A 41,267-nucleotide genomic window follows, 5' to 3' on the forward strand; every position below is an offset into this window, starting at 1 on the left:
CGTGACGTCGCAGGGCTGAAGCAGCAGCTCGGTCAACAATAGCGCACGTGCTCGAGGTGCTTTGCACGTCATATGCCCCTCAGCGCGATGAGCATGGCTGAGCCCATCGGTATCGACCCAGTGGCGTTCTATCCAGAAGCGGGGTTGCGAACGCTGCCAGGGCAGTTCGCCGGCCGCGGCAAGAGAATCAGCAGTGGCCGAGCGGTCAAGATAATAGCGCGTGGTCAACAAGTCTCCCTCTGGAGTGGACACTGCATGTAAACCACCACTTTCCAGGCTTAAAAAGCCACGTTGGTAGGGCCAGTGCGTTTGCGTACCGGTTTGAGCGCCCAATACCAGCAGGCCGCGCTGGGTAGAGCCATCGAACGCTAAAGAGGCATACGGTATCCTGTCTGCCTGAGAAGCCGTTGCCCGGCCCTTGCTCGGATCCAGTGCCACGATGGCTTGGCCTATAGGAGAACTTTCGAGCACACTACAGCCTGCTATCGCTACTAAACTGATGGCGCCCGTCACCGTCTTGAGCGCTTGCATACGGCTTTTTCTTTCGCCATTGAAAACACGAGTGAAAAACGGGGAAGCAGGACGCATAAAAGCCGCTAAAAAGCGGCTCTTGCACATCTCGATGTCGCGATTAGCCCGGCGCGATTTTATGTATTTCAAGCGTAGCCTCAGCGCGTTCCGGTCGTACCCGTTGTACCGCTGGTGCCACTCGTACCGCTGGCGCCGGATGACTCTGCGGCGATACCGGCTGCCACCTGGGAGGGCGTGCTGGTGGTCAAGGTGGTCGCACTGGTGTTCAACGCGCCAGACAAACCGCCCGGTGCGGCGCCTCCTGCCGTAACGCCTGCGCTAGCCGACGTGGTGGTTGTGCTCTGGCCGGCAGCGCTAGAGCTTGAGGCGTTGCTAGCTGGGGCAGAGCCGCCAGGCTCGACACCGCTTTCGATCGATGTTGCGCTATCAGGCGTTGTTTGCGCCGAGGCTAGCGAAGCGACGAGCACGCCTCCTGCGACCAATAAAATCAATGCTTTTTTTAACATTGCTCTATCTCCAGATAAAGTGAGTAGCCGCCATTTTGGCTTATAAAGCATGCAGGTATTGTGTTGCTCATGCGAGTATCGGAAGCCTGATCCAGTCATGAGAAGCGGCGGCCACCGATTTGGATTGAATGGTAACCCGTAAATATCCTGGAGAATAGATCCAGGCTAACATTCAAGTCTTTTATTGGTAAGTCTAAATAATGATTCATTCGTTTAAGAAAATGAAGCTCAGTATTTAATTAGAAAAATGTGTTGAACTTTAAAAAAAGCTGAATTCTTCTATAAGCTTTCTTTGCTTAAAAAAAGTTATAAGCGTTAAGTGAATATGTAATAAAAGAGTGTTATTAACCATAGCTACCATAGCTGTAGTTGAGCCTTGCCTGGAGTGAGAAAACAGTATGTTATGGCTGACAAGAAGGAAGAGTGCGGTTCAAGGCGGTTTTTGAGTCGTTTCTGTACAGACTGGAAGATTCCCACTAAACGTTTTTCATTCGTAATGCGTTATTGGTAGTGGTCAGATTGTGCAGGCTAGTCCCGCTGGAGTGATGCACCAGGTGGTGGCGCGTTTTAGAGATATAGCGGCTGGTTTAGCACAACATATTTAGGTAGCATTGCCGCTCATTTAACCGCGTATTTCAAAGTATTCAAGGTATCTGCTGGCGCCAGCCGTGCAGGTGGATTTTTTTACATCGAGTAAAACGGATGTTTCAGCCATATCTCGTCTCCCGCCCACTGCGGCGGCTATCTCTTGCTGCAGCTTACCTGAGCGCTCTTGCCGGTGTGCTGACGCTATCCGGGTGTGCGCTGGCGCCGGGGGGGCACCTTGATGCCAATACACAAGCCGCGCCCATCGATAACTTGATCGATGTTCAGCCTATTACGCCGGGGCTTTTAGCGACCATGCCGCACGCAGGCAATCGCGCCACGCCCATGCCAAGCGAGCTTCGCCAGGCAATCGATGAATGGGAGTACCGTATCGGTGCCGGCGATGTGCTGAGTATCGTCGTATACGATCATCCTGAATTGACCATTCCCGCCGGCAGCGAACGCGGGGCGGAAGAGGGCGGTAATCGAGTGCGCAGCGACGGCACTATTTTTTACCCCTTTGCCGGTCGTGTTCAGGTCGCCGGATTGACCCTGGAAGAGGTACGCGAACTGCTGACTCAGCGCCTGAGTGGCGTTATTCAAACGCCTCAAGTGGACGTCAGCGTCGCCGCTTTTCGCTCGCAGAAGGTTCAGGTAAGCGGTGCCGTTGCAAGTCCGGGTAGCGTGCCCGTCACGACCGTGCCGCTCACTGTGATCGATGCCGTGAGCCAGACAGGGGGCGCTACCGAAGACGCCAATTGGCACGAGGTATATCTGACTCGAAACGGCGTGGAGCAGCGCCTTTCTCTTTTCAGCCTGTTGCGTGAAGGTGATCAAACCCAAAACCGATTGCTGCGAGATGGCGATGTACTGCACATACCCAGCGCTGAGAGCCAAGTGGTTTCCGTCATGGGGCAGGTGAATTCGCCTGGCAATGTTCGCTTGGGTAACGAGCGTTTATCGCTTTCTGATGTGCTAGCGCAAGCGGGCGGCGTCAATGAAGTCACCGCCGAACCTTCGGGCATCTTTGTCATTCGCGGTAATGAACTGGGCAGCGACCGCTTGGCGACCGTTTATCAGTTGGATATAAGCAATGCCGCTGCCTTCGTACTGGGAAGCCGGTTTGCGATGCAGCCAAATGACGTGGTGTACGTGACCACCGCACCAATTGCCCGCTGGAACCGTGTGATCAGTCAACTCCTGCCGTCCGTTCGCTTGCCAGGCTATGCCGCAGGCAGTATTTCCGACTCACGTGATCTGCAATAAAACTCTGATATAACGTCGCCATAACGATTCGAAGCAGGATAGTCACCGCCATGTTTCAGCATATTTTAGTGGTATGTGTGGGCAACGTATGCCGTAGCCCCGTGGCGGAGGCCATGCTTCGAAAGCGCCTGCCGGGCAGGCAGTTTTCGTCTGCCGGGTTGGGCGCGCTGGTAGGTAGCCAAATCGATGCCAATGCTCGTGCCTTGGCTGAGAAGGACGGGCTCGAGATGGGTGACCATCAGGCTCGCCAGCTTACCCGAGAGATGCTCGATCGCGCCGATCTGATACTAGTCATGAGCGACCAGCAGCGTCTGGCTGTCGCAGAGCTTTCTTCAGCCGCGCTTGGCAAAACGATGCGGCTAGGACAGTGGCTTGAAAATGGTCGGGGCAAGGATATCCCTGACCCGTATCGAAAAAGTGCGGAAATATTTCAGCACGTTCATCAGCTAATGGATCAGGCCGTACAAGCCTGGGTCTCGAAGCTGGCGTAACGTCGCCCCTGAATAGCCAAAATGGATGTAGCCAAAGCATGAGTGATGTGACGGCCCAGCGCCCTGTTGGAAACGATAGTGATGAAATCGATTTAGGCCGCCTATTCGGTCTGCTGCTGGACAAAAAGTGGTGGATTGTGGGAATCACCGGGATATTCGCCGCTATTGGCGTTCTCGTGGCCTTGAGCGCAACGCCTGTTTACCAAGGGGATGCGCTGGTACAAGTCGAAAAGCGATCGTCGATCAACCCGCTGGAGGGGTTGGGCGACATGCTGGGGCCGGAGAGTGAGTCCTCGACGTCTGCCGAAGTGCAGATTTTGCAGTCGCGCATGGTGCTAGGCCAAGTGGTCGATCGCATCTCGCTCGATACCGTAGTAACACCTAATACGCTCCCCCTTATTGGCGGCTTCATTCAGCGCCGCGGTATCAATCGGCCTGACTTCATGCAGGGCCACGCAAGTGTATGGGGTAACGAGAGTATCGATGTCGGCCGACTCGAAGTGGACGATGCCTACCGTGGTATGCCCTTCACCCTGAAAGTAGAAAACGAGTCTGCCAGCGAGTACTCGCTATGGTTAAACGGCGAGCGTTTGGGTAATGGCCAGGTAGGCGAATTTAGCAGCTTCCTTGAGGGCGCCGTACAGGTGAGCGTGGTAGAGCTCTCTGCTACTCCGGGCGCTGAATTCATCTTGACCAAAGCGGTTCGCTCCAATGCTATTAACCACTTGAGAGGTAATCTGAGCGTAAGCGAGCAGGGTGGTGGTGGACGTGGCGGCAGTACCGGCATCTTCAAACTCACTTTGAAGGGTGAAAATAGGCAGGCTATTCGCCGCTCTCTTAATGCAGTTATAGAAACGTTTTTGACCCAAAACGTCGAGCGGCAATCCGCTGAGGCCGAACAGCGCCTGGCGTTTTTGGAAGAGCAGTCGCCGGAACTGCGCGAGCAGCTCAACTCCGCTGAAAACCGTCTCAACGAATACCGGGTCAACGCCGAAAGCGTGGATCTTAACAGCGAGTCTCAGGCAGCAATCAACCGTTACATCGCGTTGGAGCAAAACCTCAACGAACTGGAACTTCAGGAGGCGGAGCTGTCTCAGCGCTTCACTCCAAACCACCCGAGTTACCAAGCGCTTTTGCGCCAAAAGCGACGCCTACAAAACGATTTGGATCAGTTGGACGAGCAGGTCAGCCAGCTTCCTGAAACCCAGCAGGAGATCGTTCGTCTAACGCGCGAAGTGGAAGTGACGCAAGCCATTTACGTTAACGTGTTGAACAAAACCCAGGAACTACAGATGACCCGCGCCGGCACCGTGGGCAACGTGCGTATCATCGATGACGCCCTCGTAGGCGGTGGCCCTATTGCGCCGAGAAAATCGCTCATCGTAATGGTCGCGACACTGCTTGGGGGAATGTTGGCCGTTGGAGGAGTGCTGGCGCTGGGACTCCTTCGCCGGGGAATAGAATCCGCCGAACAGATCGAGCAAAGCGGATTGCCGGTATATGCAACGATCCCGCTATCGGAAGCGCAGCAGAAACTGGTACGTAAAGTAAAAGGTAAAAAAGATAAACGAAGCCATCAGGTCATCAGCGGCATTTTGGCCAAGCACGACCCTACCGATCTTTCCATAGAGGCGCTGCGCGGTCTTCGTACTAGCCTGCATTTCGCGATGATGGAAGCCAAAAATTCATGTTTGATGATCACCGGTTCGAGCCCCGGTATCGGTAAGAGTTTTATAGCGGTGAACCTGGCCGCCGTGTGCGCTCAGGCAGGGCAAAAGGTCCTCGTAATTGATGCGGACATGCGCAAGGGCCACATTCATCATGCATTTGGTGGGCAAAGCGCCGAAGGCCTTTCTGACGTACTTTCTGGTCGCAGTGGCTGGCAAACACAGGTGCGCGCAAGCCAGGTAGAGGGGCTGAGCTATATGTCTCGAGGCATCGCGCCGCCTAATCCCTCCGAGCTATTGATGAGCCAGCATTTCGCTCAGCTACTTAGTGAAGCCGAGCGGCAGTTTGATCTGGTGATCGTGGATACTCCGCCAGTACTGGCAGTGACCGACCCCGCCGTGGTGGGTAGTCATTGTGGTACGACCTTGTTATTGGCACGTTTTGAAATCAATACGTTGAAAGAGCTACAGCACGCAGCTCGCCGACTGGAAGCGGCAGGCGTGGTGGTGAAAGGTGCCATTTTGAATGCCATGGAGAAAAAGGCGGCCAACAGTTACGGCTATGGCTACTACCAGTACAGCTATAAATCAGTCAACGAGTAAACCCTCGCTCGAACGGCCTGGCTGGTTTGAAAGCTCAAGTCAGGCCGCTCGAGCATCAATAATGCGCCTGGTTAGCGCCCTGGGAGCTATAACGAATACTGCGGCCCTTTGGTGGGCCCGCAGTGGGAAAGCGTAGCCACGAGCAGGGTACGGTTGGAGACGCGGGATTACATCTTGGTGATTTTTGCGCAGTGGCCTATCAGGGATGTGTTTTTTCAAGATGTTGAACAAGGCTACGAGATAGTAGGTCGCTCTCCCATCAACCGGGTGTGGAAGTTTTATGAGTATTATCGACGGTATGGCGCTATTAATTGATGAATAGTCTAGCTCTGGGCAAGCTGCGCGTACGCGCGAGTAAATTCAGCAAAAGTAGTTTCGTGCGCAACGTTGTTGCCGTGGCAACGGGCATAGCAGCGGCTCAGGCCATTTCGCTTGCTTTTATGCCGTTTCTTACTCGGCTTTACGGCCCCGAGGCGTTCGGTGCGCTCGCCGCATTCACGGCAGTGATCAATATCATTTCACCCATTGCCACACTTGGCTATGCCAATGCGATCGTGATGCCGCAAACCGAGGAGGGGGCTACGGCGGTCGCTCGGCTGTCACTCATTTGTGCTTCTATCATGGCACCGGTCGCGCTTGTGATCGTTTTGCTTTTTCGCGCACCGATTGCCCACTCGTTGGGGCTGGAAGCAGCACCGTACTTGTTGTATCTGATACCCGTGGCTTTACTGTTAAGTGCACTATTGTCAGTGGCAAACCAGTCCGCTATTCGAGAGGGGCTTTTCAAGCAAAAGGCGCGCTCCTACGTAGCCAGTACGTTTTTAATGAATCTGGGGAAATTGGCCGGTGGTCTTTTAGCCCCTTACGGCTTGCTGCTGATTATTATCATGATAGGGGGCAAGGCGCTTAACTTCACCATGTTGCTTTCCCGCGTCCCCAAAAAAGGCGCTTTCGAGGTGCGCCGCTGGTTCGGACGTGCAGGTATTCGCAAGGCCGCGATCGAACAGCGTGATTTTGTGCTCTATCGCATGCCGCAAAGCATGATTAATGCAGCGTCTCTCGGACTTCCGGTGCTCGTCCTGACTTCCTTGTTCAGCGCTTCCATTGCCGGGCAATACTCCATCACCACATTGGTTCTCGGCGCGCCGATCATGCTGCTTGGGCAATCCGTGCTGGAGGTTTTTTTCCCCCGCGTCACAGAAGCCGTTCGTCGAAATCCCGCGAACGCGTTGCCGTTGATACAGCGTGCCACGCTTGGGATGGCGTGCATCGGGATTGTTCCCTTTGGTGTCATCGCTTTATGGGGGGACATCTTGCTTCCCTGGTTCTTTGGCGATGAATGGCTGCGTGCTGGTGAATACTCGCGTTGGGTTGCCTTATGGATGGCTAGCGTTTTAGCGACCCGACCCGCGGTCTCTTCAATGCCGGTATTGCGCATGCAGGGAACACTTCTCATTTATGAAGTCGCTATTACTGCTGCTCGGGTACTGTCGCTTTTCATTGGCGCCAATCTCGGGAACGACATCGTCGCAGTAGCGGTTTTTGCGCTCGTTAATGTAGCAGGATACCTGGTGCTTCTCTTACTCGTTTTGAGAAAGGCAGCGGCAATAAAACGGAGAGGCAACGATGCTTACATCACTTAAAAGTAAAATACCCTTATCGATCAAGCAAAAATTGCAAGGCGTGCTGTCTGCACGACGCATGCAGCTTCCCGACGCGCCACGCTGCTTCGTCTTTTTGGCAGCGGACTATGGAAACATAGGCGATCTTGCGATCACGGCTGCGCAACAAAACTATCTTTCGCGGCACCTGCCCAACCATCAACTCGTATCGGTGCCCATTAGCGATACACGGGCAGTGATTCGCTCGATACGCAAAAAAGCGGTCAAGGAAGACGTCGTCACGATCATCGGTGGCGGCAACATGGGGTCTTTGTATCCTGATATCGAAGCGTTGCGACAGCTGGTCATTCGTTCCTTTCCACGCAATCGGGTGGTGTGTTTCCCCCAGACGCTTGATTGGGATGACTCCGAGCAGTCTCAGCGTGCGGTCGACAGAATTGTGCGGGTATATTCGAGGCATCAAAACCTTTATCTACACGCGCGCGAAGCCGTGAGCTTTGAAAAACTCAAAAAGCTGTTTGCCGACCATAAAAAGCCGGCAGTGCGTTTTGTTCCCGATATCGTTCTCAGCGCGACGGCCGTCGATTTCGGGGTCAATAATAGTGTCGAGCCACGTGGAGCGCTGCTTTGTTTGCGAGACGATCGTGAGCGTTCGTTAAGCGATCATCAGCATCAAACGCTTTTGAAAGCTCTCACCGATGCAGGACTGGTGACCGAGGTAACCGATACCCATGCAGGTGGCTCGTGCCTTTCTTCAGAACGCTGTGCCGAATTACTGCAGGGAAAACTCAGTCAGTTTCAAAGTGCGCAGCTTGTGGTAACCGACCGCCTTCATGGCATGATCCTGGCCGCACTGGCGGGAACTCCGTGCCTGGTTTTACCCAACTCCAACCATAAGATTCGTCAAACCTGGACAGACTGGTTGCGTGATGTTCCTCAAGTACGCTTTTTAGAGCTTGGCGAGCTTTCCAATATCGACGGGATCGTTCAAGACGTTCTCGCCATCCCGCGTCGCGAGCCTGCACACCCAGTGATAGAACCCGCACATTATAACGATCTCCGTATGGCGGTTGCTGATTCATGATTTCTGACACCTCTCCACTGGTATCCATTATTGTTCCCGTTTTCAACGTTGAGTTTTATCTCTACGAATGCCTGGATTCGGTTCGTCGCCAAACCTACGGCCGCCTTGAAATCATCGTGGTAGAGGACTGCTCGACCGATGGATCGCTGGCCAAGCTCGATGCCCACCTTGAAGACGACCGCGTACGCGTGATTCAACACGACACGAATTCGGGGTTGTCGGCGGCACGAAATACCGGTATCGAAGCCGCCCAGGGTGAGTTTGTGCTGTTCGTGGATTCGGATGATGCGATCGCACCGGAACTGGTCGAGACATGCCTTGCTCGAGCGATCGAAACTGAGGCTGATGTGGTGATGTTCGATTTTGCTGTTTTCCATGACGGCGAACCGCTGCCGGGGAGCGACGGGCGTATCGATATGCATCAAGCACGCTCGCTTACCGAGGTCGAATACTTCAAACTTCCGCATTTTGCTTGGCTGAAGTTCATTCGAGCTGAGCTTCTGGATGATCCACGGTTACGGTTCCCGGTAGGGCATTACTACGAGGATTGGCCGTTTCATTGGGAACTGGGATTCTTGACCCGAAAAATCGAACGCATTCCCAATCGCTTTTATCAGTACCGGCAGCGCTCGGGTTCGATCACCGCCGCCGGGGATCGCAAGCTTTTGCACATCTTCTCGGCACACCGGCTAATTCTCGACATCGTTGAGCGCCACTCTGCCTCGGTGGGCGTTCGGCAACTACTGGCGACTAAAATTTACCGTGGCATCTGGTTTGTGGTGATGACGATTCAACATGACTTTCTGAAAGAGGCCTTGCTAGCCGCGCGCAATCACCTTGCCAGCACTCGAAAAGCGCGACAAAGCGCATCACCTGCGCCCAGGGTTAAAGTGCTGTTGGCCGCCCTTCGACTGCCTAAGCCTTTCGCCTATAGCTCTATTCGCTCCCTTCGTGCGGCGTTGTCCAGGCTTTCATCTTATCGCCGCAATGCCACGTCGTCTGCCTAGTCACCGAACGGGATATCACTGCTTTATGGCTCAGTACGTATTTATAAAATTTCGAGACCCAACTGCATCGGGGAGCGCGCTTTCTCGACTCGAGAGCATCTGTGAGATGTTGACGCCCCATTCGCTTCAGGGACGCTGTAACCACATCGTCGCCGAGTGGCCGGGTAGCTCGGGCGGCTATTACGCCATTCAAAATAGCGATAGCGTATCCGATCAAGCTGCCGGGCAACTGACCATTGGGTGGGTAGCCTCTGATGAGGATGAAGAAGCGTCAATGGAGCGTCACAGCGTGCAGGCAGACGGTTCTTACGCGGTTATTCAGGCGAATACTCAGGAAGTATCTTTTTTTACTGATCAGTTCGGCTCTCGCACGCTTTGGTACTACATGGATGACGAAATGCTCGTCGTCTCCACTTCGCAGCGAGCGATCGTTCGGTTCAAGGGCGCATTCGCTCCCAATCAAGCGGCCACCGGCTGGTTTCTTTCCTCCGGTTGCCAAGGCCCCTTCGCGGCCTGGGATGAAAAAATCGTACAGGTGAAACCTGGTCTTGAGTATGTTCTGGATGTGAGTCAATGGCAGATCGACGGTCGTCCAAAACCGGGCATTGCGTTGCCACAATCGGGTAAAGAGTCGTCTCAAAACTACCTGGACCAGTTCGAATCCCAGGTGATCGATACGATCAAAAAGATCGTGGGCTCCCATGAAGCTGGTGAGGTGTTGTTGCCTTTGTCCGGCGGTTTGGATAGCCGGCTGCTACTGGCGCTTTCACGAGAGGCCGGCGTGGCTTCCAACGTCGAGCTGGTTAACTGGGGCATCGAACAGCGAGACACGGTTTTCGATGACAAACGCGCAGCGCAGCGTATTGCCGATACCTACAGAAAACCGCTTTTGGATCGGTTTCTGCCTACGCAAGGCGGTGACTACGACGATGTGCTGGACAGATTTGTAGAAGCCTCGGAAGGCAGGATTGATCACTTTAATGCCTATACCGATGGCTTCTCCATGTGGGATGAGTTTTATCGCTCGGGTTTTCGTTGTGCGCTACGGGGAGACATTCCTTTTCCGACCGCCATCTATGCCGATCAGCTTTCTGCAAGGCAGCAACTGGGGTTTGCCACGTTCGAGGATTATGCGAACACACGGCATTTTTCAGCGCTCTTCGACCAACGCTCAGCGTCACTTGATGTCGCGTTGTTACCCGGAGAAACGCTGGTTCAATGGCGGGATCGCCTGTATGCCAGCTATCGCATCCCCATGGTGGTTTCGGCATTCACCGATCTAGTGAGTGGCCATGTTGAAAATTACTCTCCCATGATGAGCTGGTCGTTGTTCAAGGCGTACGTTGCGCTTCCCGACCATGCCAAGGGGGATAAAAAACACATTAGAACGCTGTGGAGAAAGCACGATCATAGCGGCGTGCCGTCGCATGCCGAGGGGTCTCTAGCGTCTCCGGTTTCGTTTTTTCAAAACACAACCGGACGTCGATTCATGAATGACTACCTGACGACGCTTCGCCAGAGTCAGCGCTTTCCCACCCCGGTGCTGGATATGGCATCCGCACCCTCCGAAGAGAACGATCAACAGACCCCCACACGATCAGCTAAATTGTTGCGAACGGGGCGTAGCTGGGTCTCCAGACACTTGCCGCGAAGCCTCAAAGCTTATCTCAAGGCCAAGCGACCTTATAGGCTATCGCCACAAACATTGGCTTACCGTTTGGTTCTCGTGGATAAAATTTTAAACATGTATGAGGCCGACGCAAAACAGGGAGCTGTCCAGCGCCCGAACGCTCAGGGAACCGCTCATTTGGCTCAGGGAAAATCGTGATGGCGTTAGCACGTGTACTGCATGTCGTCGGCCGCATGGACCGTGCGGGGGCAGAAACCATGGTGATGAACCTGTACCGTGAAATCGACCGCAGCCGGTTTCAGTTCGATTTCGTCTACTTCACCGATGAGCGCTGCGATTACGATGACGAAATAGAAGAGCTGGGCGGACGTATTCATCGAATCAACGCGACTAACCCAGTCTCCCGCTTTTGGAAACTCTATCGTTTGCTATGCAGCGGTGTCTGGAAGACGGTCCATTCACATACGCTTTTCAGCAGTGGCCTGCACTTGATGGCTGCTCGTATGGCCGGTGTACCTTGCCGGGTCGCACACTCTCACAATACGCAAGATGCCAATAGCGCAAGCCGGGCTGGCCGGCTTTATCAGCGTGTAGCCAGACGCCTCATTGTCATGTCGGCCACACGTTTCGTCTCCTGTGGCAGGGCGGCCTCGAATTATTTGTTTCCCGGTAGAAAGGACGTGGTGGTTATCCCGAATGCCGTCGATATCGAGCGGTTTTCACAGGCATCCGGTATAGCGGTGCGCAACGAGCTCAAAATTAATAGCGGGGAGATAGTGATCGTGCAGGTGGGACGCTTCATGCCCGTTAAAAATCATGAGCGTTCGATTCTCATTGCGAAGGCACTAAGGCAAAAAGGAGTGGATTTTCAGTTGCTCCTGGTTGGCACTGGACCTGAACAGGACCGTATTCGGGACCTGATCCTTGAACATCGTCTTGAAAGCCACGTACAAGTGCTCGGTTTGCGAACCGATATCCCCGAATTGATGGCGGCTGCAGACGTAATGCTAATGCCATCGCTACACGAAGGCTTCCCAGTAGTATTGGTCGAGGCTCAGGCGGCGGGATTGCCAGCAGTGGTTTCCAATGCTGTCTCGCCAGAAGTGGAATTGGGCATGGACATGGTGCGTTTTGTCGAGCTTGAGGCTAGCGATGCCGATTGGGCGCAGACAATACTGTCCGCGGCGACCGCGGACCATCCTGAAAAGCATGTACGCCACAGGATTCTGGAACAGGCAGGGTTTTCATCCGCGGCGGGTGCGCGCCGGCTCGAACAGGTATATAACGCTGCATGATTGCGTATTTGCTGCTACTGATATTCGTCACTATTAACACCTGCGTATGGCGGCGCGCAGGAAGCTCCGGTGTGCGTCGGCTGGGCCTTTTTTTTACCGGCACCGCACTGGTGTTATTCGCGGGGCTGCGTAATAGGCGAGTCGGTACGGATACCGGTACTTATATACGTCATTTTTACGAAAGCGATAGCTTTGATATCGTTATTGAGCGACAGGATACCGGCTACTACCTGCTGTCCTGGATTGCCAGAACGCTCTCCGAGTCCTACTCGATGCTGCTGGTCCTGATCGCGCTCATCGTTGTCAGTTGTTATCTAACAACTATTACACGCCTGGTGAAGCGTTATGAAACCGGGGTCTACCTTTTCGTAACCTTGGGCACCTACACCTTTTTTTTCAACGGCGCGCGTCAAGGTATTGCCGCAGCGATCTGTTTTCTTGCTATTCCATTTTTACTTGAGCGGCGCCTGTGGCCCTACATAGCGTTGGTGGCATTCGCTGCGCTGTTCCATAGAACCGCTCTGATTGCGTTGCCTCTTTACTGGCTAGCTACGACACAGGTGCGCTGGCAGCGGCTGGCCATTCTCGGATTCACTACCGTGATAGCGGTCGCTTTTTTGAGCGTATTTGTTGGGTTGGCATCGGAGCTTCTTAGTGACCGATTTTCTACCTATGCAGAAGCGGGAGAGGGGGGAGGCGAAGTCACGGTGGCTTTCCTGTTCGGACAAGGTGTCATGCTCTATATCTTTAAGCGCTATGTTCCCGATCCTAACGGATGGTACGCACGGTTGCTCAATATCTACTTGATTGGTCTGGTCCCGACGCTGGCCTCGACCCTGTCGAGCGTTAATCCATCGGGAGTACTGCGACTGCATTTGTATTTTAGCTCTATGTCGATACTTTTATGGCCCATGGTGTTTCAGCAGCTTGGCACCACAACGACGCGCATTCTTTTGGCAATGGGGTTTTTGTGCGTCACCGCTATGTACTTCGTCCTAACGACGTCCACGTTTAGCAATCTTTCTCCTTACTCCTTCAATATGGATATCTTTGCATGGTAGATAAAGCGCTGCCTCCAGTATCGATAGGGCTTCCTTTTTACAATTCAGAGCAGTTTCTGCTCGATGCCATCAAGTCGGTCTTTGCACAGACTCACCAGGAGTGGGAGCTTATCCTCGTCGACGATGGTTCTACCGATAAGTCGCTCGATATCGCTCGTTCTATCGACGATCCGCGCGTTCGTGTCTACTCGGACGGAAAAAATAAAAGGCTGGCAACCAGACTGAATGAAATCAATTCTCTAGCGAAATACGATATTGTCGCAAGAATGGATGCAGACGATCTCATGGATACGGATCGTATCCGAAAGCAGCTCGAATGTTTAACGGAACACCCTGAGCTTGATCTGGTGGGAACGGGCGTATGTTCATTGACCGATGACGGGGAGCCTGTCGGTATTCGCTGTGTTTCTCCAAACCACCATATAACAGAAAAGGCGCTTTTAGCGGGGCAGGCGGGTATCGTTCATGCATCGATTCTCGGGCGTAAAGAGTGGTTTATGCGAAACCGATACCGAGAAGATCTCCCCAAGTCGCAGGATACCAATCTATGGATACGCTCATTTTCGCAAGATGATTTAAACATCGCTATCATTCCCGAGCCTCTTTATTACTATCGGGAGGATGGCAATGTCACCGCCAATAAGTTATTGCTTGCCTATCGGGTAGGGCGTATCTCAATACGTGAAGATGCCAAGGGGCGGTTTACGAACAGGGTGCGTACTAAAGGGCTAATGGCACTGTATGCCAAGTCAAGCGCTGTGACGTTGCTGAACTGGTTGGGAAAGATGGACGTCATTCGGCGCCGGCGAAATCAGCAGGGCATTGAAGCAGCAGAAAAAGCGAAAGTTCTGGGTGAAATTCAGACCGTTCAAGCGTTGCAACTTCCTGTCAATCAAGCGCACATGGCCGAAAAATCATGAAGCGTCTCTGTTTGGTGGTGACGGACGCGATATCATTTAACGTACTGTATCGTGGGCAGCTCGAACATTTGAAGGCGCAAGGCTTTCAGCTCACGCTTTTATGCGGCGGGTCCGCCGATGAAATCGAGCTGCTTCGGCGGCGTGACGTTGGGAAGGTCGTGCCTATCAAAATGGTGCGCCCTCCGCGGATAGGAGCAGATTTGGCCGCTCTGCTCCAACTGCTGTTTCATTTTTTACGCTTTCGTTACGACATGGTTCTCGTGGCCACTCCCAAAGCAATTCTGCTTGGCTCGATAACGGCCTGGTTGACGCGTCAATCTCGACGCGTGGTGTTTTTCAAAGGCCGGGTATATGAGAATTTTTCGGGTTTTTCCCGATCGCTGTATTTAACCTTCGATCGTATCGCCGTATTTTGCGCCCACGAGGTGCTTTTCGTATCGCGCTCCTTGATGGCCGAGTACCGCCATGCCGGCGATTTTTTCACCCGCAAGGGGTGCGTCCTGGGTGGCGGCTCCAGCAACGGTGTAAATGCTGATCATTTTGATCCGGAAAACGTTAGTAATGATACATTGCAGGAACTAAAAAAATCGCTCGGCATTGAGCCAGATGCGTTCGTTGTGCTCACGGTTGGCCGCATCTCGATGGAGAAAGGGCTGGCCGAAATGGAGGCGTTAACAAAACGCGCCGCGCAGTCGAACGAGAATATCCGCTTTGTGATGGTCGGGCCCATTGAGGCGGGCTGTGAGTCAGTGTTAACGCGTATCCAAACGATCGGTAATGTGAGCCATGTAGGATTCACAGACGATGTTTCTGCGTATTTTGCCATCGCGAACGTACATCTGTTTCTTACGCACCGAGAAGGGTTTGGCAACGTCGCAATCGAAGCGGCGGCCATGGGCGTCCCTACGGTTGGTTTCGATGTGGTAGGCGTGCGCGATAGCGTTGCAGAGGGCGTAAGCGGAGTGCGTGTTCCTTTTGGTGACGTTGAAGCTGTTTGGCAACATATCGAGCGCATGCGGCTTAATCCAAAAGAGACCGAGCAAATTTACTCGAACGCACGGCAGTGGGCATTGGAAAACTTCGACCAGCATCGCGTTTGGGAGTTGTTTGAACGCTACTGTTTGCGTTGATCCGGGGCCCTCGTTCGGCTGATCAGTGGCTTTGCAAGCGAAAAGACGTGTGGCATCAAATCACTATCTTTGGAACCGTTTTAAAAGCCCTAACCTTGCTCGATTTCGTTCGGACCGTGTTACGCAGGGCGACGCTCGAAACGAATAGCCGCGTTGGCGAATTATCATCTTCATTTATATACGTTGGGTTTACCAATGAAACGACTGTTTGATTTCCTCGTGTCTCTGCTCGCCCTGAGCTTGCTTTCTCCCGTGCTTTTGGTGGTGGCGTTGCTGGTTCGTGGCAAGCTGGGTTCCCCCGTTCTGTTTCGCCAGATTCGTCCGGGCCTCCATGGAAAACCGTTTGAGATGGTTAAATTCCGTACCATGAAAGATGCGTATGATGCTCAGGGTCACCCGCTACCGGATGATCTGCGCCTGACTCGTTTTGGTAATTTTCTACGTGCCACTAGTCTGGACGAGCTGCCGGAGCTTTGGAATGTGCTCAAGGGCGATATGAGTCTGGTCGGTCCTCGGCCGCTTTTAATGGAGTATTTGCCGCTTTACAGCGCCGAGCAATACCGGCGTCATGAAGCGCGACCCGGCGTAACCGGTTGGGCACAGATTAACGGCCGTAATGCTATTTCCTGGGACGACAAGTTCAAGCTGGACGTGTGGTATGTAGACAACCACTCTCTTTGGCTCGATTTGAAAATTCTGATGCTTACTGTGAAAAAGGTGCTGGTGAGAGATGGCATCAGCGCAGAAGGTGAAGCGACCATGACCAAATTCACGGGAAGTGGCAAATGAAGCGCTTGGCCATTTTGGGCGCCAGCGGCCACGGTAAAGTCGTTGCGGAGACGGCGTCCCTATGCGGCTGGCAGCACATACTCTTCTTCGATGATGCCTGGCCGAGCTTGCAAAGTAACGGTCTTTGGCCCGTTATTGGCGATACCCGGGCATTATTGGAGCAGTTGCACGATTTCGATGGCGTCATCGTAGGTATCGGCAATAATCACGTGCGGTTGAAAAAAACGCGAGACCTCAAGGCCCTCGATGCTCCCTTGATAACGCTCGTCCACCCCTCGGCTTATGTCAGTAGCACTGTGGCGTTGGGTGCAGGTAGCGTCATATTTGCAGGAGCCGTCATACAAATCGATAGCCGTGTGGGCGAGGCGTGCGTGGTCAACACGCGAGCCAGTATTGATCACGACTGCCTCCTGCACGACGGCTCACACGTGTGCCCTAGTGCTTCATTAGCCGGCGCTGTCACGGTTGGCGAAGCCAGCTGGATAGGCATTGGCGCAAGCGTGATACAGCTGTTGAATATTGGCCATAACGTTACCGTAGGAGCAGGGGCCGTCGTTGTCTCTGATATTTCAAATGGCCAAACGGTAATTGGCGTGCCTGCCCGACCCGTGATTCGATGAGTCGCTCTTCCCCTTCATTCAATTATTTTAAAATCAGGTGATCGCATGCTAAGTGGCCCTTTTTCTCCATGGCCCTCCTTTTCCGAGGAAGAGTCTCAAGCGGTGCAGCGTGTCCTGCTCTCCAACCGTGTTAACTACTGGACAGGCCAGGAAGGTCGTCAGTTCGAACGTGAGTTCGCTCAGTTTGCCAACTGTGGATACGCGATTGCAGTTTCCAATGGCACGACAGCCCTGGATTTGGCGTTAAAGGGATTAAGTATTGGTGAGGGAGAAGGGCGAGGTAAGGATGAGGTAATTACCACATCGCGTACTTTCCTGGCGACGGCTTCAAGTATCGTTACAGCGGGCGCGGTTCCAGTTTTTGCCGACGTAGACCATGCTTCACAGAATGTTACAGCGATGTCCATCGCCGAAAAGATCACGCCCAATACACGCGCGATCATCGCCGTTCATTTGGCAGGCTGGCCCTGTGACATGGAGTCCATCATGGCCTTGGCTAACGAGCACGGTTTGCACGTTATCGAGGATTGCGCCCAGGCTCATGGCGCCACGTTCAAAGGCCAGAGCGTCGGTAGCTTTGGCCACGTCGGCTGCTGGTCGTTTTGTCAGGATAAAATCATGACGACCGGTGGTGAAGGCGGCATGGTCACCACCAACGAAGAAGCGCTTTGGCGAAAAATGTGGGCCTATAAGGATCACGGTAAAAGTTGGGAAGCGGTTTACGAACGTGAGCACCCGCCCGGCTTTCGTTGGCTACATGAAAGCTTTGGAACCAACTGGCGGCTGCCGGAAATGCAATCCGCTATCGGCCGTATCCAACTGACCCGCATGCCGGAGTGGAAAGCGGCTCGCCAAGCCAATGCCAAGCGGATCTGGCAATCCGCTAGTGAGTCCGATGGGCTACGCGTGCCTTTGGTGCCCGAGTATATCGAGCACGCCGCCTACAAATGCTACGTATTCGTCGAACCCTCTCAACTCCAACAGGATTGGGACCGTGATCGCATCATGAATGAAATCGTGGATCGCGGCGTGCCATGCTTTTCCGGTTCCTGCTCTGAAGTCTATTTGGAAAAGGCGTTCGACGGCACGGGCTGGCGGCCTGAAGAACCGCTAACTGTCGCCAGGGAACTGGGTGAAACCAGCTTGATGTTTTTGTGCCACCCTACGTTGACGGACAGGGAAATTCAAAAAACCTGTGACACGATTAGCGAAGTAATGAGCCTTGCCACTCAAAAGGGAGCCAACCCATGACTATCCTTGTAACCGGTGGGGCGGGATATATTGGTTCGCACACAGCGTTGGCTCTCCTCGAAGCTGGGTACTCTGTCGTCGTACTGGATAATCTTGCCAACGCTTCACGTCAGTCACTCGCTCGAGTAGAAGCGCTCACCGAAAGTACGCTTACGTTTGTGGAGGGAGATATCCGCGATAGGGGGTTGTTGGATCGCCTGCTGAACGAGCACGAATTTAGCGCAGTCATCCATTTTGCCGGTCTCAAGGCCGTGGGCGAAAGCGTGAGTCAGCCGCTCGCCTATTACGAAAACAACGTTTCCGGAACCGTAACGCTTTGTCAGGCCATGCAGGCCGCGGGTGTTTTTAAGCTTGTATTCAGTTCGTCAGCGACGGTATACGGGGACGAGCATCCCATGCCGCTACATGAAGGGCTTCCTACCGGTAAGCCTACCAATCCGTATGGTCGATCAAAGCTCATGGTCGAAGAAGTCCTTCAGGACCTTGCACACTCTGATACGCGTTGGTCGGTCGCGCGCTTGCGTTACTTCAATCCGGTAGGTGCGCACGAAAGCGGTCAAATAGGCGAAGACCCTCAGGGGATTCCAAACAACTTATTGCCTTATGTTGCCCAGGTCGCGGTTGGGCGCCGCGACTGTTTAGCCGTTTACGGCAGTGATTACGCTACCCCGGATGGGACCGGTGTACGCGATTATATTCATGTCATGGACCTGGCAGAGGGGCATCTGTGCGCACTGAACACGTTACTGAATAACAAGAATGATTGCTATACGTGGAATCTGGGGACAGGCCAAGGATATTCGGTGTTGGAAGTTATCGATGCTTTTGAACGCGCATCGGGCGTAACTATTCCTTATCGTATTGAATCCAGGCGGCCCGGTGACGTCGCGACTTGCTGGTCGGATCCCACCTTGGCAGAGCGTGAATTGGTATGGAAAGCCAAACGTGATTTAACCACCATGATGGTCGATACCTGGCGCTGGCAACAGAGAAATCCCCAAGGGTATCGTTAATACAGCGGGTTAATAAGCGTCAAATCTGCGCTTATCATAAAGGAAGTGTCATGTACTTTTTAATAAGCCAGTGAGCGTGGAATATTTTTTGCTTTTATTATTTAGCACCATGGGTCTGCCTGGTAAAAGGTACATATCTAATAAGTCAGGGTAGGCCCTGAGAACTAGAAGTTTGTTGTGACAGGCGTGGGTTTTACAGTGTTTTCCTACGCGTTATTTTGCTTACGCTTACATGGTCTTGAATTAGTGTTTTGCCACACTTTTTTAAAAAAGTGTGAAAGCGTTGATGATGTAAAATCGAAAGCTTTAAAGAGCTGTAGTGCTCGTGTGGCTGGCGGTTTAGTATTGCCGTATTGGTGAGATATCACTATCTCATTACTCTCATGCTCATTGAAAGGAAGCGTCCGTGCTTAATATTGATAACGTCCATCTGGGGGTCATTGGTCTTGGTTATGTGGGCCTGCCACTGGCCGTCGAGTTTGGTAAAGTCTTACCCACAGTAGGGTTCGATATCAATAAGGGGCGCGTTACTGAGTTGCGCGATGGCATAGACCATACTCTAGAGGTCGAGCCCGCGCTGATGGCGGAAGCCAAACAGCTTAGCTTTGCCAGCGAGCTCGAAGCACTGCGCGCGTGTAACGTCTATATCGTGACCGTCCCCACGCCGATTGATGCCAGCCGTCAGCCCGACCTCACCCCGCTGATTAAAGCCAGCGAAACGCTAGGTCAGGTGATTTCCAAGGGCGACGTGGTGATTTACGAAAGCACCGTGTATCCCGGGGCCACTGAAGAGAAGTGTATTCCTGTCGTCGAGCGGGTGTCCGGGTTGGTGTATAACCAGGATTTCTTTGCGGGCTATAGCCCGGAAAGGATCAATCCGGGTGACAAGGAGCACCGCGTCACCACCATTAAAAAGGTCACCTCGGGCTCTACCGCCGAAATCGGAGAGTTCGTCGATGCGCTTTATCGTAAGGTCATCGTGGCTGGAACGCATCTGGCCAGCAGTATTCGCGTCGCTGAGGCCGCCAAGGTGATCGAAAACACGCAGCGCGACATCAATATTGCCTTGATCAACGAACTGGCGCTGATCTTTAATCGACTGGATATTGATACCGAAGAGGTCTTGCAAGCGGCAGGCACGAAGTGGAATTTTCTTCCTTTTCGCCCGGGGTTGGTAGGGGGACACTGTATCGGTGTGGATCCCTACTACCTCACGCACAAGGCCCAGCAAGTCGGCTATCATCCGGAAATGATTCTGGCAGGGCGCCGTTTGAACGATGCCATGGGTGCCTACGTGGCAGGCCAGCTGGTCAAGCAAATGATCAAGCGGCGCATTCACGTTGAGGGCGCGCGCGTTCTGGTGCTGGGGTTGACCTTTAAAGAGAACTGCCCTGACCTTCGCAACACGCGTGTCGTCGATATTCTAGCCGAGCTGGCCGATTACGGCGTCTGCGTCGATGTGTATGATCCTCAGGTCAATAAAGCGGAAGCCGAAGCGGAATACGGTATTACTCCCGTCGAGAGCCCCAAGGCGGGTGCTTATGATGCGATGATACTGGCCGTTGCGCACCGGGAGTTTTGTGAGCTGGGCGCGCAGGGTATTCGTGTCTGGGGTAAGCCTGAGCATGTACTTTACGATTTAAAATACGTGCTGCCAAAACATGACGCCGACCTGCGACTGTAAGTCGAGCGCTTCGATGTAAAACGATTTCACCACGTATCAAGGAATGTAATGAGTCGAATTGTATCGCTCCAGGCCGAGCTGAAGGCCACTCCTCGTACCTGGCTTGTGACCGGTTGTGCCGGTTTCATTGGCAGTAATCTAATCGAAGCGCTTTTGAAACTCGATCAACGCGTGGTGGGATTGGATAACTTCGCCACCGGTTTTCAGGCAAATCTGGATGAGGTGCGTTCTCTGGTAAGCGCCGAGCAGTGGGCACGCTTTAGCTTTATCGAAGGAGACATTCGCGATCCCGATACCTGTCGCGCGGCCATGCAGGTCGATGGGCAGTCGGTCGATCACGTATTGCATCAGGCCGCGCTTGGCTCCGTGCCGCGCTCGATTGAGGACCCGCTCGCGACCAACGCGGCTAACATCACGGGTAATCTGAACATGCTGGTGGCGGCCAAGGACGCCGAAGTAAGAAGTTTTGTATATGCAGCATCGAGCTCTACCTATGGCGATCATCCAGCGCTACCCAAGGTGGAAGAGTGCATAGGCAAACCGCTATCACCGTATGCCGTTACCAAGGTAGTGAATGAGATGTATGCTGATGTGTTCGCTCGCACCTACAATTTTAAAGCCACTGGTCTGCGCTACTTCAACGTTTTTGGAAAACGGCAAAACCCCAATGGAGCCTATGCAGCGGTCATTCCCAAATGGGCCGGCGCCATGTTGCAGGATGAAACACTTTTCATTAACGGCGATGGCGAAACCAGTCGTGATTTCTGCTATATCGCTAACGCCGTGCAGGCCAACCTGCTGGCGGCGACCGCGGAAGACGAAGCGCAGGGCGAAGTGTATAACGTAGCCGTGAGTGGCCGCACAACGTTAAATCTATTGTTCGAATACTTGCGCAACGGGCTAGCTGAGCAGGGTGTCAGTTATACACAAGACCCGACGTATCGGGATTTCCGAGCAGGTGACGTGCGCCATTCTCAAGCGGATATCACCAAGGCAGCTCGCTTGTTGGGCTATGCGCCCAGCCACACCATCGTCGACGGTATTGGCGAAGCCATGCCCTGGTATCTGAACTATTTTCAGCAATAGAGTGCCATGGCGACTTAAATTGCTTGAAAGTATCGAAGGCCATCCGTTTGAAGCTCGCAGCGGTGGGTGCCCTTTGAATAGAAAGCGCCAATGAAGGCTGCCATGTACGATTTAATAAAAAGCCTTGCGTCGCCGCTTTTAATGCCCTTGCCGATAAGCATGGCCTTGCTGTTCTTGGGGTTAGGGTTGGTTTGGCTAAAACGTTTGTACTCGGGGCGTGCGCTATCTGCCTTGGGGCTGACGGTTCTACTCCTGGCTAGCTGGGCACCGATTGCAGAGCGCTTATTGGCGCCGATCGAAACGCGCTACCCGGCGCTTTTGGATGTCGCTGAAGTAGAGGCTCCTGCTGCGATAGTGGTACTGGGCGGAGGCTGGCAGCCACAGGCGCCTGTTTCCAGCGTAGCCAAACTGAGTGAAAGTTCAGCGCTTCGCCTAATGGAAGGCATACGGTTATGGCGTGAATTACAGGATGTGCCGCTAGTCGTGTCAGGGGCCGCCCGTGATACTTCGATAGCGCCAGTGGCTCGGGGTTATCTCGAAGCCGCGCATGCACTAGGTGTGCCTCGGCAATCCATACGCGTACTGGATTGGCCAACCGATACCGGCCAGGAAGCCCGGGCGGTTCGTGATTTAGTAGGGCAGGGCGCGCCAGTCATACTGGTCACCTCTGCTTCCCATATGCCGCGTGCCATGCGCCACTTTCAAGCGGTAGGGCTTTTACCTGTCGCTGCCCCTACCCACTTTTTAACGCAGTTCGAGTCGGCTCATAGCGTTCGCTACTGGATTCCTTCGGCGAGCCATCTATACAAAACCGAACGGGCGCTGTACGAGACGCTTGGGCTTTTAATGGTCGATGTTGAGCATTAGCCATCTCTTCTAACGCTAACAAGCTCCCATGTGTTTAAAACTGATGATGCTGCGAAACACTTCCCTGATTTTTCTGGGCACTAGCTTTTTGATCGCTGCGCCGCTGCTCCTGCCCAATGGCGGATGGTTAGCGTTGGGCGCGCTAGCCGTTTTAGGTGGTTTTGAATTAGTCAGCGGGCGCTTTAAAGAAGCCACTAGGCTGGCTCGATACCTCGTCCTGTTACCCGTTTTTTGTGCGGCAGCCACCCTGCTGGCTTGTGCTGTGCAAGGGCCTCAGACTTGGCAGGACGAATGGCCTCGGCTACTTGTTTTACTGCTGAGCGTGTTAACGGTTTGTGCCTTGCCCAGGCTTTATGTAAGCGCCGCGAGCGTGTTTATGGCGTTCGCCGTGACCGGAGCCGCTGTGGGTGCGTGGGCATTATGGCAGGTCGCAGGGCAGGGCGTTGAGCGGGCAAGTGGGCAGGCCCCTTTTCACGCTATTCTGTTCGGCAACTTTTCGCTCGCGGCGGGGGTTGTCTGTTTGGCTGGGTTGCCTTGGGCATGGCGGCAGCCTAAACGCTGGGGTTGGGTAATGCTAGTATCAGCAGGAGCGTTGGGAGGGCTTGACGCTTCTCTGCTTTCCGGTACACGGGGTGGCTGGCTGGCGCTGCCGTTGACTGTGTGGATGCTCTATCGCGCTTATGCCCGGCAGTGGCCCTTGCGCTTGCGCGGGGGGATCGCGGTCGTGATCGCCGCGCTGGTCATTGGGCTTTACGCGCTGCCCCAGACCGGTGTACAGCAGCGGGTGAACAGCGCGATGGGTGAAAGCCTTGATTACCTGAATGGCGAGGCGCACGGATCGATCGGCGTTCGTCTCGAGCTCTATCGAGTCACTCTGCAGTTGATTGCGGAGCGGCCGTGGTCGGGCTATCGCCTACAGGAGTATCGTGATGTCTTGAAAACGCTCAACGAGCAGGGTCGTGTAAGTAGTGGTGTCGCCGAGCACTGGCATGCTCACAACGATATTCTGAATGCCTGGTTACGCTATGGTGCGTTGGGGGGGCTGGCGACATTATTACTGTACGTGGCGCCGCTTTGGTTTTTTGCGCGGCGGCTACACGGGGGATACCCGGATCGGGATCCACTAGCGCTAGCAGGCTGTCTACTGGCGCTACTATTTTTTGATTTTGGCTTGAGCTATGCCTTCTTCGCCTATCCGATAGTACTGGCCACCTATTGGGTTTGGTTGGTGGTGTGCGTGGCAGCCGTTGTAAAGCGTCATGCACATTCTAAAGGGCCTTTCCACACGTCTTAAAAAACAACTACCGAATAAAACGTCATTTTTTTAACTTGGATTGGTGTTAAAAGATAAAGTGGTAAATTGCAGTTAATGGCTGTGTTTGTGCTACTTAAAAGGTAATGGGCTGATTAGAAAAATCATACGATAATTTATAAAAAATAAAGTCTATAGAAATTATAATACCTGTCGCGTGGGCTTGAACGATCAAGCGCTCTTCGCTGGATGTAATGCTGTTGTCATACTGGATCCGGTATAAAGAAATGCCCTCCTGATACTTATCTTATCAGCTCGCCTTAATGGGCTCGAATAATATCTAAGCTGGATACTTTGATATGCAGGTAACTCGCTAAATTTAAGCGATCAACATACTTATCTGCGTGTGGACAGCATTGATTTTAAACTGCTCAATAGTACAAGGATGTAGGCAAAGGTATGATAAAACTAATCCGAAACAGTACGTAAAACTGCTCCAAACACCGTAGTGAACGGTTAAATGCCGTATCGAAAGCTCGTGAATTCGGGCGCTCGTTGAGCTGAATTGGAGTCGACTGCTATGTTATCGCGCTTATTGCACCCCTTGTTTCGTCTGCCAAGACCTCAAAAACGCCTGATTCAATTAGTGGTTGATGCCGGGCTGATAACGGTTAGCTTTCTGCTGGCCATGTTCTTGCGGCTAGATGGTTGGTCCTTTGTGTCCAATTCCAACGTCTGGCTGGTCTTGCCTGCCATTATTCCTATTAGTCTTTTCATCTTTGCACGACTGGGATTCTACCGAGCAATCATCCGCTTCATGGACATGCAGGCGGCGACGACCGTTCTAGCCGGCGTATTAGCATCCACGATGGTACTGATCGTGGTCAACTACGTCGCGCTTTTGCCCATTCCTCGTTCGGTACCTTTCATTTATGCAATGCTTGCCATGCTGACCATTGGCGGGGTGCGGGCGGTACTTCGTTCGCTTTATACGCGCGGGCAAGTGCGCTACAAAACGCGCGTTTTGATTTATGGTGCGGGCAGCTCCGGGCGGCAGTTGGTAGTCTCGTTTCGTAACGGCAATGAATACGAGCCGGTATGTTTCATCGATGACGATGCCGACGTACAGCGCTCCTCTATTCAGGGGCTGAAAGTCCACCATCCTCGCGCCGTTCAAGGGTTGATCGATGTCTACGGGGTAGAAAAAATCCTGCTGGCCATGCCCAGCGCTTCGCGCGCTCGCCGGCGCGAGATCCTCGAGTCTCTGGAGGGGATCACTGTACCTGTACAAACCGTTCCTGGAATGGCCGATGTGATCACCGGGCGGGCAAAAACCACGGAAATTCGTGATGTCGCCGTCGAGGATCTGTTGGGCCGCGATCCCGTGCCGCCGGACGCCAGTCTGATTGGCGCTAATATTACCGATAAGGTGGTGTTGGTCACCGGCGCCGGGGGGTCCATTGGCAGTGAGCTGTGTCGACAGATTCTACGCCAGCAGCCCAGCAAACTGCTTTTGTTAGAGATCTCCGAATATAACCTCTATTGCGTTGAGCAGGATTTACGCACACTTGCTCAAGCGGAAGGACTGGACCACGTAGAGGTGATGGCGTTACTTGGGTCGGTGCAGCATACCGAGCGCCTTCAGTCCGTGATGACCTACTATCAGGTGCAAACGGTTTATCACGCGGCGGCCTACAAGCACGTGCCGATGGTCGAACACAATGTCGAAGAGGGGTTGGTCAACAACGCCATAGGCACGCTGAACTGCGCGCGCGCGGCGGTAGAATCCGGTGTCAGCGATTTCGTGCTGGTCTCGACCGATAAGGCCGTGCGGCCCACTAACGTTATGGGGGCGACCAAGCGCTTGGCAGAACTGGTGTGCCAGGCCATGTCCAACGCTCAGAAAGGCACTCGTTTTTGCATGGTGCGTTTTGGTAACGTCCTGGGCTCCAGCGGCTCTGTGGTTCCCATGTTTCGCCGCCAGATTGCGGCAGGCGGGCCGGTCACCGTTACTCACCCTGAGATTACGCGTTATTTCATGACCATTCCTGAGGCTGCCCAGCTGGTTATCCAAGCGGGGGCAATGGCCAAAGGCGGCGACGTTTTCGTTCTGGATATGGGCGAGCCGATCAAAATTACCGATCTGGCCACTAAGATGGTGCGGCTGTCCGGGTTCGACCCTTACGTGAACCAGCCGAACCAATCGGGGCATTCGATTAAGGGCGATATCGAAATTCGCTTCACCGGTTTGCGGCCAGGCGAAAAACTCTATGAGGAGCTGCTCATTGGCGAGCGCGTTCGGCACACCTCGCACTCGCGCATCATGACGGCTCACGAGGTCTCGCTAACCTTGCAGGAGACCGAGCGGTTGATGGAGGAGCTCGTGCGTGCTTGTCAACAAAGCGACTCCAGACGCCTCCAGCAGCTGTTGATCGACGCGCCCTTGGGCTATGCCCCCAACAGCGAGCTGGTGGATCACCTGTGGCAGTGCCCGGAACGCAAGGAGGCCGTTTTGACCGCCAGACACGGCGATTTCGACAGCAGCCCGGCCTTGCATAGCGCTGCTTAAACGTTAGCGCTCGAAACGCCGGTAAGCTTGGATAGCGCATCGAGCTAACCGGTAACACAAGAGCCGTTCGCTCTACACGCTGATCTCTTTTGGCGGTAGAAGGTGAACGGCTCTTTTTTTATGCTTAAACGGCACGGCCAGCGATAGCCGGCAGAACCCGAAGGCAGCGGTCGGCGCGAGTGGAATGAATCCGGCGTCAGATCACTGGTCTCACCCATGCGTCACTCGCGAATATTGTCGATGGCTAGTCGAGCCCCACTGCCCGTAATACGACCGACTACTCCCAGGTTGGAAACGGATCCGGCAGCGCTTTCCATGCCTCGATCCCCTCCAGCAGTTCCTCCTCGCTCAAAAGGCAGCCGTCCAAAGCGGCGCGCATGCGGGCTTTATCCATGTTCTGGCCGATGAATACCAGCTCCTGGCGCATGTCGCCGAAGGGTTCGACCCATTTTTCTTCGATGAAGCCCCGGTACTCCGGATCCGTGGGCCAGCGCGATTCGGGGATCGCTTTCCAGAACATGCCGGCGGCGCCGTGATGGGCGATGCCACCGGCCTGACTCCACTGACCCGCCCACTGTGGGCGGGTGGCTAGCCAGAAAAAGCCTTTCGAGCGCAGCAGCCCCTCGCCGAACCACTCCGAATGCAAAAGCTCGAAAAATTTGGCCGGGTGGAAGGGGCGTCGCGCGTGGTAGGCGAAACTCGAGATGCCGTACTCCTCTGTTTCCGGCACGTGCTCGCCGCGCATCTCCTTGAGCCAGCCCGGCGCGCGCTGGGCCCGCTCGAAATCGAAGCGTTTTGTATCGAGCACCTTATCCAGCGCCACCTGACCCTGGCGGATCGGCACGATCTCGGCGTCCGGGTTCAGGGATGTGAGCACTGCTTTTAGCGATTCGAGTTCACGCTCGCTCATCAGGTCGGTTTTGCTGACCAGCAGCACATCGCAAAACTCGATCTGATCGACCAGCAGATCCGCCACGTTGCGCTCGTCTTCTTCACCCAAGCTCTCACCCGCCTCTTCGAGGCTCTGGGCCTCCTGATACTGGGTAAGAAAATTGGCGCCATCGACAACGGTGACCAGCGTATCCAGACGCGCGACGTGAGAGAGGCTCTGGCCCTCCTCGTCCTCGAAGGTGAAAGTTTCGGCCACCGGCAGCGGCTCGGAAATGCCGGTGGACTCGATTACCAGATAATCGAAGCGGCCTTCGCGGGCGAGCTTTCCTACCTCGACCAGCAAGTCCTCGCGCAGCGTGCAGCAGATGCAGCCGTTGCTCATCTCGACGAGCCGCTCATCAAAGCGGTTCAGCGCTACTTCGTCATCCGCGCTTTCCGGGCCGCCACGTACCAGCGCGGCGTCGATGTTGACCTCGCTCATGTCATTAACGATCACTGCCACGCGGCGGCCTTCTCGATTGGCCAGAATATGGTTGAGCACGGTGGTCTTGCCGGCGCCGAGAAAACCCGAGAGCACGGTGACGGGAAGGGGGGGGAAGTCAGGCATGGTCAATCTCTCTTTTTAAGTATTATGTTATAGTATAACAATTAAGAGGCGATTAGAAACAGAGGCGATTAAAACATGGTGTCTTCAACATACACGCGCCATGGCGCTAGAGAATGCCCCGCCAGGCGGGGCAGATGGGATTCAGAAGCGCTTGTACTGGGTGGGGCAGTAGCCGCGCTGCACGGCGGGTGAGCGAAGCGCGCGGTGTTTAGTGGCGCGAGCGGTAACGCGTTGGCGCCAGAGCTTGAACGAGCCGGGTTTGAGCGCGTGGCGCATGATCTCGACCATATCGGGCTCAACCAAACCGTAGAGACTTTCAATGGCTTCAAACGGAGTACGATCCTCCCAAGCCATTTCGATGACGCGGGAGCGGTCCTCTTCGGGGAGTCGGTTGAAACGTTGGACGGACGCTTTGGCCATGGTCACACCTTCTAAAATTGCGGTGGTCAGGATCACAACTAATTGTTTGGACAAACCCCGCGGTGCTGCGTTTGTCTAAACGCTAAGGACTACTTTTCGTTCGGCACCTTATGATGAAGGCGCGCCGCCAGGCTTTCGGTGATATCGAGAATGAGCTGGCGATCCTGCTCCTCGAGCGGTGCTAGCAGGCCTTTCATTCGGCTCGCCTGGTCGTCAGTCTGAAGGCTCACTTCACCCAAAAGCTCGGCGGTTTCGCAGTTGAAAATCGTGGAAAGCTGTACCAGACGTATCACGTTGGGAATCACTCGCCCCCGCTCGATGCGAGAGACGGCTTCGTTACCTATTCCCAGCCGCTCCGCCACTTCTTCCTGGGTCATCTGACAACGCACGCGCCGTTTGGCGATTGCACAGCCGATATGACTGGCGATATGTTCCCGTTCTTTTTTCGTCACGTTGTCCTCCCAATGATAAAGAATGGTTAAGGACCCACCTATTGACATGAAGGACTAAGCAAGTTGAGTATCAACTCAATGAGTTGATAAGGGATAATTAAATTTATTGAATCAAATCATTGGCGCTGGCTATTTGGGGCAGGGGAGCGTGGTGAGACGCGGATAGTCTTTGGTCGGCCATGCGATAAATTCGTCACGTCTTGGGTCAAGAAAGAGCGCGAGAAGCCGATATAAGGGCCAACGATTTTGAGGGTGGGTGAGTCGCCAATGAGAACTTTCATGCCAGCTGCATAGTTAAATTGTTATACTCGTATTAGTCATGTGTTGGAAAAAATAGCACCGCATTGGCGCACTGGGGCTGACGGTCCTCAATGCGGGTACGAGGCATCGGTATCGACGCCGTTAACGGATCAACTTCGAGGCGTTCAACTTCATGCTCTCAGACTCTGCGCCCAGTATCCTGCAGCAGCTCTCCAGAAGCCTTCTTCGCAGCAGCCGTGAAGAGTTCTTCGAGCAATTGACTCACTCGTTGTCAGCGCTTTTGGGCGTCGACCACGTGCTGGTCGCGCGTATCGATGCGCATCAAAGTCTCGTTTCTCCGGTAACGCTCTACTCCAACGGCCAGTGGCTTTATAAGGCGCCGTTTCCGATCAAGGGAACCGCCTGCAGCCAAGTGACCCCGAGTAGCGAGTTCTTTGCCGAGGCGGGCATTTGTTCCCGTTTTCCCAAGGATGCGCAGCTGGCCGCGCTTGATGCCCAAGGGTACCTGGGCGTGCCCATGCTGGACGCCGATGGCAACTGGCTCGGGCTGATGGCGCTGATTCACTCCTCACCCTTGACGCTTCCCGATTTTGCCGTCGATACGTTGAGAATCGCAGCGTCGCTTGCAAGTTTCGAGCTCTCTCGTCGCTTGGCCGGCGCCAACGCCAATGTGCGTATCGCCGGCCATCGACGGGCGCTCAAGCTTTTAAGCGAAGGTGGCGAGGCGGTGTTCAGTGCCCAGAACGAAACCGCGCTCATGCAGAGCTGCTGCGACGTGGCCGTCGGCACCGGCGGCTACGCCGCTGCCTGGATCAGTCGCCCGGACCTCCAGGGTCGCGCCGATTCGCTGAGTGTGAGGACGATGGCCGACCGGGACGGCCAAGAAATCGCCTGGTGCAGTCCGCGCCAGCTGATGATCAAACGCTATAGCCTCGCGCTGACCCAGACCGCTTTCGCGACCGGCAAGCCGGTCTTTATCACCGAGCCGGATCAGGCAGGTTGCGTCAACGAAACGGTCGCTTCCACCTTGCGCGCTTTAGGTGTTAAAGCGTTCATCGCGCTACCGCTCATGTTTCGCGATACGCCTTTGGGCGTGCTCTGCTGCTATCACGCTCAGGAAACGGGCATTTCTAAAAAAGAGCGTAAGGTTCTGAGCGATTTGGCCAACGATATCGCTTTTGGACTGGACAGCATCCTGCGGCGCCAAAACGAGCAACGCATTCAGCACGCGGTGACCCACGTTGCCACGGCGGTTTCGGCCAACCACGGCGAGGCGTTTTTGTCTCAGCTTACCGCCCACATGGCGACGGCGCTCGATGCCCAAGTGGGGTTCATCGCCAAGCTCGACGCCCTGGAGCCGGGCGTGGCGTCGATGGTGTCGCTCAATATCAGAGGCGAAGAGCAGCCGGGAATCCGCTATCGAATAGACGGCGTGCCCTGCGAAGACGTAATCGATCATAAAGAGTGCGTGGTGCTCAAGAACGCCTCTGTCCGTATGCCCGCCGAGTCCAACGGCGAGCTCGATTGGGTCAACGGCTATATCGGTCGCCGGCTCGACGATGCCCAGGGCAACCCGATCGGCGTTGTCGGCGTCATGTTCGAACAGCCCCTTGAGGACACCCACATCGCCCGCACGGTACTGCAGATTTTTGCCGCGCGGGTTGCCTCGGAGCTTTCGCGCCAGCAGGACGAGAGCCGTATTCGCGAGCTGGCCTACCGCGACGAGGGCACGCGCCTGCCCAACCGGGCGGATTTCATGCAGCGACTGGTGCAGCACGTGGGGCAGACACCCCCGCAACGCTTGGCGCTGCTGCTGCTGGGCCTCAACCATTTCAAGGAAATCAACGATATCGCCGGCCATTACGTCGGCGATCTGGTGCTCAAGGAGGTCGCCAAGCGGTTCTCGACGGTCCTGAAAGAGCGCCACTATCTGGCAAGGCTGGGCGGTGACGAGTTCGTGGTGCTGTGTCTTGACGCCGGTCAGCGTGAGGCGATCGAGATCGCCACCCGGCTTCAGGACGCGCTCATGGAGCCCGTGGTCGTTGAGCAGCATACGGCAGAAGTCAGCGCAAGCGTTGGCGTATCGGTGTGCCCCGAGCAGGCGCGCACCGCCCAGGGGCTTCTTCGATACGCCGATATCGCCATGCATCAGGCCAAGCGAGCGCCGTCAGGCGCGCGGCTGTTCGAGCCCTGGATGGAGCAGGTCATGCGCGAAAAGCTCGACATGGCCAAGCGGCTCGCCATCGCCATCGCGGACAAGACCCTGACCCTGAACTTTCAGCCCCAGGTGAACCTGCGCACCCGCGAGCTGATCGGCGCCGAAGCGCTTTGTCGCTGGCAGGACGAGGTGCTGGGCTTTGTCTCGCCCGGTGATTTCATTCCGTTGGCCGAAGAGCGCGGCATGATGGTCGCGCTCGGGCGCTGTGTGATCGAGAAGGCGTGTCAGCAGCTCTCCCAGTGGAAACGCCAAGGGGTTTCGCTTTGCGGGCAGCTTGCGATCAACGTGGCGGCGGATCAGTTCGACGACAACGACCTGATCGACACGCTGTTCGAAAGCTGCAGCCGCTATCATATCGCCCCCTCGATGCTGAGTCTGGAACTGACCGAGAGCGGCATCATGGTCAACCCGGAGGAGGCCGTGGCCATTACCCGCTATTGCAAGGAGCAGGGCATGGGTCTGGCCATCGACGACTTCGGCACCGGCTACTCCTCGCTTGCCTACCTCAAGCGCTTCGCCGTGGACAAGATCAAGATCGATATCTCCTTCATTCGCGACATGCTGGTGAGTGAAAACGACCGGGTCATCGTCGCTACCATCATCGCCATGGCTCACACTCTGGGGCTCGAGACGATCGCTGAAGGCATCGAAGGCCAGGCGCAGATCGAGCCGCTGCTCGAGATGGGCTGCACGCAAGGGCAGGGCTATCTGTTCGACCGGCCGCTTACGGCGTCGCAGTTCGCAACCCGCTGGCTTCAGTCCTGATCTGAAGCGCTCGCCCTTGAGCGCCTGAACTGTTTTGCCTACGCCGGATTTGCCGAAACTTGATAGGCGAAGTCTTCGGTTGGCGCTAAGGTGAACGGAAGAGAGTTCACATAGGCGTCGGCGCCCGCCGGCGGGGTCAAGCGCACAGGGGGCAATCATGACCAGGGCTTACCACACCCAGGTAGGGAGCCGTCGCTACGGCTTTTCGAATCTGGCCGAGCTGATGGCCAAGGCCACGCCGGCCCGCTCCGGCGACCGGCTGGCCGGCGTCATGGCCGAAAGCGCCGAGGAGCGCGTGGTCGCCCAGATGGTGCTGGCCGAGCTTCCGCTTTCCACCTTTCTCAACGACGCGCTGGTGCCCTACGAGGACGACGAGATCACCCGGCTGATCATCGACGATCACGACGCCGGCGCCTTCGCGCCGATCAGCCACCTGACGGTAGGCGATTTTCGTAACTGGCTGTTATCGGATCAGGCCACGCCCGAGGTGCTGCAAAGCGTGCGCGCCGGCATCACCCCGGAAATGACCGCTGCGGTGAGCAAGCTGATGCGCAACCAGGATCTGATTCTGGTGGCCAAAAAATGCCGCGTCGTCACCGCCTTTCGCAATACCATCGGCCTGGGGGGGCGGCTCTCCACTCGCCTTCAGCCCAATCACCCGACCGACGATGTCACCGGGATCGCGGCCAGCATCCTCGACGGGCTTTTGTACGGCAGCGGCGACGCGGTGATCGGCATCAACCCGGCCACCGACAACGTCGCCCAGAGCGTGAAGCTGATGCGCCTGATGGACGAGGTGATTCAGAAATACGAGATTCCCACTCAGTCCTGCGTGCTCACCCACGTGACCAATACGCTGGAGGCGATCGAGCAGGGCGCGCCGGTGGATCTCGTCTTTCAGTCGATCGGCGGCACCGAGGCGACCAACAAGAGCTTCGGCTTCGATCTCGCCACCCTGGCCGAGGCCGAGGCCGCGGCGCAGTCGCTCAACCGCGGCACGGTCGGGCGTAACGTCATGTATTTCGAGACCGGCCAGGGGAGCGCGCTCTCTGCCGATGCCCATCATGGCCTCGACCAGCAGACCTGCGAGGCACGCGCCTACGCCGTGGCGCGCAAGTTCAACCCGCTGTTGGTCAATACCGTGGTTGGCTTCATCGGCCCGGAGTATCTGTTCGACGGCAAGGAGATCATCCGCGCCGGGCTCGAGGATCACTTCTGCGGCAAGCTCCTGGGCGTGCCCATGGGGTGCGACGTCTGCTACACCAACCACGCCCAGGCCGACCAGAACGACATGGACAACCTGCTCACGCTTTTGGGCGTGGCCGGCTGCAACTTCGTGATGGGCATTCCAGGCTCCGACGACATCATGCTCAACTACCAGACCACCTCGTTTCACGATGCGCTCTACGCCCGCCGGGCGCTGGGTCTCAAGGCCGCACCCGAGTTCGAGCAGTGGCTCGCGCGCATGCAGATTTTCGACGATATAGACACCCACCGGCTGAGCGAGCACGTCCCGAGGGCCTTCGCGCAAAGCCTGCGCCACCTGCCCGGGGAGGCAAGCCATGAGCAGTGATCACACTCCCATGTCCTCCAGGAATGCCTCCAATGAAAGCCGCGACGCCGGCGTAGTGGACAACCCCTGGGCCACGCTTCGTGCCTTCACCGATGCCCGCATCGGCCTCGGCCGCGCCGGGGTGAGTCTGCCCACCCATAAACTGCTGGAGTTTCAGCTCGCCCACGCCCAGGCCCAGGATGCGGTGCACTGCCCGCTGGATATCGAAGCGCTGACGGCGTCGCTTGACGAGGCGCTTGAGCTCGACACCGCGCCGCTTGCGCTAAAAAGCCGGGCGACGGATCGTGCCACCTACCTCCAGCGTCCGGATTACGGCCGCCGGTTGAGCGACGAGGATCGCGAGCGCCTCGAAGCGCAGGCGGACAACACCGAACCCAGCGACCTGGCCATCGTCATCGTCGACGGCCTCTCGGCGCTGGCGGTGCAGCAAAACAGCGCGCCCTTTCTGACGGCGCTCGACCAGGCCCTGGCGAAGGATACAAACGACTGGCGCTTGGCGCCGGTCACCATCGTCGAGCAGGGGCGCGTGGCCATTGGCGACGAGATTGGCGCGCTGTTGAACGCCCGCGCGGTGCTGGTGATGATCGGCGAGCGGCCCGGGCTCAGCTCGCCGGACAGTTTGGGGCTCTACATGACCTGGGCGCCGGAGGTGGGGCTCAGAGACGATCGGCGCAACTGTATCTCCAACGTGCGCCCGGCGGGGCTCGACGTCGATCAGGCGGCGCGCAAACTCCTGCTGCTGCTCAAGGAGGCGCGCGAGCGACAGCTTTCCGGGGTCAAACTCAAGGATCGAAGCGAAGACGACGTGGTCGAGGGCATCGGCTCGACGCGTAATTTCCTCGTCGCCGACTGAGGGGCCCAAGCGCTTTACACCGCGCGCGCCACGGGCTAAAACGGGGCGTGATCTGACGAGGAGAGCGTTATGTTGACAGACGAACCCGATGACGGCCGCCACCAGGACGCGGTGACGCTGCCGCACCTGGTGGTCTTTACCGGCTCCGGCATCAGCGTCGAAAGCGGCATCAAGACCTTTCGCGCCAGCGACGGCCTCTGGGAGGAGCACCCGGTCGAGCAGGTGGCCACGTTCGATGGCTTTCGCGCTGACCCCGAGCGCGTGCTCACCTTCTACAACCAGCGCCGAGCGCAGATTCGCCGGGCCCAACCCAATGCGGCGCACAAGGCGCTTGCCGCGCTCGAGCAGGAAGGCTTTCGCGTTTCGATCATCACCCAGAACATCGACGATCTGCACGAGCGGGCGGGCTCGCGCAGCGTGCTCCACCTTCACGGCGAAATACTCAAAGCACGCTCCAGCGTCGATGCGAGCCTTCGCTACCCGGTGTCCGGCGATATCGCCCTCGGCGACGTCTGCGACAAGGGTAGCCAACTGCGCCCGGACGTGGTCTGGTTCGGCGAGTCGGTGCCGCTGTTCGAGCAGGCCTGCGCGCTTGCAAGCCAGGCGGACTTCTTTCTGGTGGTGGGTACCTCACTGGCGGTGATGCCCGCCGCCTCGCTTTTGTCCTATATCGGAGTCGACACACCCTGCGCGCTGATCGACCCGGACGCCGATGCGCTTAGCCCACCCGGGGTGCGGGCGATCAACACCACCGCCGGGGAAGGGATGCCGGCGCTGGTCGAGCGCTGGCGCGGCCAGAAAAATTTCGAGCCTGGCTGAGTCGTTATCGCCACCGTCATACTGAATGGCCGGTATTCGTGGCAAAATGGGACCGGGCTGATGGCGATTGGTTAAAGGAAACGAGGAATAAATGCATGAGGGATGACACCATGGACGTCGAGGTGCTGGATCACGCCGAGCGCGCGCGCTTCACTTTGGCGCCGTCCTTGACGACGCGAACGCTGGCGCCGGCACAGATTCCCGTCATCGACCTTGGCCCACTGCTCGATCGCAGCGACCCGATGGGCGTCGCCAACGCCATTGGCGAGGCGTGTGAGCGAACCGGCTTTTTTTACGTTCACGGGCACGGGATCGGCCCCGAGCTCATCGAGCAGGCGTTTGCCATGGCCGCCGGTTTCTTTGCGCGCCCTTTCGCGGAAAAAGACGCCCTCAATATCGTCGGCTCGGGGCTCTCCCTGCGCGGCTACACGCCACTGTTTGGTGAGAACGTCGACCCTGGCAAAAGTCGCGACTTGAAAGAGAGCTTCGATCTGGGCCTCGATGAGGCCGAGGTCTCGCCATTTTTTGGTCCCAACCGGATGCCGGCCAGGCCAGAGGCGTTCCAGGCGGTGTTCGAGCGCTACTACGCCGAGATGCTGGCGCTTGGGCATCGTCTGATGGGCGCCATTGCACTGAGTCTCGGGCTAGCGGAAGATTACTTTGCTCCGCGCCAGAGACGGCCGGTGGCGATTCAGCGGCTGCTGCACTACCCCTGCCAGGCCGGCACGATCGAAGAAGAAGAGATCGGTATCGGAGCCCATACCGACTACGGGCTGTTGACCATTCTGGCGCAGGACGCCGTGGGCGGTCTGCAGATTCGCCACCGCGATGGCGGTTGGATCAGCGCGCCGCCCATCGAGGGCGCCTTCGTGATCAATATCGGCGATATCGTGCAGACCCTCACCAATGATCGCTACGTGTCGACGCTGCATCGGGTGGTCAATACCAGCGGCCGGCAGCGATACTCGCTGCCGTTCTTCTTCGATCTCGACTACGATGCCGTGGTCGAGGTGCTGCCGAGCTGTACCAGTGAAAGCGCCCCGCCGCGCTACGCCCCTTACTCTAGCGGCGCGCACAAGTTTTCCCGTTACGCCGCAAGCTATGCCCATCTGCGTGACGTTCAGAGCGTGTGACCCCCGTCAGAGTAAGCTCGATATGCTGGCGCCGACAGAAAAACGTCGAGCCGCGTGAGCGGTTGATGCCAGCGGATTCGTCACGCGATCGGCGCTGCTTTATACTCGGCGCCCTTTGATCGAATGGGTGCGCCGATGTCCGCTTTTGATACGTCCTCTGAACCGGATTCGCTTGCCGAGCGTGCGCCGCGGCGCGAATTCAAAGCGCGCGGCAGCTTCGTGATTCGCTGTGAAGGGTGCAACCTACCCAAACTCAACTGCCTCTGCCCTTACAAGGTGGGCGTGGAGAGCCACGCCCAGGTATGGCTTTTGACCCACTCGCTCGAGCACTTGAAACCCACCAATACCGGGCGGCTGATCGGGGACGTGCTGAGTGAAACTCGCGTCTTCACCTGGGCGCGCACCGCGCTCGACCCCGAGCTCGAAGCACTATTGCAGGATGCGCGCTACGCGCCGTTTCTAATCTTTCCCGACGACCAGCCGGACTACGCCGAGCGCGTGGTGGGCATCGATGCGGTACACGCGGCGAAGGCGAACGACCGGGTTCCGGTCTACGTGATTCTCGACGGCACTTGGCGCCAGGCGCGGCGCATGTTTCGCAAAAGCCCGTATCTGGATGGCCTGCCGGTGCTGCCGCTTCACACCGAGCGTGAAACCCGCTACCGCCTTAGAAAGCCCGCCTCGAAAGCGCACCTATGCACGGCCGAAGTCGCCACCGAGCTTCTGCGTCAGGGCGGCGATATTGATGCGGCAAATGTGCTCGACGACTACTTCGACGTGTTCAACGAAAGCTACGCGGCGAGCCGTTTCTATCGCAAAATCGACGCGCCCACCCCGGCAATGGAGCGGCTATTGGCCAAACGGGCGGGCGTTTAAAGGACCTGGGCTGGTGTCAGGCGCTGGCCTGAGCCGGCAGCCAGCGGCGCAGCACCTTGCGTACCCAGTACCAGCGGTTGATCAGAAGCGCCAAAAAGATCAGAGCGCAGCCCGACAGCTGTAGCGGGGTCATGCTTTCACCAAACCACCAGGCGGCGATCAGCGCGGTCCACACCGCTTCGAGCATCAGGATGACCGAGGCATGGCTCGGCGTCGTCATGCCTTGCGCCTTGATCTGCAGGAAGTAGCGAAGCGAGCTTGCCAGCACCACGCTTGCCAGAAACCAGCCCAGAATCGGCGTACTCAGCGCCATGGGCTGGCGCTCGAAAGCAAACGACACGAGCGTCAGCACCGCGCCCACCGCCAGAAGCTGTAGCATGGTCAGCGGAAGTGCCGCGACGTTGCGCACCACCCGCGTATTGACGTTGATCAGCAGCGCAAAGCAGAGCGCGGCGCACACCATCAAAAGCTGGCTGGGCTCGATACGAAAGCCCGCGTTGAGCGACAAAAGCCCAAAGCCCGCCAGCGCCACGGGCAGGGCGATCCAGGTCGTGCGTGGGGGCGTATCGCCAAACAGTATGCCTAGCACCGGTACCATCAGAATTCCCAGACTCGTAATGAAGGCGCTTTCGCCCAGGTGCGAGGAAACGCTGAGTCCCATAATCCAGAAACCGGTCGCCAGGCTGAACAGCAGCCCGACGAACAGGCTTCGCCGCACCCGGCGAGCGGGCAAGCGCGAAAGCGAAGGCCAGGCAAAGCCCAGAAGGATCAGCCCGGCCAGCAGAAAGCGACTGCCGATGAACAAAAGCGGCGGCATGCCGGCAAGCGCTTCTCTGGAAAAGATCCAGCCGCCGGCGGCCATCAGCGTCACCAGCAAGAGCAGGGCATCCGCCTGCCAGGGCGCACGCTCGATTCGGTTCACGCCGCGCTTCCAAACAGCGCTCCGGCGATTCTAAAGCCTGCCACCCAGGTACCCACCGCCGAGCCGAGCGTAGCCAGAATGAACACCAGCAGCGTGCGCGAGACGCGGTTTTTCCACCAGCCGCTGAGTTGGGTGACATCGTGTCTAAGCGAGGAGAAGTCGCGCACCTTGGGCTTTCGCATGTAAAGCTCGACGCCGGCGGCCACGAACCCGGCGCCGATGGTCGGGTTGAGCGAGGTCAGCGGGGCGGCGAAGAAGGTCGAAATCACCGTCACCGGGTGGGCCAGCGCCACGATCGTCGCGCCGCCGGACAGGATGCCGTTGATCAAGAACCACTCCAGCACCAGCTGCCAGCCAAGCTCGGTGTTGCGTGAAAAGCCGATCGCAAAGCCGGTGATGACCAGCGCGGTGATCAGCCAAGGCAGCGCCTTCCAGAGCTTCGACGGCGGCGGCGTATGTTCGAGCGCCTCGCGCTCGGTGGTCGGGTTCTCCGGCAGCGGCGCCTCGAGATGCTCGGCGGTGCCTTTCAGGTGTCCGGCGCCGAGTACCACCAGCACGTTTTTATAACGCCCGGGCGGGGCTTGCTCGGCAAGGCGCAGCGCCATGTAGCGGTCGCGTTCGCGAATGAGCGGCGTGTAAAGGCTTTCCGACTCACTGGCGAACTCGCTGAAAGTCGCCTCCAGCATGTCGCCCTCCTTGAGCTTTTCGATCTCCTCCTTCGAGACGTCCTGGCGCGACATGACGCTGCCGATCAGCCCGGTGAAAAGCGACATGCGCTGCCACCAGGGCACGTTGCGATAGATGCGCTTGAGCGTCACGCCGACGTCGCGGTCGATCATCAAAAGCGGCAGGGCGTGGGTCTGGCTTGCCTCCACTGCAGCGCGCATCTCGGCGCCGGGCTGAATGCCGGACTGCTCGGCGATGCGCTGCTGAAACGCGCCGAGGGCCAGGCTCGCCGCCACCATGCCCGCCTTGCCCTGCTTGAAGACCTGAAAAAGATCCTGCTCGCCCATGGCGTCCGGGTTGGTCATGCTGTGGTGGCGGGCGTCGCAAAGCTCGATGGCCACGGCGTCGAAGGCGCCGCTGTCGAGGAGTCGCGTCACGTCATCGGCGCTTTGGGCCGACACGTGGGCGGTGCCCAGCAATGTATAGCGGGTGCCTTCGATCTCGATGGCCTTGAGCGGGCCGCTGGTCGCGGGCAGCGTCTCGAACTCGCGGCTTGGCGGGGTGGGAGCGTCGTGCGTCATGGGTGTCTCGCTAACAAAAGGTGGCCCCCGGGCGGCGCTAGCGGCGCCAGAATGCGGGGGTAAATAGAACCAGTACGGTAAAGATTTCCAGGCGGCCCAGCAGCATCGCCACGACCAGAATCCACTTGGCGAGATTGGGCATGTCGCCGTAGTGTTCGCTGGCCTCGCCCAGCGCCGGGCCCAGATTGTTGAGCGCCGAGCCCACGGTGGACCAGGCGGTGATTTGATCCACCCCGGTGGCCATCACACCGACCAGCATCAAAAAGAACAGCATCACGTAGGCGGAGAAAAAGCCCCACACGGCCTGGGCGATGCTGTCCGGCACGCTGACCTTGCCGACCTTCACCGCGATCACCGCGTTGGGGTGGATCAGGCGCATGACTTCGCGCATGCCCTGTTTCAAAATCAGGATGATGCGGATTACCTTCATGCCGCCGGCGGTGGAGCCGGAGCAGCCGCCGATGAAGGCGGCGACGAACAGCATGAACGGCAGCGCACCTGGCCAGGCGGAGAAATCCGCGACCGCAAAGCCCGCGGTGGTCGCCACAGACACCACCTCGAACAGCGCGTGGCGCAGGCTGTGCAGAGTGTCGTAGGCGTTGGTGAACCAGAGTGTGAAGGCGGCGATGAGCACCAGTCCCGCCAGAAACAGCATTAGAAAGCGCGCTTCGGGATCCTCGAAGTAGTGCAGCAGGCGCTTTTCTCGCCAGGCGATGAAGTGCAGGCTGAAGCTGAACGCCGAGATCAGCATGAAGGCCACGCAGATCAGCTCGATGGCCGGGCTATTGAAGTAGCCGATGCTGGCATCGTGGGTGGAGAAGCCGCCGATCGCGACGGTCGAAAAACTGTGGCCGAGGGCGTCGAACCAGCTCATGCCCGCCAGCATATAGGCTACCAAACACGCCATGGTCAGCGTGGCGTAGATGTACCAGAGCGCCTTGGCGGTTTCGGTGATGCGCGGGGTGAGCTTGGAGTCCTTGAGCGGCCCGGGGATTTCGGTGCGGTAGAGCGCCATGCCGCCGACGCCCAACGTCGGCAAAATTGCCACCGCCAGCACCACGATCCCCATGCCGCCGAGCCACTGCAGCTGCTGGCGATAGTAGCGAATCGATTCCGGTAGAAAATCGATGCCGGTGATCACCGTGGCGCCCGTGGTGGTTAGCCCGGAGAACGACTCGAACACCGCATCGGTGAAGTGCAGCGCATCGGGGCCGAAGAGCATCAGTGGAATCGAGCCGAAAAACGCCAGCACCGTCCAGAACATCGCCGCGATGATGAAGCCGTCGCGAATGCGCAGCTCCTTGCGCGCGCGCCGGTTGGGCAGATACAGCAGCACGCCGGTGATCACGGTGATGGCGATGCCGCTGGCGAAGGCGTACCAGACACCGTCGCGAAACCAGAGCGATATCAGCATCGGGGGCAGCATGGTGAGGCTGAACAGCATCAAGAGCAGCCCTAGAATGCGTAAAATGACCCTCAGACTCATGGAATCCCGCGGCTCCTGGCCAATGTTGTTAATAACATGGGGCGCTTAAAAGAACGTCAAACCGACCTGGAACAGCCGCTCGACGTCGCGAATTCGGCGCTTGTCGATCACGAACAGAATCACGTGATCGCCGCTCTCCACCACCGCCTCGCCGTGGGCGATGATCACCTCCTTGCCGCGCACCATCGCCCCGATGGTGGTGCCCTCGGGCAGCT

The 41,267-nt window shown here is 56.6% G+C and carries 34 protein-coding genes and 1 pseudogene (1 of these 35 only partly in view); 27 read left to right on the plus strand and 8 right to left on the minus strand.

Translation table 11 applies throughout. From position 1 onward, the window contains the following. Nucleotides 1–660 carry the 5' portion of a hypothetical protein gene (locus MQW23_RS18240; RefSeq protein ID WP_252109647.1) on the minus strand. Its footprint begins 144 nt before the window's first position, so the window shows 660 of its 804 coding nt (coding positions 1–660); it begins with the start codon at nt 658–660; its stop codon lies beyond the left edge, outside the window. A 105-nt stretch (nt 661–765) separates the two neighbouring features. Here MQW23_RS18240 and MQW23_RS18245 point away from each other — a divergent pair, with 105 nt between their 5' ends. The 21 genes from MQW23_RS18245 (at nt 766) to MQW23_RS18345 (ending at nt 26,529) form a co-directional block, all read left to right on the plus strand. Next, the gene (locus tag MQW23_RS18245) at nt 766–1,083 is read left to right on the plus strand and encodes a hypothetical protein (RefSeq protein ID WP_252109648.1); all 318 of its coding nucleotides are present in this window, start codon (nt 766–768) and stop codon (nt 1,081–1,083) included. 656 nt (nt 1,084–1,739) lie between these two features. After that, a complete protein-coding gene (locus tag MQW23_RS18250) occupies nt 1,740–2,888 on the plus strand; it encodes a polysaccharide export protein (RefSeq protein WP_264297504.1) in 1,149 nt (382 codons plus the stop codon). A 50-nt stretch (nt 2,889–2,938) separates the two neighbouring features. Next, entirely contained in the window at nt 2,939–3,379 is a 441-nt protein-coding gene (locus tag MQW23_RS18255; protein ID WP_252109650.1) for a low molecular weight protein-tyrosine-phosphatase, read from the plus strand. A 38-nt stretch (nt 3,380–3,417) separates the two neighbouring features. After that, the gene (locus MQW23_RS18260) at nt 3,418–5,649 is read left to right on the plus strand and encodes a polysaccharide biosynthesis tyrosine autokinase (RefSeq protein ID WP_252109651.1); all 2,232 of its coding nucleotides are present in this window, start codon (nt 3,418–3,420) and stop codon (nt 5,647–5,649) included. 314 nt (nt 5,650–5,963) lie between these two features. Beyond that, entirely contained in the window at nt 5,964–7,292 is a 1,329-nt protein-coding gene (locus MQW23_RS18265; RefSeq protein ID WP_252109652.1) for a lipopolysaccharide biosynthesis protein, read from the plus strand. Next, nucleotides 7,276–8,355, plus strand: a complete 1,080-nt coding sequence (locus MQW23_RS18270; protein ID WP_252109653.1) for a polysaccharide pyruvyl transferase family protein — start codon at nt 7,276–7,278, stop codon at nt 8,353–8,355. Before MQW23_RS18265 ends, MQW23_RS18270 begins: the two co-directional genes overlap by 17 nt. Beyond that, complete coding sequence (locus MQW23_RS18275; protein ID WP_252109654.1) at nt 8,352–9,362, plus strand: glycosyltransferase family 2 protein; 1,011 nt, start codon at nt 8,352–8,354, stop codon at nt 9,360–9,362. Before MQW23_RS18270 ends, MQW23_RS18275 begins: the two co-directional genes overlap by 4 nt. Before the next feature lie 106 nt (nt 9,363–9,468). Next, on the plus strand, nt 9,469–11,190 hold the full coding sequence (locus MQW23_RS18280) for a hypothetical protein (protein WP_252109655.1): 1,722 nt from the start codon (nt 9,469–9,471) through the stop codon (nt 11,188–11,190). After that, on the plus strand, nt 11,190–12,287 hold the full coding sequence (locus MQW23_RS18285; RefSeq protein WP_252109656.1) for a glycosyltransferase family 1 protein: 1,098 nt from the start codon (nt 11,190–11,192) through the stop codon (nt 12,285–12,287). Before MQW23_RS18280 ends, MQW23_RS18285 begins: the two co-directional genes overlap by 1 nt. Next, complete coding sequence (locus MQW23_RS18290; RefSeq protein ID WP_252109657.1) at nt 12,284–13,348, plus strand: EpsG family protein; 1,065 nt, start codon at nt 12,284–12,286, stop codon at nt 13,346–13,348. The genes MQW23_RS18285 and MQW23_RS18290 overlap by 4 nt, the downstream gene beginning before the upstream one ends. Beyond that, a complete protein-coding gene (locus MQW23_RS18295) occupies nt 13,342–14,268 on the plus strand; it encodes a glycosyltransferase family 2 protein (RefSeq protein WP_252109658.1) in 927 nt (308 codons plus the stop codon). Before MQW23_RS18290 ends, MQW23_RS18295 begins: the two co-directional genes overlap by 7 nt. Continuing rightward, nucleotides 14,265–15,398, plus strand: coding sequence for a glycosyltransferase (locus MQW23_RS18300; RefSeq protein WP_252109659.1), 1,134 nt, complete (start codon nt 14,265–14,267; stop codon nt 15,396–15,398). Before MQW23_RS18295 ends, MQW23_RS18300 begins: the two co-directional genes overlap by 4 nt. Nucleotides 15,399–15,593: 195 nt before the next feature. Beyond that, the gene (locus MQW23_RS18305; protein ID WP_252109660.1) at nt 15,594–16,187 is read left to right on the plus strand and encodes a sugar transferase; all 594 of its coding nucleotides are present in this window, start codon (nt 15,594–15,596) and stop codon (nt 16,185–16,187) included. Further along, a complete protein-coding gene (locus MQW23_RS18310; protein ID WP_252109661.1) occupies nt 16,184–16,807 on the plus strand; it encodes an acetyltransferase in 624 nt (207 codons plus the stop codon). Before MQW23_RS18305 ends, MQW23_RS18310 begins: the two co-directional genes overlap by 4 nt. 45 nt (nt 16,808–16,852) lie before the next feature. Continuing rightward, nucleotides 16,853–18,058 (plus strand): DegT/DnrJ/EryC1/StrS family aminotransferase, encoded by a 1,206-nt coding sequence (locus MQW23_RS18315; protein WP_252109662.1) that lies wholly within the window; start codon nt 16,853–16,855, stop codon nt 18,056–18,058. Continuing rightward, nucleotides 18,055–19,071, plus strand: a complete 1,017-nt coding sequence (gene galE, locus MQW23_RS18320) for a UDP-glucose 4-epimerase GalE (RefSeq protein ID WP_252109663.1) — start codon at nt 18,055–18,057, stop codon at nt 19,069–19,071. Before MQW23_RS18315 ends, galE begins: the two co-directional genes overlap by 4 nt. A 406-nt stretch (nt 19,072–19,477) precedes the next feature. Further along, a complete protein-coding gene (gene tviB, locus MQW23_RS18325; protein WP_252109664.1) occupies nt 19,478–20,755 on the plus strand; it encodes a Vi polysaccharide biosynthesis UDP-N-acetylglucosamine C-6 dehydrogenase TviB in 1,278 nt (425 codons plus the stop codon). Between the two features lie 48 nt (nt 20,756–20,803). Beyond that, nucleotides 20,804–21,841, plus strand: a complete 1,038-nt coding sequence (locus MQW23_RS18330; protein ID WP_252109665.1) for an SDR family oxidoreductase — start codon at nt 20,804–20,806, stop codon at nt 21,839–21,841. Between the two features lie 90 nt (nt 21,842–21,931). Continuing rightward, on the plus strand, nt 21,932–22,708 hold the full coding sequence (locus tag MQW23_RS18335) for an ElyC/SanA/YdcF family protein (RefSeq protein WP_252109666.1): 777 nt from the start codon (nt 21,932–21,934) through the stop codon (nt 22,706–22,708). A 28-nt stretch (nt 22,709–22,736) separates the two neighbouring features. Next, nucleotides 22,737–24,002: an O-antigen ligase family protein gene (locus tag MQW23_RS18340; protein WP_252109667.1), complete on the plus strand. Its 1,266-nt coding sequence runs from the start codon at nt 22,737–22,739 to the stop codon at nt 24,000–24,002. Between the two features lie 538 nt (nt 24,003–24,540). Beyond that, nucleotides 24,541–26,529, plus strand: a complete 1,989-nt coding sequence (locus MQW23_RS18345) for a polysaccharide biosynthesis protein (protein ID WP_252109668.1) — start codon at nt 24,541–24,543, stop codon at nt 26,527–26,529. A gap of 277 nt (nt 26,530–26,806) precedes the next feature. Here MQW23_RS18345 and zigA read toward each other — a convergent pair whose 3' ends face one another. From zigA to MQW23_RS18360, 3 genes are all read right to left on the minus strand, one after another. Next, nucleotides 26,807–28,027, minus strand: a complete 1,221-nt coding sequence (zigA, locus tag MQW23_RS18350) for a zinc metallochaperone GTPase ZigA (protein ID WP_252109669.1) — start codon at nt 28,025–28,027, stop codon at nt 26,807–26,809. A 141-nt stretch (nt 28,028–28,168) separates the two neighbouring features. After that, nucleotides 28,169–28,447: a TIGR03643 family protein gene (locus MQW23_RS18355; protein WP_252109670.1), complete on the minus strand. Its 279-nt coding sequence runs from the start codon at nt 28,445–28,447 to the stop codon at nt 28,169–28,171. 89 nt (nt 28,448–28,536) lie between these two features. Beyond that, the gene (locus MQW23_RS18360) at nt 28,537–28,899 is read right to left on the minus strand and encodes a helix-turn-helix domain-containing protein (RefSeq protein WP_252109671.1); all 363 of its coding nucleotides are present in this window, start codon (nt 28,897–28,899) and stop codon (nt 28,537–28,539) included. A 433-nt stretch (nt 28,900–29,332) separates the two neighbouring features. On the opposite strand from MQW23_RS18360, the gene MQW23_RS18365 reads away from it, so the two are divergent. The 6 genes from MQW23_RS18365 (at nt 29,333) to MQW23_RS18390 (ending at nt 37,397) form a co-directional block, all read left to right on the plus strand. Next, nucleotides 29,333–32,143 (plus strand): bifunctional diguanylate cyclase/phosphodiesterase, encoded by a 2,811-nt coding sequence (locus MQW23_RS18365; RefSeq protein WP_252109672.1) that lies wholly within the window; start codon nt 29,333–29,335, stop codon nt 32,141–32,143. 157 nt (nt 32,144–32,300) lie between these two features. Beyond that, on the plus strand, nt 32,301–33,716 hold the full coding sequence (locus tag MQW23_RS18370; protein WP_252109673.1) for an ethanolamine ammonia-lyase subunit EutB: 1,416 nt from the start codon (nt 32,301–32,303) through the stop codon (nt 33,714–33,716). A gap of 10 nt (nt 33,717–33,726) precedes the next feature. Further along, nucleotides 33,727–34,569 (plus strand): ethanolamine ammonia-lyase subunit EutC, encoded by an 843-nt coding sequence (gene eutC, locus MQW23_RS18375; protein ID WP_252109681.1) that lies wholly within the window; start codon nt 33,727–33,729, stop codon nt 34,567–34,569. A 69-nt stretch (nt 34,570–34,638) separates the two neighbouring features. Continuing rightward, nucleotides 34,639–35,388, plus strand: a complete 750-nt coding sequence (locus MQW23_RS18380; RefSeq protein WP_252109674.1) for an SIR2 family NAD-dependent protein deacylase — start codon at nt 34,639–34,641, stop codon at nt 35,386–35,388. Between the two features lie 95 nt (nt 35,389–35,483). Further along, complete coding sequence (locus tag MQW23_RS18385) at nt 35,484–36,521, plus strand: isopenicillin N synthase family dioxygenase (RefSeq protein ID WP_252109675.1); 1,038 nt, start codon at nt 35,484–35,486, stop codon at nt 36,519–36,521. Nucleotides 36,522–36,656: 135 nt separating this feature from the next. Continuing rightward, entirely contained in the window at nt 36,657–37,397 is a 741-nt protein-coding gene (locus MQW23_RS18390) for a tRNA-uridine aminocarboxypropyltransferase (protein ID WP_252109676.1), read from the plus strand. A 16-nt stretch (nt 37,398–37,413) separates the two neighbouring features. Here MQW23_RS18390 and MQW23_RS18395 read toward each other — a convergent pair whose 3' ends face one another. From MQW23_RS18395 to MQW23_RS18410, 4 genes and pseudogenes are all read right to left on the minus strand, one after another. After that, nucleotides 37,414–38,319, minus strand: coding sequence for a DMT family transporter (locus MQW23_RS18395; protein WP_252109677.1), 906 nt, complete (start codon nt 38,317–38,319; stop codon nt 37,414–37,416). Beyond that, nucleotides 38,316–39,566, minus strand: a complete 1,251-nt coding sequence (locus tag MQW23_RS18400) for a TraB/GumN family protein (RefSeq protein WP_252109678.1) — start codon at nt 39,564–39,566, stop codon at nt 38,316–38,318. Before MQW23_RS18400 ends, MQW23_RS18395 begins: the two co-directional genes overlap by 4 nt. Before the next feature lie 37 nt (nt 39,567–39,603). Then, nucleotides 39,604–41,052, minus strand: a complete 1,449-nt coding sequence (locus MQW23_RS18405; protein ID WP_252109679.1) for a TrkH family potassium uptake protein — start codon at nt 41,050–41,052, stop codon at nt 39,604–39,606. A 45-nt stretch (nt 41,053–41,097) separates the two neighbouring features. Continuing rightward, a pseudogene (locus MQW23_RS18410) lies at nt 41,098–41,267 on the minus strand (TrkA C-terminal domain-containing protein); the annotation flags it as partial.

The sequence above is a fragment of the Halomonas sp. S3-1-1 genome (assembly GCF_023757625.1).
Lineage (GTDB): Bacteria > Pseudomonadota > Gammaproteobacteria > Pseudomonadales > Halomonadaceae > Vreelandella.

Coding starts and splice junctions, on each gene's coding strand:
- MQW23_RS18250 (WP_264297504.1), top strand. CDS start 1,740: ATGTTTCAGCCATATCTCGTCTCCCGCCCACTGCGGCGGCTATCTCTT.
- MQW23_RS18255 (WP_252109650.1), top strand. CDS start 2,939: ATGTTTCAGCATATTTTAGTGGTATGTGTGGGCAACGTATGCCGTAGC.
- MQW23_RS18260 (WP_252109651.1), top strand. CDS start 3,418: ATGAGTGATGTGACGGCCCAGCGCCCTGTTGGAAACGATAGTGATGAA.
- MQW23_RS18265 (WP_252109652.1), top strand. CDS start 5,964: ATGAATAGTCTAGCTCTGGGCAAGCTGCGCGTACGCGCGAGTAAATTC.
- MQW23_RS18270 (WP_252109653.1), top strand. CDS start 7,276: ATGCTTACATCACTTAAAAGTAAAATACCCTTATCGATCAAGCAAAAA.
- MQW23_RS18275 (WP_252109654.1), top strand. CDS start 8,352: ATGATTTCTGACACCTCTCCACTGGTATCCATTATTGTTCCCGTTTTC.
- MQW23_RS18280 (WP_252109655.1), top strand. CDS start 9,469: ATGTTGACGCCCCATTCGCTTCAGGGACGCTGTAACCACATCGTCGCC.
- MQW23_RS18285 (WP_252109656.1), top strand. CDS start 11,190: ATGGCGTTAGCACGTGTACTGCATGTCGTCGGCCGCATGGACCGTGCG.
- MQW23_RS18290 (WP_252109657.1), top strand. CDS start 12,284: ATGATTGCGTATTTGCTGCTACTGATATTCGTCACTATTAACACCTGC.
- MQW23_RS18295 (WP_252109658.1), top strand. CDS start 13,342: ATGGTAGATAAAGCGCTGCCTCCAGTATCGATAGGGCTTCCTTTTTAC.
- MQW23_RS18300 (WP_252109659.1), top strand. CDS start 14,265: ATGAAGCGTCTCTGTTTGGTGGTGACGGACGCGATATCATTTAACGTA.
- MQW23_RS18305 (WP_252109660.1), top strand. CDS start 15,594: ATGAAACGACTGTTTGATTTCCTCGTGTCTCTGCTCGCCCTGAGCTTG.
- MQW23_RS18310 (WP_252109661.1), top strand. CDS start 16,184: ATGAAGCGCTTGGCCATTTTGGGCGCCAGCGGCCACGGTAAAGTCGTT.
- MQW23_RS18315 (WP_252109662.1), top strand. CDS start 16,853: ATGCTAAGTGGCCCTTTTTCTCCATGGCCCTCCTTTTCCGAGGAAGAG.
- galE (WP_252109663.1), top strand. CDS start 18,055: ATGACTATCCTTGTAACCGGTGGGGCGGGATATATTGGTTCGCACACA.
- MQW23_RS18330 (WP_252109665.1), top strand. CDS start 20,804: ATGAGTCGAATTGTATCGCTCCAGGCCGAGCTGAAGGCCACTCCTCGT.
- MQW23_RS18335 (WP_252109666.1), top strand. CDS start 21,932: ATGAAGGCTGCCATGTACGATTTAATAAAAAGCCTTGCGTCGCCGCTT.
- MQW23_RS18340 (WP_252109667.1), top strand. CDS start 22,737: ATGTGTTTAAAACTGATGATGCTGCGAAACACTTCCCTGATTTTTCTG.
- MQW23_RS18345 (WP_252109668.1), top strand. CDS start 24,541: ATGTTATCGCGCTTATTGCACCCCTTGTTTCGTCTGCCAAGACCTCAA.
- zigA (WP_252109669.1), bottom strand. CDS start 28,027: ATGCCTGACTTCCCCCCCCTTCCCGTCACCGTGCTCTCGGGTTTTCTC.
- MQW23_RS18355 (WP_252109670.1), bottom strand. CDS start 28,447: ATGGCCAAAGCGTCCGTCCAACGTTTCAACCGACTCCCCGAAGAGGAC.
- MQW23_RS18365 (WP_252109672.1), top strand. CDS start 29,333: ATGCTCTCAGACTCTGCGCCCAGTATCCTGCAGCAGCTCTCCAGAAGC.
- MQW23_RS18370 (WP_252109673.1), top strand. CDS start 32,301: ATGACCAGGGCTTACCACACCCAGGTAGGGAGCCGTCGCTACGGCTTT.
- eutC (WP_252109681.1), top strand. CDS start 33,727: ATGTCCTCCAGGAATGCCTCCAATGAAAGCCGCGACGCCGGCGTAGTG.
- MQW23_RS18380 (WP_252109674.1), top strand. CDS start 34,639: ATGTTGACAGACGAACCCGATGACGGCCGCCACCAGGACGCGGTGACG.
- MQW23_RS18385 (WP_252109675.1), top strand. CDS start 35,484: ATGAGGGATGACACCATGGACGTCGAGGTGCTGGATCACGCCGAGCGC.
- MQW23_RS18390 (WP_252109676.1), top strand. CDS start 36,657: ATGTCCGCTTTTGATACGTCCTCTGAACCGGATTCGCTTGCCGAGCGT.
- MQW23_RS18400 (WP_252109678.1), bottom strand. CDS start 39,566: ATGACGCACGACGCTCCCACCCCGCCAAGCCGCGAGTTCGAGACGCTG.
- MQW23_RS18405 (WP_252109679.1), bottom strand. CDS start 41,052: ATGAGTCTGAGGGTCATTTTACGCATTCTAGGGCTGCTCTTGATGCTG.